Source organism: Streptomyces sp. NBRC 110611 (genome assembly GCF_001590865.1).
Taxonomy (GTDB): domain Bacteria; phylum Actinomycetota; class Actinomycetes; order Streptomycetales; family Streptomycetaceae; genus Streptomyces.
The window spans coordinates 743,215-800,092 of the sequence record NZ_BBUY01000002.1 but is presented as its reverse complement, the minus strand read 5'-3'; the positions used below and the strand labels follow the sequence as shown (position 1 = coordinate 800,092).

The 56,878-nt window shown below is 73.4% G+C and carries 50 protein-coding genes (1 of these 50 cut by a window edge); 30 read left to right on the top strand and 20 right to left on the bottom strand.

Annotation, left to right across the window (positions count from 1 at the left end; all coding sequences use genetic code 11):
- From AZE13_RS08045 to AZE13_RS08020, 6 genes are all read left to right on the top strand, one after another.
- Positions 1-278 carry the end of a hypothetical protein gene (locus tag AZE13_RS08045; protein ID WP_181690279.1) on the top strand. It extends 376 nt beyond the left edge of the window, so 278 of the gene's 654 nt are visible here — the last part of the coding sequence; its start codon lies beyond the left edge, outside the window; the stop codon is at positions 276-278.
- A 382-nt stretch (positions 279-660) separates the two neighbouring features.
- Positions 661-1,716 carry a segregation and condensation protein A gene (locus AZE13_RS08040; RefSeq protein ID WP_066928369.1) on the top strand — a complete coding sequence of 352 codons (1,056 nt, stop codon included), beginning with the start codon at positions 661-663 and terminating at the stop codon, positions 1,714-1,716.
- Between the two features lie 38 nt (positions 1,717-1,754).
- On the top strand, positions 1,755-2,504 hold the full coding sequence (scpB, locus tag AZE13_RS08035; RefSeq protein WP_398780120.1) for an SMC-Scp complex subunit ScpB: 750 nt from the start codon (positions 1,755-1,757) through the stop codon (positions 2,502-2,504).
- Positions 2,504-3,685 (top strand): pseudouridine synthase, encoded by a 1,182-nt coding sequence (locus AZE13_RS08030; RefSeq protein ID WP_066928367.1) that lies wholly within the window; start codon positions 2,504-2,506, stop codon positions 3,683-3,685. Before scpB ends, AZE13_RS08030 begins: the two co-directional genes overlap by 1 nt.
- 127 nt (positions 3,686-3,812) lie before the next feature.
- Positions 3,813-4,889, top strand: a complete 1,077-nt coding sequence (locus AZE13_RS08025; RefSeq protein WP_066928366.1) for an ADP-ribosylglycohydrolase family protein — start codon at positions 3,813-3,815, stop codon at positions 4,887-4,889.
- Between the two features lie 16 nt (positions 4,890-4,905).
- Positions 4,906-5,763, top strand: a complete 858-nt coding sequence (locus AZE13_RS08020; protein WP_079123815.1) for a DNA polymerase beta superfamily protein — start codon at positions 4,906-4,908, stop codon at positions 5,761-5,763.
- A gap of 14 nt (positions 5,764-5,777) precedes the next feature.
- On the opposite strand, the gene AZE13_RS08015 is transcribed toward AZE13_RS08020, so the two are convergent.
- A complete protein-coding gene (locus AZE13_RS08015; RefSeq protein WP_066928580.1) occupies positions 5,778-6,416 on the bottom strand; it encodes a DNA polymerase beta superfamily protein in 639 nt (212 codons plus the stop codon).
- 329 nt (positions 6,417-6,745) lie between these two features.
- On the opposite strand from AZE13_RS08015, the gene AZE13_RS08010 reads away from it, so the two are divergent.
- The 4 genes from AZE13_RS08010 to der all read left to right on the top strand — a co-directional run bounded on the left by AZE13_RS08010 (position 6,746) and on the right by der (position 10,970).
- On the top strand, positions 6,746-7,831 hold the full coding sequence (locus AZE13_RS08010; protein WP_066928364.1) for a prephenate dehydrogenase: 1,086 nt from the start codon (positions 6,746-6,748) through the stop codon (positions 7,829-7,831).
- A 116-nt stretch (positions 7,832-7,947) separates the two neighbouring features.
- Positions 7,948-8,679: a (d)CMP kinase gene (gene cmk / locus AZE13_RS08005; protein ID WP_066928362.1), complete on the top strand. Its 732-nt coding sequence runs from the start codon at positions 7,948-7,950 to the stop codon at positions 8,677-8,679.
- 152 nt (positions 8,680-8,831) lie between these two features.
- Entirely contained in the window at positions 8,832-9,419 is a 588-nt protein-coding gene (locus AZE13_RS08000; protein WP_258527646.1) for a lysophospholipid acyltransferase family protein, read from the top strand.
- A 90-nt stretch (positions 9,420-9,509) separates the two neighbouring features.
- A complete protein-coding gene (gene der, locus AZE13_RS07995; protein ID WP_066928360.1) occupies positions 9,510-10,970 on the top strand; it encodes a ribosome biogenesis GTPase Der in 1,461 nt (486 codons plus the stop codon).
- Positions 10,971-11,070: 100 nt separating this feature from the next.
- Here der and AZE13_RS07990 read toward each other — a convergent pair whose 3' ends face one another.
- Both AZE13_RS07990 and AZE13_RS07985 read right to left on the bottom strand, forming a co-directional pair.
- Positions 11,071-11,352: a hypothetical protein gene (locus AZE13_RS07990; RefSeq protein ID WP_066928358.1), complete on the bottom strand. Its 282-nt coding sequence runs from the start codon at positions 11,350-11,352 to the stop codon at positions 11,071-11,073.
- A 173-nt stretch (positions 11,353-11,525) separates the two neighbouring features.
- Complete coding sequence (locus AZE13_RS07985) at positions 11,526-12,344, bottom strand: hypothetical protein (RefSeq protein ID WP_181690278.1); 819 nt, start codon at positions 12,342-12,344, stop codon at positions 11,526-11,528.
- Positions 12,345-12,627: 283 nt separating this feature from the next.
- Between AZE13_RS07985 and AZE13_RS38990 the strand changes: the two genes are divergently transcribed.
- Positions 12,628-13,578 (top strand): transglycosylase family protein, encoded by a 951-nt coding sequence (locus AZE13_RS38990; RefSeq protein ID WP_066928354.1) that lies wholly within the window; start codon positions 12,628-12,630, stop codon positions 13,576-13,578.
- Positions 13,579-13,919: 341 nt separating this feature from the next.
- The gene (locus AZE13_RS07975; protein ID WP_079123790.1) at positions 13,920-14,852 is read left to right on the top strand and encodes a hypothetical protein; all 933 of its coding nucleotides are present in this window, start codon (positions 13,920-13,922) and stop codon (positions 14,850-14,852) included.
- Positions 14,853-14,870: 18 nt separating this feature from the next.
- Here the strand turns inward: AZE13_RS07975 and ctaD are convergent, their stop codons facing one another.
- Positions 14,871-16,544, bottom strand: coding sequence for a cytochrome c oxidase subunit I (ctaD, locus tag AZE13_RS07970; RefSeq protein WP_066928352.1), 1,674 nt, complete (start codon positions 16,542-16,544; stop codon positions 14,871-14,873).
- A gap of 584 nt (positions 16,545-17,128) precedes the next feature.
- Between ctaD and AZE13_RS07965 the strand changes: the two genes are divergently transcribed.
- Positions 17,129-17,344: an I78 family peptidase inhibitor gene (locus tag AZE13_RS07965; RefSeq protein ID WP_066928350.1), complete on the top strand. Its 216-nt coding sequence runs from the start codon at positions 17,129-17,131 to the stop codon at positions 17,342-17,344.
- 143 nt (positions 17,345-17,487) lie between these two features.
- On the opposite strand, the gene AZE13_RS07960 is transcribed toward AZE13_RS07965, so the two are convergent.
- Complete coding sequence (locus tag AZE13_RS07960) at positions 17,488-18,522, bottom strand: phosphatase PAP2 family protein (RefSeq protein WP_107288268.1); 1,035 nt, start codon at positions 18,520-18,522, stop codon at positions 17,488-17,490.
- A gap of 342 nt (positions 18,523-18,864) precedes the next feature.
- Positions 18,865-20,058 (bottom strand): hypothetical protein, encoded by a 1,194-nt coding sequence (locus tag AZE13_RS07955; RefSeq protein ID WP_066928346.1) that lies wholly within the window; start codon positions 20,056-20,058, stop codon positions 18,865-18,867.
- A gap of 224 nt (positions 20,059-20,282) precedes the next feature.
- Between AZE13_RS07955 and AZE13_RS07950 the strand changes: the two genes are divergently transcribed.
- Positions 20,283-21,938 carry an MFS transporter gene (locus tag AZE13_RS07950; RefSeq protein ID WP_066928344.1) on the top strand — a complete coding sequence of 552 codons (1,656 nt, stop codon included), beginning with the start codon at positions 20,283-20,285 and terminating at the stop codon, positions 21,936-21,938.
- A gap of 128 nt (positions 21,939-22,066) precedes the next feature.
- Positions 22,067-23,272, top strand: coding sequence for an acyl-CoA dehydrogenase family protein (locus AZE13_RS07945; RefSeq protein WP_066928342.1), 1,206 nt, complete (start codon positions 22,067-22,069; stop codon positions 23,270-23,272).
- Positions 23,273-23,356: 84 nt separating this feature from the next.
- Here the strand turns inward: AZE13_RS07945 and AZE13_RS07940 are convergent, their stop codons facing one another.
- Entirely contained in the window at positions 23,357-23,809 is a 453-nt protein-coding gene (locus AZE13_RS07940; protein WP_066928340.1) for a cell division protein SepF, read from the bottom strand.
- 484 nt (positions 23,810-24,293) lie between these two features.
- Between AZE13_RS07940 and AZE13_RS07935 the strand changes: the two genes are divergently transcribed.
- The 3 genes from AZE13_RS07935 to AZE13_RS07925 all read left to right on the top strand — a co-directional run bounded on the left by AZE13_RS07935 (position 24,294) and on the right by AZE13_RS07925 (position 28,042).
- Complete coding sequence (locus AZE13_RS07935) at positions 24,294-25,193, top strand: S1 family peptidase (protein ID WP_066928338.1); 900 nt, start codon at positions 24,294-24,296, stop codon at positions 25,191-25,193.
- A gap of 333 nt (positions 25,194-25,526) precedes the next feature.
- Positions 25,527-26,513 carry a slipin family protein gene (locus AZE13_RS07930; protein WP_066928336.1) on the top strand — a complete coding sequence of 329 codons (987 nt, stop codon included), beginning with the start codon at positions 25,527-25,529 and terminating at the stop codon, positions 26,511-26,513.
- A 464-nt stretch (positions 26,514-26,977) separates the two neighbouring features.
- A complete protein-coding gene (locus AZE13_RS07925; RefSeq protein WP_066928334.1) occupies positions 26,978-28,042 on the top strand; it encodes a S1 family peptidase in 1,065 nt (354 codons plus the stop codon).
- Positions 28,043-28,208: 166 nt separating this feature from the next.
- On the opposite strand, the gene AZE13_RS07920 is transcribed toward AZE13_RS07925, so the two are convergent.
- Together AZE13_RS07920 and AZE13_RS07915 are read right to left on the bottom strand one after the other, a co-directional pair.
- Positions 28,209-28,649 carry a subtilase-type protease inhibitor gene (locus AZE13_RS07920; RefSeq protein ID WP_066928333.1) on the bottom strand — a complete coding sequence of 147 codons (441 nt, stop codon included), beginning with the start codon at positions 28,647-28,649 and terminating at the stop codon, positions 28,209-28,211.
- Positions 28,650-29,105: 456 nt separating this feature from the next.
- Complete coding sequence (locus tag AZE13_RS07915) at positions 29,106-30,191, bottom strand: DUF3533 domain-containing protein (protein ID WP_066928332.1); 1,086 nt, start codon at positions 30,189-30,191, stop codon at positions 29,106-29,108.
- Positions 30,192-30,380: 189 nt separating this feature from the next.
- Between AZE13_RS07915 and AZE13_RS07910 the strand changes: the two genes are divergently transcribed.
- Together AZE13_RS07910 and AZE13_RS07905 are read left to right on the top strand one after the other, a co-directional pair.
- Positions 30,381-33,929 (top strand): DNA polymerase III subunit alpha, encoded by a 3,549-nt coding sequence (locus tag AZE13_RS07910; protein WP_066928331.1) that lies wholly within the window; start codon positions 30,381-30,383, stop codon positions 33,927-33,929.
- Complete coding sequence (locus AZE13_RS07905) at positions 33,926-35,059, top strand: DNA polymerase thumb domain-containing protein (protein WP_079123789.1); 1,134 nt, start codon at positions 33,926-33,928, stop codon at positions 35,057-35,059. Before AZE13_RS07910 ends, AZE13_RS07905 begins: the two co-directional genes overlap by 4 nt.
- On the opposite strand, the gene AZE13_RS07900 is transcribed toward AZE13_RS07905, so the two are convergent.
- Both AZE13_RS07900 and AZE13_RS07895 read right to left on the bottom strand, forming a co-directional pair.
- The gene (locus AZE13_RS07900; RefSeq protein WP_079123788.1) at positions 35,050-35,742 is read right to left on the bottom strand and encodes a pyridoxamine 5'-phosphate oxidase family protein; all 693 of its coding nucleotides are present in this window, start codon (positions 35,740-35,742) and stop codon (positions 35,050-35,052) included. The genes AZE13_RS07905 and AZE13_RS07900 overlap by 10 nt on opposite strands.
- A 123-nt stretch (positions 35,743-35,865) precedes the next feature.
- On the bottom strand, positions 35,866-36,453 hold the full coding sequence (locus AZE13_RS07895) for a TetR/AcrR family transcriptional regulator (protein ID WP_066928330.1): 588 nt from the start codon (positions 36,451-36,453) through the stop codon (positions 35,866-35,868).
- A gap of 134 nt (positions 36,454-36,587) precedes the next feature.
- On the opposite strand from AZE13_RS07895, the gene AZE13_RS07890 reads away from it, so the two are divergent.
- Positions 36,588-37,070 carry an SRPBCC family protein gene (locus AZE13_RS07890; protein WP_066928328.1) on the top strand — a complete coding sequence of 161 codons (483 nt, stop codon included), beginning with the start codon at positions 36,588-36,590 and terminating at the stop codon, positions 37,068-37,070.
- A gap of 119 nt (positions 37,071-37,189) precedes the next feature.
- Here AZE13_RS07890 and AZE13_RS07885 read toward each other — a convergent pair whose 3' ends face one another.
- On the bottom strand, positions 37,190-38,479 hold the full coding sequence (locus tag AZE13_RS07885; RefSeq protein ID WP_107288267.1) for an APC family permease: 1,290 nt from the start codon (positions 38,477-38,479) through the stop codon (positions 37,190-37,192).
- A gap of 80 nt (positions 38,480-38,559) precedes the next feature.
- On the opposite strand from AZE13_RS07885, the gene AZE13_RS07880 reads away from it, so the two are divergent.
- Positions 38,560-39,027 (top strand): Lrp/AsnC family transcriptional regulator, encoded by a 468-nt coding sequence (locus AZE13_RS07880; RefSeq protein ID WP_066928324.1) that lies wholly within the window; start codon positions 38,560-38,562, stop codon positions 39,025-39,027.
- 53 nt (positions 39,028-39,080) lie between these two features.
- On the opposite strand, the gene AZE13_RS07875 is transcribed toward AZE13_RS07880, so the two are convergent.
- Positions 39,081-40,097, bottom strand: coding sequence for a lytic polysaccharide monooxygenase (locus AZE13_RS07875; protein ID WP_079123787.1), 1,017 nt, complete (start codon positions 40,095-40,097; stop codon positions 39,081-39,083).
- 169 nt (positions 40,098-40,266) lie between these two features.
- Positions 40,267-41,205 (bottom strand): GNAT family N-acetyltransferase, encoded by a 939-nt coding sequence (locus tag AZE13_RS07870; protein WP_066928320.1) that lies wholly within the window; start codon positions 41,203-41,205, stop codon positions 40,267-40,269.
- Between the two features lie 301 nt (positions 41,206-41,506).
- On the opposite strand from AZE13_RS07870, the gene asnB reads away from it, so the two are divergent.
- From asnB to ddaH, 3 genes are all read left to right on the top strand, one after another.
- Positions 41,507-43,357, top strand: coding sequence for an asparagine synthase (glutamine-hydrolyzing) (gene asnB / locus AZE13_RS07865; protein ID WP_066928318.1), 1,851 nt, complete (start codon positions 41,507-41,509; stop codon positions 43,355-43,357).
- A gap of 107 nt (positions 43,358-43,464) precedes the next feature.
- Positions 43,465-43,869 (top strand): GntR family transcriptional regulator, encoded by a 405-nt coding sequence (locus AZE13_RS07860; RefSeq protein ID WP_066928316.1) that lies wholly within the window; start codon positions 43,465-43,467, stop codon positions 43,867-43,869.
- 47 nt (positions 43,870-43,916) lie between these two features.
- The gene (gene ddaH, locus AZE13_RS07855; RefSeq protein ID WP_066928314.1) at positions 43,917-44,693 is read left to right on the top strand and encodes a dimethylargininase; all 777 of its coding nucleotides are present in this window, start codon (positions 43,917-43,919) and stop codon (positions 44,691-44,693) included.
- A 49-nt stretch (positions 44,694-44,742) separates the two neighbouring features.
- Here the strand turns inward: ddaH and AZE13_RS07850 are convergent, their stop codons facing one another.
- The gene (locus AZE13_RS07850) at positions 44,743-46,119 is read right to left on the bottom strand and encodes a cytochrome P450 (protein WP_079123785.1); all 1,377 of its coding nucleotides are present in this window, start codon (positions 46,117-46,119) and stop codon (positions 44,743-44,745) included.
- Positions 46,116-46,901 carry an alpha/beta fold hydrolase gene (locus AZE13_RS07845; protein ID WP_066928312.1) on the bottom strand — a complete coding sequence of 262 codons (786 nt, stop codon included), beginning with the start codon at positions 46,899-46,901 and terminating at the stop codon, positions 46,116-46,118. The genes AZE13_RS07850 and AZE13_RS07845 overlap by 4 nt, the downstream gene beginning before the upstream one ends.
- 280 nt (positions 46,902-47,181) lie before the next feature.
- Between AZE13_RS07845 and AZE13_RS07840 the strand changes: the two genes are divergently transcribed.
- Positions 47,182-47,955 carry a DUF72 domain-containing protein gene (locus AZE13_RS07840; RefSeq protein ID WP_066928310.1) on the top strand — a complete coding sequence of 258 codons (774 nt, stop codon included), beginning with the start codon at positions 47,182-47,184 and terminating at the stop codon, positions 47,953-47,955.
- 26 nt (positions 47,956-47,981) lie between these two features.
- Here AZE13_RS07840 and AZE13_RS07835 read toward each other — a convergent pair whose 3' ends face one another.
- On the bottom strand, positions 47,982-49,058 hold the full coding sequence (locus tag AZE13_RS07835) for a glycosyltransferase family 2 protein (protein ID WP_066928565.1): 1,077 nt from the start codon (positions 49,056-49,058) through the stop codon (positions 47,982-47,984).
- Positions 49,059-49,402: 344 nt separating this feature from the next.
- Here AZE13_RS07835 and AZE13_RS07830 point away from each other — a divergent pair, with 344 nt between their 5' ends.
- From AZE13_RS07830 to AZE13_RS07820, 3 genes are all read left to right on the top strand, one after another.
- On the top strand, positions 49,403-50,113 hold the full coding sequence (locus tag AZE13_RS07830) for a YoaK family protein (RefSeq protein WP_066928308.1): 711 nt from the start codon (positions 49,403-49,405) through the stop codon (positions 50,111-50,113).
- A gap of 156 nt (positions 50,114-50,269) precedes the next feature.
- A complete protein-coding gene (locus AZE13_RS07825; RefSeq protein WP_066928306.1) occupies positions 50,270-51,076 on the top strand; it encodes an SGNH/GDSL hydrolase family protein in 807 nt (268 codons plus the stop codon).
- A gap of 274 nt (positions 51,077-51,350) precedes the next feature.
- On the top strand, positions 51,351-51,614 hold the full coding sequence (locus AZE13_RS07820) for a hypothetical protein (protein WP_079123784.1): 264 nt from the start codon (positions 51,351-51,353) through the stop codon (positions 51,612-51,614).
- Between the two features lie 199 nt (positions 51,615-51,813).
- Here the strand turns inward: AZE13_RS07820 and AZE13_RS07815 are convergent, their stop codons facing one another.
- Positions 51,814-53,079, bottom strand: coding sequence for a type ISP restriction/modification enzyme (locus AZE13_RS07815; protein ID WP_066928564.1), 1,266 nt, complete (start codon positions 53,077-53,079; stop codon positions 51,814-51,816).
- A gap of 227 nt (positions 53,080-53,306) precedes the next feature.
- On the opposite strand from AZE13_RS07815, the gene AZE13_RS07810 reads away from it, so the two are divergent.
- Positions 53,307-54,680 (top strand): MFS transporter, encoded by a 1,374-nt coding sequence (locus AZE13_RS07810; protein WP_066928302.1) that lies wholly within the window; start codon positions 53,307-53,309, stop codon positions 54,678-54,680.
- A 2-nt stretch (positions 54,681-54,682) separates the two neighbouring features.
- Here the strand turns inward: AZE13_RS07810 and AZE13_RS07805 are convergent, their stop codons facing one another.
- Together AZE13_RS07805 and hmgA are read right to left on the bottom strand one after the other, a co-directional pair.
- Positions 54,683-55,432, bottom strand: coding sequence for a GntR family transcriptional regulator (locus AZE13_RS07805; protein ID WP_066928300.1), 750 nt, complete (start codon positions 55,430-55,432; stop codon positions 54,683-54,685).
- A 14-nt stretch (positions 55,433-55,446) separates the two neighbouring features.
- Positions 55,447-56,772, bottom strand: coding sequence for a homogentisate 1,2-dioxygenase (hmgA, locus tag AZE13_RS07800; RefSeq protein ID WP_066928299.1), 1,326 nt, complete (start codon positions 56,770-56,772; stop codon positions 55,447-55,449).
- Positions 56,773-56,878 lie beyond the last annotated feature (106 nt).

Below are 56,878 nucleotides of genomic sequence, written 5' to 3'. Positions count from 1 at the left end.
CGGCCGCCGCACAGGCGGGCGGCCAGGGCCGCCGCCGGGGCACCCGGGGTGCCAACCGCCGCCCCAGCGGCCGGGAACGGCACGACGAGAAGATCACCGTCTATGTCTCCGCGGAGGAGCTCATGGACCTCGAGCACGCGCGCCTGGTGCTGCGCGGCGAACACGGCCTCGCGGTCGACCGCGGCCGGATCGTCCGCGAGGCGGTCGCCGTCGTCCTCGCCGACCTGGAATCCCGCGGCGACGCCAGCATCCTCGTACGGCGCCTGCGCGGACGTTAGGCGCGGACGTTAGGCACGGACGTTAGATACGGCACCCTGTGCGGCGTCGGGTACAAACCTTGCGCGGCGTCAGTTACCACCCACCCTGCGTGGCGTCAGGTACCACCCTGCGCGGCGTCAGGTACCCACCCTGCGTAGGTGGAATACCGTCCATCCCCTCTTCGTTGTGGCCCCGCAGGGGGGCCTCGCGTCCCTTAGGGGATCTGTTCGACCGTCCCCTACGGGAGACCCCCGACCCCCTATGGGGAGACCCCTGAGGCCTGCCGCGCGGCCTGGAGCGTGTACTGGGTGCGTACGGGATAGCCTGCCTCTCCGGCGGGTGTCCCGCCCGTGACCAGCCCGTCGCCCCTCCCGGCGCGGGACCGCAGCACTCTGGACCGCGATGCCGACGACCGACGACGACGCCCCCGCGCCCCGCGCCCGCAGACGACTCGGGCGGGGGGCCGGTGCGGGGATGGCGGATCCGGAGGCACCGGTGGCGGCTGGTCCCATGGAGCCGGGCGAGAGGGGCGGCGAGGACAGGGGCGGCGAGGACGGCGGGGGTGCCGAAGGCGGCGACGGAACGTTCACGCTGCGGCTCGACAACTTCGAGGGCCCCTTCGACCTCCTGCTGCAGCTGATCTCCAAGCACAAGCTGGACATCACCGAGGTCGCGCTCTCCAGGGTGACCGACGAATTCATGGCCCACATCCGTGCCATGGGCCCGGACTGGGACCTGGACCAGACGACGGAGTTCCTCGTCGTCGCGGCCACCCTGCTCGACCTGAAGGCGGCCCGGCTGCTGCCCGCCGCCGAAGTCGAGGACGAGGCCGACCTCGCGCTCCTGGAGGCCCGCGACCTGCTGTTCGCGCGGCTGCTCCAGTACCGCGCGTACAAACAGATCGCGGACATCTTCCACGGGCGGCTGGCGGACGAGGCCCGGCGCCATCCCCGCACGGTCGGGCTGGAGCCGCACCACGCCGAGCTGCTGCCCGAGGTCGTGATCAGCATCGGCGCGGAGGGTTTCGCCAGGCTCGCGGTGAAGGCGATGCAGCCCAAAGCCGCGCCGCAGGTCTACGTGGACCACATCCACGCCCCGTTGGTGAGCGTGCGCGAGCAGGCCGAGGTGGTGGTGGCGCGGCTGCGCGAGTCGGGCGAGAGCAGCTTCCAGGAGCTGACCGCGGACGCACCGGACACCCTCACCGTCGTGGCACGCTTCCTGGCCCTCCTGGAGCTCTACCGGGAGCGGGTGGTGGCGCTGGACCAGGAGGAGGCCCTCGGCACGCTCACGGTCCGCTGGACGGGCGTGGAGGGGACCGTGCCCGTGGTGACGGACGAGTTCGATCAGGAACCGAGCCGAGCGGAAGACCAGGAACCGAGCCGAGCGGAAGTGGAAACGGAAGAGGAAGAAACGGAAGCGGAAGAAACGGAAGCGGAAGAGGAAGAGGAGCGGGGATGAGTGGCGTGGCCGGTGGCAGTGGGACGGGCGACGGGGCCATGGAGGCTCACGGGGCCACGGAGGCTCGTCGGGCCACGGAGACTTACCGGGCCGCCGCCCGGGCGTACGACGTGACGGAGGCCGTCGGCGCGGACGCGGACGGCGGTGGCCCGGGGGAGCGGCCCGAGGCACCGGCCGGTGCGCTGGGCGTCGCCGAGCTGGATCTCCAGCCCGCGCTGGAGGCCGTCCTCATGGTCGTCGACGAGCCGGCGACCGAGGAGCACCTGGCCAGGGTGCTGCAGCGGCCCCGGCGAGCGGTCGCGCTGGCACTGCGCGAGCTCTCCGACGACTACACGCGTCAGGGCCGCGGTTTCGATCTCCGTCTGGTGGCCGGCGGCTGGCGCTTCTACTCCCGTGCCGAGTATGCGGACGCGGTCGAGGCCTTCGTCCTGGACGGCCAGCAGGCCCGGCTCACCCAGGCCGCATTGGAGACTCTGGCCGTGGTCGCGTACCGTCAGCCGGTCAGCCGTTCCCGCGTCTCGGCCGTTCGCGGTGTGAACTGTGACGGTGTGATGCGCACGCTCCTCCAGCGCGGCCTGGTGGAGGAGGCGGGGACGGAACCTGAAACAGGTGCGATCCTGTACAGGACGACGAATTACTTTCTGGAGCGGATGGGCCTGCGCGGCCTGGACGAGCTCCCCGAGCTCGCACCGTTCCTCCCGGAGGCGGAAGCCGTCGAGAGCGACTCCGCGGAAGGTATCCCGTCGTTCGACGTAGACGACAGCGGCGACTCTCAGACGGATCATTGATGCGAAGCAGCGGCAGGAACAGCAGGGGCAGCGGCGGACGCGGGAACTACCGCGGTGCCGGCAACAACAGGGACGAGAAGCAGCAGCGAGCCGGCCGCCCCCGTCCCGAGGAGCGCCGCTACAACGTGGGCGGACAGGGTGGACAGGGCGGACCGGGCGGTGGCTCCGGCGGCCCGGCGGGCTCCCGTGACGAGCGCCGTGATGACCGCCGTGACGACCGCCGGGGCGGCGGCAAGACCGGCGGCGGCCGGGGCGCGGCGGCCCGCGGCGGCGCCAAGGGCGGTCCCCGCAGGGGCGCCGCCGACACGACGGGCCGTCCTGGCGGCAAGGGCGGCGGCCCCCGGGGCGGCCGGGGCCAGGCGCCCGCGCGGCCCCGCGAGTACGACGCGCAGATCGAGGAGCGCAACCGCGCCCGGCACAACAAGCCGCGGGTCACGACACCCAAGACGTTCGGCGAGCAGGAGGGCGAGCGGCTGCAGAAGGTGCTGGCCAGGGCCGGTATGGGCTCGCGGCGGGCCTGTGAGGAACTGATCGACCAGGCACGGGTCGAGGTCAACGGCCGGATCGTCACCGAGCAGGGTGTCCGGGTCGACCCGGAGAAGGACGAGATCAAGGTCGACGGCCTGACCGTCGCCACCCAGTCGTACCTCTTCTTCGCCCTCAACAAGCCGGCCGGTGTCGTCTCCACGATGGAGGACCCGGACGGCCGCCAGTGCCTGGGCGACTACGTCACCAACCGCGAGACGCGGCTGTTCCACGTCGGCCGGCTGGACACCGAGACCGAGGGCATCATCCTGCTCACCAACCACGGCGAGCTGGCCCACCGCCTGACGCACCCCCGCTACGGCGTCAAGAAGACCTACCTGGCGGCGATCCAGGGCCCGCTCCCGCGCGATCTGGGCAAGCGGCTGAAGGACGGTATCCAGCTCGAGGACGGCTACGCCCGCGCCGACCACTTCCGGGTCGTCGAGAACACCGGCAAGAACTACCTGGTCGAGGTGAGCCTCCACGAGGGCCGTAAGCACATCGTGCGCCGGATGCTCGCCGAGGCCGGCTTCCCGGTCGACAAGCTGGTGCGTACGGCCTTCGGCCCGATCACGCTGGGCGACCAGAAGTCGGGCTGGCTGCGCCGGATGACCAACACGGAGGTCGGGATGCTGATGCGCGAGGTCGAGCTGTAGCAGAGCGGCAGCCGCAACCGTAGCCGTAGCCGTGGGAGTTCCCGAACTGTAGGAGCTCCCGGTTCCCGGTTTGCGGGGCCGGGCCCCCACCCCTTAACGTCATCATGACGATTAAGGGGTGGTTTTTATGGGGTTCACGGGGGCGGCCGCGGTCGCCGGGGCGACGACATCCGCCGCCACCGGCGCGCTCATGGGCCTGGCGCTCGGTGATGCGCTGGGCTTTCCGACGGAGTTCGACGACGTACCGGCGATCCTCGCCAAGTGCGGGCCGTGGCGGCGGATGGCGCTCCCCGACCCCGCCCTCGTCACCGACGACACCCAGATGACCCTGGCGCTGGGACGCGGGCTGCGTACGGCGCTGGAGCACGGCGAGCCGGGCCCGCGGAGCCTTGTGCGTCCGGTGCGCGACGAGTACGTCGCCTGGTGGCGCTCGCCCGACAACGACCGGGCACCGGGCGCCACCTGCCTGCGCGCCTGCGAGCTGCTCAGCGACCCGGACCGGCCCTGGGCCGAGGCCGGCCGGATCGGGTCGAAGGGGTGCGGCGCCAATATGCGGGTCGCGCCCGTCGGGCTCGTACCGGGGCTGAGCCCGCAGCAGCGCTCCGGCGCCGCCCAGCTGCAGTCCGCGCTGACCCATGGGCACCCCACCGCGCTCGCCGCCAGTGACCTGACCGCGTACGCGGTCCGCGCGCTCGCCGACGGTGCGCCGCCCGCCGGGCTGCCCGCCCTGCTCCGCGCGTACGCCCACGAACAGCGCACCGTCTACCGGGAGGACTGGCTGGGCGACCTGTGGCGGCAGGCCCAGGACCCCTCCGCGACGGCGTTCATCACCCGGGGCTGGGACGACTGCCTCGGCGCGCTGGACCGGCTGGACGCGGCGCTCGCCGCGCCGGATCCGGAGGCCGATCCGTGCCTGGCCACCGGCGCCGGCTGGATCGCGGAGGAGGCACTGGCCACCGGCCTGCTGTGCTTCCTGCTCTTCCCCGACGAGCCGCTCACCGCGCTGCGCCGGGCCGCCTGCAGCTCCGGCGACTCCGACTCGATCGCCTGCCTGACCGGCGCCTTCGCGGGTGCCTGGTGGGGAGCCGGCGCCTGGCCCGAGGACTGGACCGCCCGTATCGAGTACCGCGACGAACTGCTGGCGCTGGGGGAGGCCTGGGATGTCCGGGACGCCGGAGAACATGGTGGTCACGCGGATGCCTGAGACCACGCCCGAGACCATGCCTGAGAACACGCCTGAGAACACGCCTGAGACCACGCGGCGGGACGCGGTCCTCCGCGCAGCCGGGCTGCCCGCCGTCGACCTGGGTGCCGTGGTCGCGGAACAGGACGATCCGCTGATCTTCGCGACCGTGTCCGGGGCGCACCTCTACGGCTTCCCGTCCCGCGACTCCGATGTCGACCTGCGCGGCGCCCACCTGCTGCCGGCCGCCGCCCTGGTCGGACTCCACGAGCCGGAGGAGACCAGGACGCGGATGTGGGACCGGGACCGGGTCGAGATGGACCTGGTCTCGCACGACCTGCGGAAGTTCGCCCGGCTGCTGCTCCGCCGCAACGGCTACGTACTGGAGCAGCTGCTCTCCCCGCTGGTCGTGCACACCACCGACGTGCACCGGGAGCTGATCGCGCTCGCCCCCGGCCTGCTCACGGCCCACCACGCCCACCACTACCGCGGCTTCGCCACCACCCAGTGGCGGCTGTTCGAGAAGACCGGCGAGCTGAAACCGCTGCTGTACACGTTGCGGGTGCTGCTCACGGGCATCCACCTCATGGCCAGCGGCCGGCTCCGGGCCCATCTGCCCACCCTGGCGGAGGAGGTGGCCGCCCCGCCCTACGTGGCGGAGCTGATCGCGGCCAAGGAGGAGGCCGAGCACGGTCTCGCCGGGGAGGTGGTGGATCCGGCGCGGCTGCGTACGGACATCGAGGCGCTGCACGCCCGGCTGGACGCCGCCCAGGCCGCCACCGCCCTGCCGGATGCCCCCGCCGGCCGTGACGCGCTGCACGACCTGATCGTGCGGGCCCGGCTGGACGGGTTCCCGGCCCCGGCCCCGGCCTCGCCCCGCTGCCCCGGCATCTGACCGCCTGGCCGGACTCAGCGGCCGAGGGCCGAGGACTGCCGGGCCCGGAACAGGAAGTCCGCCACCCGGGCCCGGTCCGGCCCGGCCGGCAGCGGCGACCGGGACACCGCCGCCTCGGCCTCCTCGGCCAGCCGCGCCATCCGCTGCTCGACCGCCTCCCAGGCCACCTCGCCACGCCTGACCGCCAGCAGCCGCTCCCGCTCGGGGCCGACGTCCAGGGTGAGCACGCCGGTACGGAGCAGGTCGCGTGAGCAGGTCAGCAGGCGCAGCAGATGCATGACGTGCTTCCAGCGGGGCGCCCCGCGCTGCCGCAGATCGGCCCGGATCTGCCGGAGCTGGCCGGCGGCGTAGCCAGCGAAGGTGCGGTGGACCTCCCGGGACAGGAAGGCGTCGCGCAGCGCGAGCAGCTCCCGGCCGGTGGCGTCGACGCGCTCCACGAGAGGGGAGTGCAGGCACTCCAGGATGTTGGGGTTGGCCCGCAGCGCCAGCTCGCAGAAGCGTTCCAGCTCCCAGGAGAACTCCTCCTCGCGCGGGCCCTCCACATGCTTCGGGGGTTTCTCGAAGCTCCAGAAGAGCCGGGTCGGGGCCTGGTAGACCCCGCGCCGGTCGGTGTCGCTGTGCTCCGTCGCCAGCCCGAAGGCGCGCGAGCCCATCACACACGCGTAGACGGTGTGCTCGGCGACCAGGGAGTGCCCCGGGTCGGCGACGGGCGTGGACGTCTCTCGTGAATGCGTGGACGAGTGCGTGGACGAGCGTGCGGAGGAGGTCGTGGCGGCTTCCGGCATGACGGCGATTGTGGCCGGACCGGAGGGGCGGGTGCCACCCGTTTCGCCCGCGGGGCTTCAGCGGCGGGCTCCCGCCCGTCCCCGGTCACCCGCCGCGTACGGAATGTCAGTGCCGCTGGTTACGCTGATCAGTGCGTGCACAGGAGCGTGACGCGGCACACGACACAAGGGGGAGCAGTGCGAAAGGACATCGCGCAGTGAGGACCGCACTCGTCATCGGAACGGGCCTGATCGGCACCTCGGTCGCCCTCGCGCTCCACGCGCGCGGCGTGCAGGTGTTCCTGGAGGACCACGACCAGGCCCAGGCCCTGACGGCCGCCGCGCTCGGCGCGGGCGTCGCCGGGGCACCGCCGGGGCCGGTCGACCTGGCCGTCGTGGCCGTACCGCCGACCCATGTCGCGACGACGCTGGCCGCGGCCGTCCGGCGCGGCGCGGCGCGGGCGTACATCGATGTCGCCAGCGTCAAGGGCGGCCCGCGCCGGGAGCTGGAGGCCATGGGCTGCGATCTGACCGGCTACCTCGGTACGCACCCGATGGCGGGCAAGGAGCGTTCCGGCCCGCTGGCCGCCACCGCCGACCTCTTCGAGGGCCGCCCGTGGGTGCTGACCCCGGCCCCCGGCGGCGACACCGAGGTGCTCAACCTCGCCCTGGAGCTGGTGGCGCTGTGCCGGGCCGTCCCGGTGGTGATGGACGCGGACGCCCACGACCGCGCCGTCGCCCTGGTGTCGCACACCCCGCAGCTGCTCTCCAGCCTCGTCGCCGCCCGCCTCAAGGGGGCCGACGAGACCGCGGTACGCCTCTGCGGCCAGGGCATCCGCGATGTGACGCGGATCGCGGCCTCCGATCCGGGGATGTGGGTCGAGATCCTCTCCGCCAACCCCGGCCCGGTCGCCGATGTGCTGTCCGAGATCGCCGCCGATCTGGACGAGACGGTACGGTCCCTGCGCTCCCTGGAGTCCGCCGACGAGGACAAACGCGGCGCCGGTGCCGGCGGTGTCGAGGACGTGCTGCGGCGGGGCAACGCCGGCCGCGAGCGGGTCCCCGGCAAACACGGCGCCGCCCCGGCCGCGTACGAGATCGTCGCGGTCCACATCGGCGACCAGCCCGGCGAGCTGGCCCGGATCTTCGCCGACGCCGGCCGGGCCGGGGTCAACATCGAGGACGTCCGCATCGAGCACGCCACCGGCCAGCAGGCGGGCTTCATCCAGCTCATGGTCGAGCCGCAGGCGGTGCCCGGGCTGACCGCGGAGCTGCGCGAGCGGGGGTGGTCGATCCGGCAGTGACTCCGTGGACGGCGCCGTGCGGGTGAGCCAGTAACCTTGTGCGGGGCTCTTACGGCCCTGGCCCTCTGCCGGCCCCCCGCTGGACCCGCCCCGTGTGCAAGACGTGGACAAGAAAGGTGTTCGTCACCGTGGAAACCGCCGCTCGGACCGCCCCGGCTGCAGTGATTGTCGCCATCGACGGCCCCGCAGGCACGGGCAAGTCCAGCACGTCCAAGGCCGTCGCCGCCAAGCTGGGCCTCGGCTACCTCGACACCGGCGCCCAGTACCGCGCGATCACGTGGTGGATGCTGAGCAACGGCATCGACGTCCGGGACGCCGCGGCCGTGGCCGACGCCGCCACCAAGCCCGTGATCGTCTCCGGCACCGATCCGGCCGCCCCCACCATCACGGTCGACGGCCTGGACGCCGCGGGTCCGATCCGTACCCAGGAGGTCACCGCCGCGGTCAGCGCCGTCAGCGCGGTCCCCGAGGTGCGGGCCCTGATCACCGAGCTGCAGCGCACCATCGCCATGACCGCCCGCGGCGGCATCGTCGTCGAGGGCCGGGACATCGGCAGCACGGTCCTGCCGGACGCCGACCTCAAGATCTTCCTCACCGCCTCTCCCGAGGCGCGGGCCGCCCGTCGCAGCGGCGAGCTCAAGGGCAAGGAGGCCACGGACCTGGCCGCCACCCGCGAGGCGCTGATCAAGCGGGACGCCGCCGATTCGTCCCGGAAGGCCTCCCCGCTGGCCAAGGCGGACGACGCCGTCGAGGTGGACACCACCGAGCTGACGCTGGAGCAGGTCATCGAGTGTGTGGTCACCCTCATCGAGGGCGTCAGCGCCGAAAAGGCGGGACTCGCCCGGTGACCGGACCCGGCAGGACACCGAGCGCCACGGGAGGCAGCGGGACGGACCGCCGTTCCGGGGGCACGGGCGCCACGGGCGCCGGGACGGATCGCCGTTCCGGCCTCCCCAGCGCTTCCGGCGCCGGCGTCGGCCGCCGGATCGGCATCGGCCTGATGTACGGGCTGTGGCGGCCGCGGGTGCTGGGCGCCTGGCGGGTGCCGTCCGCCGGGCCGGTGATCCTCGCCGTCAACCACTCGCACGGCATCGACGGCCCGATGCTGATGGGCACCGCGCCGCGGCCGGTGCACTTCCTGATCAAGAAGGAAGCCTTCGTCGGCCCGCTGGACCCGTTCCTGCGGGGCATCGGGCAGCTGAAGGTGGACCGCGACTCCGCCGACCGCAAGGCGATCACCGACGCGCTCGGCGTGCTGGAGCGCGGCGGGGTGCTGGGGATCTTCCCGGAAGGCACCCGCGGCGAAGGCGACTTCGCCTCGCTGCGGTCCGGCCTGGCGTACTTCGCGGTGCGCTCCGGCGCTCCCGTCGTACCGGTGGCGGTCCTCGGCGGCAAGGACCGCCACAGCAGACTGACCCGCGCGCTGCCGCCGCTGCGCGCCCGCGTCGACGTCGTCTTCGGCGACGCCTTCGAGGCGGGTGACGGCAGCGGGCGGCGCACCCGTAAGGCGCTCGACGAGGCGACCGTACGGATCCAGGAGCGGCTGACCGCCCACCTGGCCGAGGCCAGGCGCCTGACCGGGCGCTGAACCACACTTGAGTAGTGGGCCGCGACGAGCGGGCCCACCGATGACCACGCGGCGGCAAGCCGCACAGTGAATGCGTGAGGAACGGACTTCATGAACGACCAGATCCCCACCGGCGACGAGCACGGTGCGCTTGGCGACGCCGAGTACGCGGAGTTCATGGAGCTCGCCGCGCAGGAGGGCTTCGACCTCGACGAGGTCGAGGGTGACATCGCCGCGGCCGGCCACGGCCCGCTGCCCGTCCTCGCCGTCATCGGCCGCCCCAACGTCGGCAAGTCGACGCTGGTGAACCGCATCATCGGCCGCCGTGAGGCGGTCGTCGAGGACCGGCCCGGCGTCACCCGCGACCGGGTCACCTACGAGGCCGACTGGAACGGCCGCCGCTTCAAGGTCGTCGACACCGGCGGCTGGGAGCAGGACGTGCTCGGCATCGACGCGTCCGTGGCGATGCAGGCCGAGTTCGCCATCGAGGCCGCGGACGCGGTCGTCTTCGTCGTCGACTCCAAGGTCGGCGCGACCGACACCGACGAGGCCGTCGTCAAGCTGCTGCGCCGGTCCGGCAAGCCGGTGGTGCTGGCCGCCAACAAGGTCGACGGCCCGTCCGGCGAGGCCGACGCCGCCATGCTGTGGTCGCTGGGCCTCGGCGAGCCGTACCCGGTCTCCGCGCTGCACGGCCGGGGCACCGGCGACATGCTCGACGCCGCGCTGGAGGCGCTGCCCGAGGCGCCCGCGCAGACCTTCGGCGCGGCCGTCGGCGGCCCCCGCCGGATCGCGCTGATCGGCCGCCCGAACGTCGGCAAGTCCTCGCTGCTGAACAAGGTCGCCGGCGAGGAGCGGGTGGTGGTCAACGAACTGGCCGGCACCACCCGCGACCCGGTCGACGAGATGATCGAACTGGGCGGCAAGACCTGGAAGTTCGTGGACACCGCCGGTATCCGCCGCCGGGTGCACCTCCAGGAGGGCGCCGACTACTACGCCTCGCTGCGCACCGCGGCGGCCGTGGAGAAGGCCGAGGTCGCGGTCGTCCTGATCGACGCCTCCGAATCCATCAGCGTCCAGGACCAGCGGATCATCACCATGGCCGTGGAGGCCGGGCGCGCCCTGGTCATCGCGTACAACAAGTGGGACACCCTCGACGAGGAGCGCCGCTTCTACCTGGAGCGGGAGATCGAGCGGGACCTCGTGCAGGTCCCGTGGGCGATGCGGGTGAACGTCTCCGCGCGCACCGGCCGCCACATGGAGAAGCTGGTCCCGGCGATCGAGACCGCGCTGGCCGGCTGGGAGACCCGTATCCCGACGGGGCGTCTGAACGCCTTCCTCGGCGAGATCGTCGCCTCCCACCCGCACCCGATCCGCGGCGGCAAGCAGCCCCGCATCCTCTTCGGCACCCAGGCCGGCACCAAGCCCCCGCGCTTCGTCCTCTTCGCCTCCGGCTTCCTCGAGGCCGGCTACCGCCGCTTCGTCGAGCGCCGGCTGCGCGAGGAGTTCGGCTTCGAGGGGACGCCGATCCACATCTCGGTGCGGGTCCGCGAGAAGCGCGGCAAGAAGAAGTAGTGGCCGTGGCCGGGACGTCGCGGGCGTACCCGCGGCACCCGGCGCGAAGTGCGCGCCCCCGGCCGGCCTCCTGGACAGGCGGCCGGCCTCCTGGACAGGCTCAGTGGCGGGGGCGGGTGTCCCGGGGGCCCGGGGGGAGGGCCGGGAGGTGGCCGGCCCTGGGGTGGTACGGCTGGCGGCCGACGACCTCCCAGTGGCCCGTGGACGCCGTCGTACGGCCCCAGCTCCCGCGCAGCACCTCCGGGGTCTCCGGCTCGTCCGTGCGGTCCCCGGGCAGGGCCCGGAAGGCGCGGCGGTACTCGGCGTACAGCGCGTCGTAGATCGGCGTTGCCGAACCGCGGTCGCCGGTGGGCGCCGGCCGGTGTTCGTGCGACGAGCGCATGCCGGGGATCGGGTGAGGGTACGGGGCGCGGGCGGAGGGGTCGTATGCGTGCACGTATGTGCCAACGACCCTGATGGCCCAGGGATGCGGTCTCACTGCGGAAATGGCTGATCGCGGGGGCGGGACCGGCCGGATCGGCGGTCCCGCCCCCGCGATCGGGTGCGGACGGACTGTCAGGTGCCGGCCAGCGGCATCACCGCGGCGACCAGCGCCCCGTTCCTGGCGGCCTTCTCCAGCGCCGTCCGCATCAGGTCCTCGCGCGGCTGGTGGCCGATGGCGCCCGCGGGCGCCGCGTACATCAGCACGGTCTGGGTCTTGGTGGCCGCCTGCCGCCAGCCGTCGGAGACGGGCAGCGGCTGGTGGGCCTGCCACCAGGCGGCCTGGCTGCCGGCGTTGCCCGGCTGCAGGACGGCGTGCAGCTTGCCCATGGCCAGCAGCGCGGACCAGCCGTGATTCATGACGGGCAGCTGGTTCACGTCCTCCACCTGCCGGAAGCCCTGCTCCATGAGGAGGGTGAGGAACTCGTCCTGCTGGCTCGTCGAGCCGGGGCGGACGATCGGGCCGTCCGGCTCGACCACCAGGGCGGGGCGCAGTTCATCCCCCACCAGCACCAGACCGCAGGTGATCCCGAGCGTGGCCTGGCGGCCGCCCCCGGGAGCCGGTGCGGCCGGGGCGGCCGGGGCGGGCTCCGGAGCCGGGGGGCGCGGGGCGGGGTCCTCTCCGGTGATGGAGCGCACGGCTCCCTGGAGCTGTTCCTCCGACACCGGGACGACCTGCGAGGGGATGCACGTGGCGTGGGCGAACGCGAGCACCGCGGTCTCCTCTCCCACGAACAGGACGGTGCTGGTGCGCTCCTGCTCGCTGTCCCCGGGGGTCCGGCAGGAGGTGCAGTCGTAGTTGCCGGGGGCGCCGTCACCGACCAGCAGCCGGTCGGCTTCTTCGTCGCCGATCTCGGCGCGAACGTCGGCGCTGACGTCGAGCATGCGCGGCACGGGGGCTCCTCGATCTCTGTGCGTCTGCCGGGCGGTCTCCCGGCTCGTAAAAGGACAACGGGTGATCTGCGGCAGGGGTCACGCGGCGACGGGAACAGAATCGAACCAATCCCCGCACAGCGGGAAACCATGGAAGCGCGTCCGAAAAGCGATCACATATCGCCAACTTCTGCGCAAAACCCGGCGCAGTCGGACGCTTTCCGTACACCGGACCGGGTGGGGCCGGGCCGGGCAGGGCGCGGCGCCCTGGCCAACGGCGGACGGCTGCCTACCGTCACCGGCTATGTCGGACAACTCTTCGGCGCCGCGGCGCTTCGTGGGATCCGTCGGGCGGCTCACCGCGGCCGTCACCGCCCTGGTGCTGTGGCTGCCGGGTGCCGCGGTCGGCGAGCCGTACGGGGGCGGCGGTGGCGGAGGTGGAGGCGGAGGCGGGGGGAAGGCGCGGCACGGGTGTGCCGAGGAGGAGTGGCCGTGGGCCTGTCTCGCCGACTGCGAGAGCGGCGGCGACTGGCACAGCAACACCGGCAACAGGTTCTACGGCGGCCTGCAGTTCTGGCAGTCCACCTGGGAGGAGTTCGGCGGCCTGGCCTTCGCGCGGCGGGCCGACCTCGCCACCCGCGACGAGCAGATCGAGATCGCCAAGCGGGTCCAGGCGGCCCAGGGCTGGCGCGCCTGGCCGGTGTGCGCCAAGCGGTACGGGCTGATCGGCGGGAGCGGCGGCGGGGAGGAGAGCGCGGAGGAGAGCGGCGGGCAGGGCGGCGGGACGTATGTGGTGCGGCCGGGGGACAGCCTCGGCTCCATCGCCGCCGGGCACGGCGTGCCGGGCGGCTGGCGCGCGCTGTACAAGGCCAACCGGAAGACCATCGGACGTGATCCGAGGCGGTTGCAGGTCGGGACCCGGCTGCGGCTTCCGCGGGGCACGGACCAGGACGTTCCGCAGGCGGTGCCGGTCCGGCCGCCCGGGCGCGGCGGTGAGTCCTGGCCGACGGAGGACGTGCGGCCGGGCGGCCCGGTCGGGCCGGAGGGCACCGCCGGGCTGGACGGCGCGGCCGGGCTCGACGGCATCGGCGCGGTGGGCGGCGACGGCATCGGCGGGGCGGGCGGCGACGGCGCCTCGTCGGATCCGGCCGGCGACGTGATCGTTCCCCGTGCCGAGATGTTCGAGCCCGCCATGGAGGACGCGTCGGTGTGGCAGGACGGGGCGCGCGGGCGCCGGCGTCCGCACGCCCGGTAGAGGGCGTCGCCCCCGATCCCCGGTGCGGACGTCGAATGGCCCGCAGAGGTTCCCCGGCAATGCTATCGATGACCTAACTTTTGCGGCACATCTTGGTCAAAGCACCCAACCTGGAACGTCTTTCCCCGGTCTCTTCGTTCAGCGAGCTGGACGCTTTGTGCTGTGAGGAGGGGAGCGCGAAGCGGTCAGCGGGGGGCGCAGGGACAATCCGGAAGACCAGGGACGCAGGGACGGATGTACAGCTCACTCCTGATTCACCGTGCGTACGGCACCGGGCCCGCCCCGGTCTTCCCCGCCGGCGGCAGCGGCACGCGCGCCGCACTGAGAGGGGTGCGGACGGCATGACCGCGTCGAGCCGGCCGGCCGTGACCGGGGACGAGGCGTCGGGAGACGTCGTGACCGGGGGCGAGGCGTCCGGAGATGCCGTGACCGGGCAGGCCGACCTGCGGGCCGACTGCATCGCGGACTCGGCGGGCGGCCTCACCTTCGACCTGACGGTTCCTCAGGACGCGGCCGGCGTCTGGAGCGCCGCGCTGGTGCTGCGACGGCCCGGCGGCGACGGTGCGGACGACGAGGTGCGGCTGCCGCTCGGCCCGAACGGCGCCGGCCGGCTGCGCGCCGTGCTGCCCAGCACCGTCGCCCTCGCCGAGGGGCGCTGGAACGCCTACGCCGACCTCGGCGACGGCCGGGAACCCCGCCCGTTGCAGCTCGGCACCAACGACCTCAGCTCGCTGGTGGACCGCCGTCCCCTGGCGGGCATCGGCCGGCTCGGCGTACGCATCCCGTACGCCACCACGTTCGGCAGCCTGGCGCTGCGCAGCTGGCTGCGCGGCCCGCACGCGGAGGCCGGCGACATCCACCTGGCGCCCGACGGGATGACGGTCTCCGGCCGGCTCTACGGCGCGGTTCCGGCGGCCGGCGCCCGGGCCGAGGCCCGCGCGCGCCGTACCGCCGGGGCGCCGGACGCCGCACCGGCCACGGTCACCGCCCCGCTGGCCGTCGACGGCGCGGACTTCACCTTCACGCTGTCCTACGAGGAGCTGGCCGGCCACTGGGAGACGGGCGGCAGGCGCTGGGACCTGTGGCTGCGCCCCGCCGAGGGCGCCCACCCGGTCCGGCTGGCCCGGCTGCTGGACGATGTCGCGGACAAGAAGCAGGCCGTCAGCTACCCGGCGCTTCCGGTACGGGCCGCCGCCGGGCCGCTGCGCATCGGCCCGTACTACACGCTCGACAACGACCTGGCCATACGGGTCACCGGACCGGACGGCAGCTGACACCGGCCCTGAGGCGGATCAGGGACCGGCCGCCCCGGGCGCCGGTGCCGGCTGTCCCGTCATCTCCGGGTGGTGCAGGTCGAACGCCGGGGACTCGGAGCGGATCCTGGGGAGCGAGGTGAAGTTGTGCCGGGGCGGCGGCGAGGAGGTCGCCCACTCCAGGGAACGGCCGAAGCCCCAGGGGTCGTCCCGGCCGACCCTGGTGCCGTACCGCGTGGTCTTCCAGACGTTGTAGAGGAACGGCAGGGTGGACAGGCCCAGCAGGAAGGCGCCGACGGTGGAGACGGTGTTGAGGGCGGTGAAGCCGTCGGCGGCCAGGTAGTCGGCGTAGCGGCGCGGCATACCGCCCACGCCCAGCCAGTGATGGACGAGGAAGGTGGTCTGGAAGCCGGTGAACATCGTCCAGAAGTGGATCCGGCCCAGCCGTTCGTCGAGCATCCTGCCGGTGAACTTCGGCCACCAGAAGTAGAAGCCGGCGTAGGTGGCGAAGGCGACCGTCCCGAAGACGACGTAGTGGAAGTGGCCGACGACGAAGTACGAGTCGGTGACCTGGAAGTCCATCGGCGGTGAGGCCAGGATGACGCCGGTCAGGCCGCCGAACAGGAACGTCACCAGGAAGCCGGCCGACCACAGCATCGGCGTCTCGAAGGACAGCGAGCCGTTCCACATGGTGCCGATCCAGTTGAAGAACTTCACCCCGGTCGGCGCCGCGATCAGGAACGACAGCAGGGAGAAGAACGGCAGCAGCACCGCGCCGGTCACGAACATGTGGTGGGCCCAGACCATGACCGACAGCGCCGTGATGGCCATCGTCGCGCCGATCAGCATGGGGTAGCCGAAGACCGGCTTGCGGGAGAAGACCGGGATGATCTCCGTGATGATGCCGAAGAACGGCAGCGCGATGATGTAGACCTCGGGGTGGCCGAAGAACCAGAACAGGTGCTGCCACAGCAGCGCACCGCCCCACTGCGCCTCGAACACCACCGCACCGAACCGCCGGTCCGCCTCCAGCACCAGCAGCGTGGCCGCCAGGACCGGGAAGGCCATCAGGACCAGGACCGAGGTGAAGAGGGTGTTCCAGGTGAACACCGGCATCCGGAACATCGTCATGCCGGGCGCCCGCATCACGGCGATCGTGGCGATGAAGTTGACCGAGGCGAGGATGGTGCCGAAGCCGGACAGCGCCAGCCCCATGATCCACAGGTCGATGCCGAGGCCGGGCGAGCGGACCTGGGAGTTCAGCGGCGCGTAGGCCGTCCACCCGAACGCCGCGCCGCCGGTGTGGGTGAGGAAGCTGCCCAGCACGATCAGCCCGCCGAAGAGGTAGAGCCAGTACGAGAGCATGTTCAGCCGCGGGAAGGCCACATCGGGCGCGCCGATCTGCAGCGGCACGATCTCGTTGGCGAAGCCGGAGAAGGCGGGGGTGGCGAACAGCAGCAGCATGATCGTGCCGTGCATGGTGAACGCCTGGTTGTACTGCTCGGCGTTGATCAGCTGCAGCCCCGGACGGGCCAGCTCGGCGCGCATCACCAGCGCCAGCACGCCGCCCACCAGGAAGAAGCCGAACGAGGTGATCAGGTAGAGGTGACCGATCTTCTTGTGGTCGGTCGTGGTCAGCCAGTCGACGACCACCGCCCCGCGGCGGCGCGCCGTGGGGCGCGGGCCGCTTGCCCGGCCGGTGTCCGTAGCCATCCGCTGCGCCTTGTCCGTCGAAGGGGTGTCGAAGGGGTGTCCCAGGGGTACCGGAAGGGGTACTCGGCGGCATGATCCCCGGGGGTGGAGCGCGGCGCGAGGGGGCGCTCCGGTCCGTTCCGGTGGGATCCGGAAGGCCGGTGCGGGCCGGGCGGGGAGGCCGTGCGGGGCGGGCCGGGCCGGGAAGTCACGGGGGCGGACGCGCCATGGAGAAGCGCTGTTCCGGTGGCCGGGAATGTGCGGGAAATGTGTGTGGACGGTGTCCCGTTGGCTTATTTTCGGACGTCCGATAAAAGACGCCGGGCCGCGGGAATCCGGTGCCGTCCCGAGGGTCGTATTCCGGTGGCTTCGCCGCCTTCCCGGAAGTGCCCGTACTCCGTTGCGTAATTGATCACGGTGCAATTCCGGCGGCTTTGTTTTCCACCCGGTCGCGGTGTGATCCGGCGCGTACGGGTGACGGAACTTCCGGCAAACGCAGGACCGATAGCTGTAACACAAGTGTGACCATCGCCGGACCGGAAAGTCATCGAGGTGTGCGAGGGCCGGGCTTCCGCGAGCCGATCAGGGCGCCTACGGTGGCTGTCATGGCTGATCTACCGACCCTCCCGGAGAACCCTGACGACGACATCGAGGCGTATGTCGGCCTCGGCCGGCAGGACGCCGAGGAGCGAGCCCGGTCGCGGGGCTGGACCACCGTCCGCTCGCTCGCGCCGGGCACGGTCGTCACGATGGAGTTCCTCGCCGGGCGGCTCAACTTCGAGGTCGAGGACGGCACGGTGCACCGCTGCTGGCCCGGCTAGGGCACTCCTCCTGACGGAACCCGCCGGAACGGCGAAGGCCCCGGACGCCCTCCGGTTCAGGAGGGGCGGCCGGGGCCTTCGCCGCGGGGCGGGGTGTGCGTACCGGCCCGGCCCCGCGGACCGGGGTCGGGGAAAGGGGCGGGTCAGCCGCTTCCGTTGCGGCCGCGTCCGGAGGACGGGCTCAGCGGCGTGGTGCGCGGGAAGCGGTCCGCGTGCGGCGGCCGGCGGCTGCCCGCCGGGGTGACCGGCGTGCGCTCGGACCGGATCGTGTACGGGCGCGTCGGGTGGTGCGGCCAGCCGTCCGGGGGGCGGCTCGCGGAGCGGGCGCCCGATCCCGCGCCGATCGTCTCGCGTACCAGTACCTCGCCGTCGGGGGAGATGCGCTGCGGGGACACTCCGGGGGCCAGCGGACCGGCCGGCAGCGGACCGCGCAGCGAATCGGGGCGCAGCCGCAGCCAGAGCCGCAGGATGATGCCCATGAGACGGTCCTCCACCCAGGTGACGCCGGGCTCCAGCCACGGCATCGCCAGCAGGACCAGCAGGCCCGCGGCCCAGCCGAGCAGCACATCGCTGACCCAGTGCGTACCGAGGTAGACGGTCGTCATACCGACGCCCAGCGCACCCACCGCGGCGAACACCGACAACGTGCGGCGGCGCAGCGACGTGGTCGCCAGATAGGCCAGCACACCCCAGGTGACCACGGCGTTCGCGGTGTGGCCGGAGGGGAATATATCGCCGCCGAGCCACATCTCGGTGGAGCCGACGGAGGTCGCGTAGTGCGGGCCGAGCCGGCCCATGCCGAGCTTGGCGGCGCCCACGGTGACGTTCAGCAGCAGCAGCGAGGCGCCGAGCACCAGCAGCGGGTGGAGGTTGCGCTGCCGCCAGCAGCGCCAGCCCAGCCAGGCCGCCACCGCCACCGCGGTCGGCCCGCGCTGACCGAGCACCACGAAGTAGTCGAGGAAGGCATGGATCGCCGGCCACTGCTTGTACGGCCGGAAGAACATGACCTGCCAGTCGAAGGCGACCAGCCAGGAACTGGTCAGCACGCCGATCACGATCGCCGCGTACACCGCCAGCGTGCCGCCGAACAGCCATTGGCGGGTCCGGGTCATACGAGGTGGCCGGGCGCGATCGGTCGGGCGCTCCTCCATCTGGTCGAGCTTCTCATCGGTACGCACTCAATCGACGTTACCGCGTGTGATGTAGGCACCTGGCCAAACCGTGCGCTTTGTAATGACGATGTGATGTGGAATAGGTCTCAAACGAGGCGGCGGGGCGGGGATTTGAAAGGGAATTCACGGTGATTCTCAATCCCGTCGAACCCTCCGCGTGTCGTCACGCTCAGCGCCTTATCGGTTTTTCGCCGGCGGAGTTTATCTTTCCTTCGTCCGGGTGTCGTCCGGTGTTTCCCCGGAGGCGGGCGGGGTGGCAGGGGATCATTCGTTCCCCCGCCTTCCCGCCGACCGGAAGATGATCATGACGGGCCGGAACCGGTGATCATGGCGGGCCGGAGCCGGCGATCACGGCGGGCCCGAACCGTTCAGCCAGAACGCGCCGTAGACCGCGGAGCCCACCGCCAGCAGCCCGATGACCAGCCCGGACCACACCGGGCGCCACCGCGCGAGCGCCGCCGCCGGCGGCAGTAGCAGCGGATAGGCCGGCAGCATCAGCCGGGGCTTGGACCCGAAGTAGCCCTTGGCGGTGAGCGCGAGCAGCAGCACCACCCCGCCGTAGACCGCCAGCGGCAGCGGCTGCCCCCGCCGTACGCCGTGGACGTACAGCCAGATCACCAGTCCGACGCCGGCCAGCAGCCCCAGCCCGGCCGCGAACCCGGGCCCCGACAGCTGGTCCCGGAGGAACCCGGCGAACGCCAGACCGCCGTCGAAGCCGTTGCCCCAGCCGCCCTGGACGTCCAGATATCCGGTCGGCGAGCCCTGCCGCACCGCCACCCACAGGAAGTAGCCGCACCAGCCGAGCGGCGCCAGCAGCGCACCGGCCGCCATCCCGGGGCGCGCGCGGAGCGCCGCCCGCAGCGGTACGCCGCCGGCCCGCTCGCGCCACAGCGTCACCGCCGCGGTGATCCACACCGCCGCGACCACCGCCGCCCCCACCGGCCGGGTCAGCCCGGCCAGCGCGGCCAGCGCCCCCGCCCACACCCAGCGCCCGCTGAGTACGGCGTACCCGGCCCAGGCCGCGAGCGCGGTGAACAGCGACTCGGAATAGGCCATCGACTGCACGATTCCGACCGGCAGCGCGGCCCACAGCGCCGCCAGCGCCACCCCGGCCCGTGGCCCGTGCAGCCGCTCACCGGTCGCGTACAGCGCCCACGCCGCCGCCAGCGACGACAGCCAGGCCACCGCCATCCCCGCGTCGGCGGGGGACAGCGGCGAGAACGCCGACAGCCCCCGCTCCAGCCACGGCAGCAGCGGAAAGAACGCCAGGTCGGAGTGGATATCGCCGTTGGGCAGCGCCACCGCGTGGCCGTAGCCCTGCTCGGCGATCCGGCTGTACCAGAGCGAGTCCCAGCGGGCGGTCAGCAGCGTGTGCCAGTCCTTGCCCCCGGCGGCGGACCATACGGCGAGGACCACGAGGCCGAGCAGCCGGATCGCCGCGTACGCCGCCAGGGCGGGGGCGGCACGGCGCAGCGCGGCCCCCGCGGCGGAGCCGCCGGGCGCCGGCCGGCCGGTGACGGAGGCCGGGACAAGATCGTTCATCCGGACGATTATCGACGATGGACCAGGTGGCCGAAGAACGCCGGACGCCTCGGGGCGCGGGAACGTACGACGCTGCGATGCGCGTCTCATCGTGAGGTGAGCCACGCGGGCCTCCCGGGGACTCGCGTAGTCTGACGACTCAAACTCGCCCGTGCCACCGGTTCGACCGGGGCGTTTTTTCGCGCCCTGATCCGTGGCCGCGAGAGCATGACTGGAGGTGCTGCATGTCCGGGACGACCGCGTCCGGCAGTGAACGGACGGCTGGTGTTGCCCGGCTTTCAGGCGGCGGTGCGAACCGCTGGACCGTGCTGATCGTGCTCTGCGTCAGCCTGCTCTTCGTCGCGCTGGACACCACGATCCTGTACGTCGCCGTGCCCTCGGTCACCGAGGACCTGCGGCCGGGACCGGTGGAGCTGCTCTGGATCGTCGACGTCTATCCGCTGATCGCGGCGTCGCTGCTGATCCTCTTCGGCACCCTCGGCGACCGCGTCGGCCGCCGCCGGGTCCTCCTCCTCGGCTACGGCCTGTTCGGTCTGGCCTCGGCCATCGCGGCGCTCGCGCCCAACCCCCAGATCCTGATGGTCGCCCGGGCCCTGCTCGGCATCGGCGGCGCGATGATCATGCCCGCGACGCTGTCGATTCTGCGCCAGGTCTTCCCCGACCGGCGGGAGCGCGCGGTCGCCATCGGTGTGTGGAGCGCGGTGGCCGCGGTCGGCGCGGCGGTCGGCCCGGTCCTCGGCGGCTTCCTCGTCGAGAACTTCTGGTGGGGCTCGGTCTTCCTGATCAACATCCCGATGATGACCGTGATGCTGCTGGTGGGGCGCTGGCTGCTGCCGGAGTCGCGCGGTGAGCGCAACGGCCCCTGGGACGTGACCGGCGCGGTCGTCGCCTCGCTCGGTGTGCTGGGCATCGTCCTGGGCGTCAAGCGGATCGGCAGCGGCGCCGCGGTGATCGGCCCGACCACGCTGCTCCCCATCGTCCTCGGTACCGTCCTGCTGATCGTCTTCGTACGCCGCCAGCGCCGGCGCGCGCACCCGCTGATCGATATGCGGCTGTTCGCCCGCCCCGCCTTCGGCACCTCCGTCGGCTGCATCGTGCTGGCCATGCTCGCCCTGGTGGGCCTCCAGCTGATCGCCGTCCAGTACCTCCAGCTCGTCCTGGGGCTCAGCCCGCTGCAGACCGGCGTGCGGATGCTGCCGCTGGTCTTCTCGGCGATGGCCGCCGGGCTCACCGGCTCGAAGATGCTGCACGTCCTCGGCCCGCGCGCCATGGTCTCGCTCGGTTTCGTGCTGACCGCCATCGCGGTGCTCACCCTGACCGCGATGAGCGACCACGACCAGCCCTGGCTGCTGGCCGGCGGTTTCGTCCTGCTCGGCTTCGGCTTCCAGTCCACGCTGTTCGGCGCGTACGAGTCGATGCTCAGCGAGGCCCCCGCGGAGCAGTCCGGCGGCGCCGCCGCCCTCGGCGAGACCTCCTACCAGCTCGGTGCCGGCATCGGCGTCGCCCTGCTCGGCAGCGTCATGAACGCCGCCTACGCGCCCGGTCTGGCGCAGGTCGCCGGGGTCCCCGCCAGGGCCTCCGAAGCGGCCGCGCACTCGCTCGGCGAGGCCTACAAAGTGGCCGCCGGCCTGCACGGCGCCGCCCGGGACGTGCTGCGGGAGGCTGCCCGTGACTCTTTCGTCCGCGGGCTGCACATCACCCTGATCTCCAGCGCCGTCCTGCTGCTGGTCGGCGCGGCGATCGCGCTGCGGCTGCCGCGCCGGGCCGCGGAGTCCACGGAGCGCGCCGAGGGCGAGCCCGCCACCGGCGGGAGCGCCGCGCCGGGCGCCGGACCGGCCGGCGGCGAGCCCGCCCCGGCGAGCTCCTGCTCCCGCCCCTGAGCCGCACGGACGCGGGAGCGCCGCGCGGCGGTGACCCTTGCCGCGCGGCACCCCGGGCCGTACCGTCGGACGCACGTAACTACCACTGCTAGTTTTTGTTGCGAGCGCTGACCCGCCGGAGGCCCGCCATGTCCGCCACGCCGTCCTCAGCTTCCCCGACGCTCCCGCCGTTCGACCCCGGCGACCCGCTGGGCACCGACGATCTGCTCACCGACGAGGACCGCGCGGTCCGCGACACCCTCCGCCAGTGGGCCGCCGACCGCGTCCTGCCGCATATCGCCGAGTGGTACGAGGCCGGCGAGCTGCCCGCCCTCCGCGAACTCACCCGCGAACTCGGCTCGATCGGCGCGCTCGGCATGTCCCTCACCGGATACGGCTGTGCCGGCGCCTCCGCCGTCCAGTACGGCCTGGCCTGCCTGGAACTGGAGGCCGCCGACTCCGGTATCCGCTCGCTGGTCTCCGTCCAGGGGTCGCTCGCCATGTACGCGATCTGGCGCTTCGGCTCCGAGGAGCAGAAGCAGCGGTGGCTGCCCGCGATGGCGGCCGGCGAGGTCATCGGCTGCTTCGGGCTGACCGAGCCGGACCATGGCTCGGACCCCGCCGGGATGCGGACCTACGCCAAGCGGGACGGCTCGGACTGGGTGCTCAACGGCCGCAAGATGTGGATCACCAACGGCTCGGTGGCCGGGGTGGCGGTGGTCTGGGCCCGTACGGACGAGGGCATCCGAGGCTTCGCCGTCCCCACCGGCTCTCCGGGGTTCTCGGCCCCCGAGATCAAGCACAAATGGTCCCTGCGCGCCTCGGTGACCAGCGAACTCGTCATGGACGACGTACGGCTGCCGGCCGATGCGGTGCTCCCCGGTGCCACCGGCCTGCGCGGCCCGCTCAGCTGTCTGAGCCACGCCCGCTACGGCATCGTCTGGGGCTCCATGGGCGCGGCGCGCGCCGCCTTCGAGTCGGCGCTGGAGTACGCGCGGACCCGCGAACAGTTCGGCCGCCCCATCGGCGGCTTCCAGCTCACCCAGGCCAAGCTCGCCGACATGGCCGTCGAACTGCACAAGGGCATCCTGCTCGCCCACCATCTGGGGCGGCGGATGGACGCGGGGCGGCTGCGCCCCGAGCAGGTCAGCTTCGGCAAGCTGAACAACGTACGGGAGGCGATCGAGATCTGCCGCACGGCCCGGACGATTCTCGGCGCCAACGGGATCTCGCTGGAGTACCCCGTGATGCGGCATGCGACGAACCTCGAATCGGTGCTCACCTACGAGGGCACCGTCGAGATGCACCAGCTGGTGCTCGGCAAGGCGCTCACCGGGCTGGACGCCTTCCGGTAGACGGCCCCCCGGCTCCCCGGCCCCGACCCCTGGTCCTCCGGCCCCCGGTCCTCCGGCCTCCGGCCGAAGGATCTCGCCCCGTGCTCAACTCTGGTTGAAGAAGCCCCCGTTGCGGTGGCCGCGGCTCTCGCCGCTGAACACCTGGTAGTCGGCGGGGGTGAGCAGGAACACGCGGGTGGCGACCCGTTCGATCGACCCGCGCAGGCCGAAGGTCAGACCGGCCGCGAAATCCACCACCCGCTTGGCGTCGGCGGGTTCCATGGACGTCAGGTTGACGATCACCGGGACGCCGTCCCGGAACAGCTCGCCGATGCCGCGGGCGTCCCGGAAGCTCTCCGGAGTGACCGTGGCGATGCGGGTGCCCTGGTCCTGGGCGGTTTCGTCGGCGACCCGGACCCGCGGGTCGGTCACCCAGGGATTGCTGCCGCCCTGGCCACCGGCACCGGGTCCCTCGGCGTAGTCGTCGTCGTAGTAGCGCTCGTCGTCACTGTCGTCGACGAGGCCAAGCCAGGCGCTCGCCTTGCGTACCGATCCCATTGACGCCTCCTCTCACCCGCGGTGTCTGTGTGTACGCCCCCTATCGTCGTCCATGAGGCCGAGGGTGTGCCAAGTGGATAGCCGCCGCACGGGGGGTTCGTGACACATCTGGTGCAAAGAGGGTGGCACACCAGCACCTTCCGCGCCCCACAAGGCAACTGACGATACGAAGCGTGCGAAGCCGATCACATTCGGTACCGATTCCGGGGTCGCTGTCCGTGCCGGTGCCGCTACCGGCGCCGGTGCGGGGGGGGTGTCCGGGGAGGTGCCGGGGGATGCCGGGGGTGCCGAGGGGTGCCGGGTGCCGGGGGTGTCCGCGCGATACGTACGTGACGACCTCTTGCGCCCCGGGGGTGCCGCACCCGAAACTCCGCTCAGCGCGCTTGTCAGGGGCACGCAAAAACAAATGTGCGGATTTCCGTGCCCTTCGGCTGCGCCTCACCGGGCCGCTCACCCGCGGCCCCCGATCCCCTCGGAGGAATCAGTGAGGAACGAGCGCACCACCCCCCGCAGTGGCGTCCCCAGACGCGTCCGGCTGCTCGCCGTCGCGTCCGGAATAGTGGCCATCGGGGCCCTCGCCGTCCCCGCGGCCGGTGCCCAGAACCCCGCCCCCGCGCAGCAGTTCGGCGCGGACCGGCTGTCGGCCGCCGGTGACGCGGTACGCGCCGCGGACGTCGCCGGTACCGCCTGGCGGGTCGACGACGCCACCCGCACCCTGGTCGTCACCGCCGACCGCACCGTCAGCCAGGAGGAGATCGCCAGGATCCGGCGGGCCGCGGGCGGCAACGCCGCCGCGATCCGCATCGAACGGACCGCGGGCACCCTCCGCAAGTACATCTCCGGCGGCGACCCCATCCACGCCCCCAGCTGGCGCTGCTCACTGGGCTTCAACGTCCGCAAGGGCGACACCTATTACTTCCTGACGGCCGGTCACTGCACCGACGGCAGCCCGCCCTGGACCACCAGCTCCGGGAGCTCGCTCGGCAGGACCGTCGGCAGCAGCTTCCCGGGCGACGACTACGGCATCGTCCAGTACACCGGCTCGACCGACCATCCGGGCACCGTCGGCAGCCAGGACATCACCAGCGCCGCCACCCCGAGCGTCGGCCAGAACGTCACCCGCCGCGGCTCCACCACCGGTACCCACAGCGGCCGGGTCACCGGCCTGAACGCCACCGTCAACTACGGCAACGGCGACATCGTCCGCGGACTCATCCAGACCACCGTCTGCGCCGAACCCGGCGACAGCGGCGGCCCCCTCTACTCGGGGACCACGGCGCTGGGCCTCACCTCCGGCGGCAGCGGCGACTGCAGGTCCGGCGGCACCACCTTCTTCCAGCCCGTCACCGAGGCGCTCGACCGGTACGGCGTGAGCGTCTACTGACGCTGCCGGCTCCACCGGCACTGCCGGCGCCGACCGGCTGATCTGTGTACGGACGTCCCGCCGGCACCCCGGGTCCGGGTCCGGCGGGGCGTGGCCCCGCGTTCCGCCGGACCCGGAACCGGACCCGGAACCGGACCCGGAACCGGACCCGGAACCGGACCCGGAACCGGACCCGGAACCGGACCCGGAACCGGACCCGGAACCGGCCCCGGACCGGGGCCCGGGCCGTGCCCGCCGCGAGCCTCGCCCCCTCTCCGGACCGGGCATTACCATGGGAAGCGGCCCGTTTCGGACGGCATTCGGACGGCATACGGCACACATCAGGGGGCCGTGATGGTCGAAGAACTGGTGCAGGCCGCGGTGGGGCTGGGATTCGCCGGCGCCGTGTACCTCATGGCGGCGGCCCGCGTGGTCAAGCAGTACGAACGCGGTGTGGTGCTCCGGCTGGGGCGGCTGCGCTCGGCGGTGCGGGGGCCCGGCTTCACCATGATCATTCCGGCCATCGACCGGATGCACAAGGTCAACATGCAGATCGTCACGGTGCCGGTACCCGCGCAGGAAGGCATCACCCGTGACAACGTCACGGTCCGGGTCGACGCGGTGGTCTATTTCAAGGTCGTGGACGCCGCCGACGCGATCATCCGCGTCGAGGACTACCGCTTCGCGGTCTCCCAGATGGCACAGACCTCACTGCGGTCGATCATCGGCAAGAGCGAGCTGGACGACCTGCTGTCCAACCGGGAGAAGCTCAACCAGGGCCTGGCGCTGATGATCGACAGCCCGGCCATCGGGTGGGGTGTGAACGTCGACCGGGTCGAGATCAAGGACGTCTCGCTGCCGGAGACCATGAAGCGGTCGATGGCCCGCCAGGCGGAGGCGACCCGGGACCGGCGCGCCCGGGTGATCAATGCCGACGCCGAGCTCCAGGCGTCGAAGAAGCTGGCCGAGGCCGCCGCGGCGATGTCCGACCAGCCCGCGGCGCTGCAACTGCGGCTGTTGCAGACGGTGGTGGCGGTCGCCGCCGAGAAGAACTCCACGCTGGTCCTGCCCTTCCCCGTGGAGCTGCTGCGGTTCCTGGAGCGCTCCGGGCTGGAGTCCAAGGCGCAGACCGAACTGGCCGAGGCGGCGGCCGCGCGGGAGCGGCTGACGCGGGCCTCGGCGGACTCCGGCGAGCCGGCCGCCGCCGAGGAGCAGCCGCCTGCCGAGGCGCATTCCGGTGCCGAGGAGCGGCCCGCTGCCGAGGCGCCGCGCGTCGAGGGTGCCGGGAGCGAGCCGCTGCCGGCGCTGGAGGAGCTCCCGAAGGTGGAGAACCTGCCCTGAGCCGTGGGCCGCTGAGTCCCTGGTCCCTGAGTCCCTCAGCCGTAAGTCGTGCGCCGTAAGCCGTGCGCCCAAGCCGTCAACCGTGTCCTTCGCCGTACGTACCCGTCGCCGCGGGTGCGTACGGCGCATCGTTTTCCGGCCAGTTCCGGACGGTTCCGGTCGTCACAAACCGCTCTGCCCCGGCCGCTCCGCACGCCCTCTGATGTCCGCACTCAGAACCGGTGTGCGCGGATATCGGTGTGGTGGCCCTGTGAGGATAGCGTGAAGTCCCTTACGTGAGACCGGAATTCGGTCTTGTGCACGAGTGAGACGGGTGGGAATACTCGACAGCACACGTTGGCATGGACGCGACTCCCCGGGCGCTGCTGACGGGGCGGCTTTCGTCCGTGTCCCGAAACACTCACTCTCCGGGCCCGCGCGACTCCCCACAGTCCTGGGCCCTTCCCCCCACGGGAGGCTCTGAGTTGAAGCACCGACGTATACCCAAGCGGCGTGTCCTGATAGCCGGCGCCGGGGCGCTCGCGCTCGCCGCCACCGGAACCCTCACCCTCGCCAGCGCCCACGCGGCTCCGGCCCCCACGACGGCCCGGCTGACGCCGGCCGCGGCGACGGCCCTGGCGTCCCAGCTCGACCCCGGTACGGCCGGCGCGTTCTACGACGCCCGGGCCGGGAAACTGGTGGTCAACGTCGTCGACGAGGCGGCGGCCCGTACCGTACGGGCGAAGGGCGCCGAGGCCCGGATCGTCAACCACACCCGGGCCCAGCTCGACGCGGCCCGGCAGACTCTGAAGGCGAAGGCGACCATCCCCGGTACGTCCTGGAGCATGGACCCGCGGACCAACAAGGTCGTGGTCACCGCCGACCGCACGGTCGAGGGCGACCGGCTCGACCGGCTGACCAAGGTCGTGGGGAGCCTGGGCGACAAGGCCGAACTCCGCCGCACCAAGGGCGAGTTCAGGCGCTTCATCGCCGGCGGCGACGCGATCTGGGGGGACAGCGCCCGCTGTTCGCTCGGCTTCAACGTCGTCAAGGGCGGCCAGCCGTACTTCCTGACCGCCGGTCACTGCGGCAACGCCGTCAAGAGCTGGTCCGACCAGCAGGGCGGCCAGGAGATCGCGACCACCGAGGAATCCAGCTTCCCCGGTAACGACTACGCCATCGCCAAGTACACGGGCGACACCGCGCACCCCAGCGAGGTCAACACCTACAGCGGCAGCCCTCAGAAGATCACCAAGGCCGCGGAGGCCACGGTGGGTGAGAAGGTGCAGCGCAGCGGCAGCACCACCCAGCTGCACGACGGGTCGGTCAAGGCGCTCAACGCCACCGTCAACTACCAGGAGGGCACCGTCGAGGGCCTGATCCAGACCGACGTCTGTGCCGAGCCCGGTGACAGCGGCGGTGCGCTCTTCGACGGCGAGTCCGCGCTCGGCCTCACCTCCGGTGGCAGCGGTGACTGCTCCGGCGGCGGCGAGACCTTCTTCCAGCCGGTGCCGGAGGCCCTGCAGGCCTACGGGGCGGAGATCGGCTGACGAGTCCGGCGACGCGTACGGCGCATGACGAGTGACACCGGCCCCCGGACGGGCGCGACGTCCGGGGGCCGGTGCCGTGCTCCGGTGCGGTACGCGGGGGCCTTCGGTCATCGCCGTCCGATGCCCGGAGACCGTCCGCCGCCCGGAGACCTCGGCCATGGCGCGGTCAGAACAGGAAGACCGAGCCGCTGCCGCCGGTCATCGTGCAGGCGTTGGCGAAGGTGTACGTGTACGACACTCGCTTGCCCTGCCACACGCCGTCCGCGGTGACCAGTATCGGCGCCCACTCCTTGGTGCACACGCGCTCCGACACCGTGTTGGTCACCTTGTCGAAGTCACCTGATACCGCGCGTAGTTGGGTACAGGCGGCCTTCGGGGCCGGGTGGCTGCCGGTGGCTGTCGGCGCGCAGCTGAGCGTCACCGCACGCTGCACCGTGGCGGTCGCGCGGCTTTCGCCCTGACCGACGGTCAGCACCAGTTCTGTCGGCGCGTAGAGCCCGCCGGACCGCCCGGGCTGCGCCGGCGCGGCGACGGCCTGTGCGGTGGTGGCGAGGGCGCCGAGAACCAGGGCCGTACCGAGCGCGATCGCCCCAGTGATGTACCGCATGACGAACACTCCTTTGTGTTTGCGGGTGCAGATGCCGAACGGGAGTCTGGCCCAACCGCACCCCGAAAGCATCTGGATCTCGCACCGGGGCGATTGCTTTGAGTCGATGAGCGGGAGCTGAGGGTAATGGCGGGAACGCGTCGCAGGCGGTGCGGGGCGGCCGGGAGAAATCATGTGCGGCCAGCCGGGATGCCGTACCGGCCATGCCGGTGGCGAGAAAGGTCCGGACCCGGAAGGTAGGAATCCGGCCGCCGACCGGTCGTTCGGGAGGATTTCGATCTCCGCTGATTGGCCGAAGAGCAGGGCCGGAGGCGGCCTCCGTCCGGCCCGGGCGGCAGGCCGGGGTAAGAGACGCCCGCCGCCGGCCCGCCTTACACCGGCAAAGTCCCGCCCTCTCCCGGCGCGGCGCCGCCCCCTCCCGGCGAAGTCCCGTCCCCCTGCGTCAGTTCCCCTGCGTCAGTTCTCCGGCTTCCCGTCCCCCTGCTTCCCGTTCCCCGGCTTTCCGTTCGCCTGCTCCCCGTCCCCCTGCCTCCGGAACGCCGAGAGGATCATGGTGAGCGCCGTGCCGCCCGCCGCCCAGGCGGAGAGCACCAGAAGGGGGCAGGTCAGCGCGTTGCCGTGGAAGTAGGCGAGCGAGCGGGCCGCCCAGGTGCCGGCGCCGGGCGGCAGCGCGGGGCCGATCTCCCGCCAGAAGGGCGGCAGCAAGGGGTACGGATAGGCGCCGCCCGCGCTCGGGTTGCCGAGGATGACGATCAGCAGGATCGCCAGGCCGATGCCGATGATGCCCAGCAGGGCCTGGCAGGCCAGGGTGGTGGCGCCGACCGCGAAGACGATCAGGGCGCCCAGGCCCCACAGCGCGGGGAAGGAGCCGGGCAGCGCGCCCAGGACCGGTCCGACGACGATCGCGCCGGCCAGCCCGGCGGCGATCGCGTACGCGGCGAGCGCGGCCAGCCGGATGACCGCCCGGTGCGTGTTGGAGGGGCGTGCCCCGGCGCTGATCGCGAGGATCGCGGCGCACAGATAGCCGCCGACGCACCAGCCGACGACGAGGTAGAAGGACGAGAGGCTGCGGCTGTCGCCCGGGTCGGCGGGGGCCACGTCCACGGTGCGCACGGTGCGGTTGCGGGCCTTCTCCGCCGTACGGACGACCAGTTCGACCGCCTGGGAGAGGGAGGCGCCGCCGCCACTGGCCACCAGCAGCCGGTCGGTGCTGCCGCGCGGATCGACGATCAGGGCGCCGTCGATCTCCCGGTCGGCGATCTGCTGCCGCGCCGCCCGCTCGGAGTCGAGCGGGCGCGGGTCCAGGGGGGAGCCGGGCAGCCGGTCCAGCTCGGTCACCAGCTGTCCGCGGGCGGGCGCGGGGGCGACCACGCCGAGCGGTACGTCGGTCGGCCGCGGCTGGTGGAAGGCGCCGGTGTACGACGTGATGAACGCGACCATCAGGCCCAGGACGCCGAGCACCAGCAGTGAGGCGTGCGGGGTCACCGCGCTCTTCACCTCCCCGAGGAAGGTGGTGCGGGCGCCGTCGTCCGTCGTGGCCATGGGTCGCTCCTCGTCGCAGGTCATGGCCATCTTGCGATCGGCGGCCGGGCGGCGCAGATCGGGCGGGTCGATCGGGTGGGTGGCCGGACGGCGCCATGTTCGTACGAATGTTCGATCGCGGGGTATGGTGGAGCGAAGAGGCAAGGGACGGCGGGCAGCCAGGGGGCGGATGAGCTACAGGAGGTGCGGATGTCAGGGTTCACGCATCTGCACACCGCTTCGGGCTTCTCCCTGCGCTACGGCGCCTCCCACCTGGAGCGGCTCGTCGAGCGCGCCGCCGAGCGCGGTATGGACACCCTCGCGCTCACCGACCGGGACGCGCTCTCCGGAGCCGTACGCTTCGCCAGGGCCGCCGCCGGGGCCGGCATCCGGCCGCTGTTCGGCGCCGACCTCGCCGTGGCGGACGTGGCGGATGCGGCGGACCGGGCGGGCGGCCGGCGGCCGGTGGCCGCGGCGCGCCGCCGGACCCCGGTCCGTGGCGGCGCCTTCGTCGACGAGTCCGCCGCCCGCGTGGTCTTCCTGGCCCGCGACGGAGCGGCCGGCTGGGCCGCCCTGTGCCGGCTGGTCTCGGCCGCCCACGCCCGCCGGGCCGAGCGGCCCGTCCTCCCGTGGGACGCCCTGGAGGCCGGCCCGGACAGCCTGACCGTGCTGCTCGGACCGGACTCCGAGGTCGGCCGGGCGCTGTCCGCCGGCCGCCCGGACCGCGCCGCCCGGCTCCTCGCCCCCTGGCGCGAGCGGTACGGCGAGGCGCTCCGCCTGGAGGTCGTCGACCACGGCCGGCCCGGCAGCGGCCCCGGCTCCTCGCGGCTCGCCGCCCGCACCCTCGGCTTCGCCGTCGCCCAGCGCGTCCCTGCCGTGCTGAGCAACGCGGTCCGCTACGCCGACCCCGGCCAGGGCCCGGTCGCCGACGTCCTGGACTCGGCCCGCCGCCTGGTCCCGGTGGACCCGTACCGGCCCGAGGCCCGGGACGGCGGCGAACGCTGGCTCAAGGACGCCGCCGCGATGGCCGCGACCGCCGAGCGGATCGCCGAGGCGGCCGGCTTCCGCCGCGGCCTGGCGCACCGGCTGCTCGCCATGACCGAGGAGACCGCCGGGGAGTGCCGGGTCGACCCGCGGGACGACATCGGGCTCGGCCGGATCCACTTCCCCGAGCCCCGGCTGGTCGGCGCCGGGCACCGCACCGCCGCCCGGGTGCTGCGCTCCCGCTGCGCCGCCGGCATGGTGCTGCGCGGCTACGACCAGGACCGTACGCGCTGGGCGCGGCTGGACGACGAGCTGCGGACGATCGAACGGCTCGGCTACCCCTCCTACTTCCTGACGGTCGCCCGGGTCGTGGACGACATCCGGGAGCGGGGCATCCGGGTCGCGGCCCGCGGATCCGGCGCCGGATCGCTGGTCAACCACCTCCTGGGTATCGCGCACGCCGATCCGGTCGAGCACGGGCTGCTGATGGAGCGCTTCCTGTCCGAACGGCGCGCGGCGCTGCCGGACATCGACATCGATGTGGAGTCCGCCCGCCGGCTCGAGGTCTACCGCGCGATCTTCGACCGCTTCGGCGCCGAGCGGGTCGCCACGGTCTCGATGCCCGAGACCTACCGGGTACGGCACGCCGTACGGGACGTGGGCGCCGCCCTGGGCCTGGACCCGGCGCGGGTGGACCGGCTCGCCAAGGCCTTCCCGCACATCCGCGCCCGCGACGCACGGGCGGCGCTGGCCGAGCTGCCGGAGCTGCGCGGCGTACGGGAGGCCGGTACCGAACGGCTGTGGCAGCTGGTCGAGGAGCTGGACGCGCTGCCGCGCGGGGTCGCCATGCACCCGTGCGGGGTGCTGCTCTCGGACGCCACCCTGCTGGACCGTACGCCTGTCGTGCCGACCAGCGGCGAGGGCTTCCCCATGTCCCAGTTCGACAAGGACGACGTGGAGGAGCTGGGGCTGCTCAAGCTCGATGTGCTGGGCGTACGGATGCAGTCCGCGATGGCCCACGCGGTCGCCGAGATCGGCCGGGCCACCGGGCGGCGGATCGACCTCGACGACCCCGCGCAGGTGCCGCCCGGCGACCCGGCCACCTACAGCCTGATCCGGTCGACCGAGACGCTCGGCTGCTTCCAGATCGAATCGCCGGGCCAGCGCGACCTGATCGGGCGGCTGCAGCCGGCCACCTTCCACGACCTGGTCGTCGACATCTCCCTCTTCCGGCCGGGACCGGTCGCCGCCGACATGGTGCGGCCCTTCATCGAGGCCCGGCACGGCCGCGCGCCGTTCCGCTATCCGCACTCCGACCTGGAGGAACCGCTGCGCGAGACCTACGGGGTGGTGGTCTTCCACGAGCAGATCATCGAGGTGCTGCGGATCATGACGGGCTGTGCGCGGGACGAGGCGGACGAGCGGCGGCGCGCGCTGTCGGACCCGGAGCGGCAGGGCGAGGTGCGTACCTGGTTCGCCCGGTGCGCCGAGCGGCGCGGCTATCCGTCCGACGTGATCGCGCGCACCTGGGAGATCGTCGAGGCCTTCGGCTCGTACGGCTTCTGCAAGGCGCACGCGGTGGCGTTCGCGGTGCCCACCTACCAGTCCGCCTGGCTCAAGGCGCACCACCCCGCCGCCTTCTACGCCGGGCTGCTCACCCACGACCCGGGGATGTACCCGAAGCGGCTGCTGCTGGCGGACGCCCGGCGGCGCGGGGTGCCGGTGCTGCCGTTGGACGTGAACCGCTCGGCGGTCACCCATCGGATCGAACTGGTGTCCGGTGAGGCGGGCTCTCCCGGTGTCTGGGGGCTGCGGCTCGCCCTCTCCGACGTGCACGGGATCAGCGGGGCCGAGGCGCGGCGCATCGCGGCCGGGCAGCCCTACCGCTCCCTGGCGGACCTGTGGCAGCGGGCCCGGCCGTCCCGCCCGGTCGCCGAACGCCTCGCCCGGGTCGGTGCCCTGGACGCCTTCGGGGCGAACCGGCGGGATCTGCTGCTGTACCTCGCCGAGCTGCACCACCACGGGCGGCACGCGCCCGGCGGCCAGCTGACGCTCCAGACGGACCAGGAGGCGGGGGAGGCCGATCCGGTCGAGCCGGCGGGGCTGCCCGACCTGAGCGACGTCGAACGGCTCAGCGCCGAGCTGGGCGTCCTCGGCATGGACGCCTCCCGCCATCTGATGGCCGACCACCAGGACTTCCTCGCCGAGCTGGGCGCGCTGCCGGCCCGGCTGCTGCGGGGCGTCCGGAACGGCGAGACGGTCCTGGTCGCCGGGGCGAAGGCGGCCACCCAGACACCGCCGGTCCGCTCCGGCCGCCGGGTCGTCTTCACCACCCTCGACGACAGCACGGGCCTGGTCGACTGCGCCTTCTTCGACGACTCCCATGAGACCTGCGCCCATACCGTCTTCCACTCCTGGCTGCTGCTGGTGCGCGGGACGGTCCAGCGGCGCGGGCCGCGCAGCCTCGGCGTGGTCGGCGCCGCCGCCTGGAACCTCGCCGAACTGGCCGAACTCCGTCGTACGGGCGGCCTGGAGGCGGTCACCGCCCGGCTCGCCGAGGAGCCGGGCCGCCCCGGGACCGAGACGGACGCGCGGCCCGGCGAGGGGCGCGGTGAGGAGCGCGGCGAGGAGCCCGGGACGGTCGGTGCCGCGGGCCGCACCATCCGGCTGGAGACCGGCTACGAGCTGCACCCCTGGGCCGACCTCCAGCCCCCGGGTGAACGCGCCGCCACCGGCCGCAAGCTGTGGCACTCCAGCCCGGGGAGCGCGGGATGAACCCGGCACCGAAGCCGCCCACCGGGCCGCCTGCCGGACCGCCCGCCGGTCCGCCCGCCGCGCCGCCGGAGCCCTCCGGCGCGAGCGCCGCTGCGCGGCCGCCGGGCGTGCTCCACATACGCTTCTCCCACGCCGACGGCACCCCGGTCGGCGCCGGCGAGTTCGAGCAACTGCTCCGGCTGCTGGACCGGTTCACCCCGGTGGTCGAGGCGCTGCCGCCGGACGCCGTACTGGCCGACGTACGCGGTGCGCTGCGCTACTTCGACCGGGACGCGGCGGGCGTCGCCGAGCTGATCCGGCTGCGCGCGCTGGTCTGGTGCGGCGTGCAGTGCACGATCGGGATCGCCGCCAACCCGCTGCTCGCCCGGATGGCGGCCCAGGGAGCGGCACCCGGCCGGACCCGGGTCGTCCCCGGCGACGCCGGCACCGTCGCGGCCTTCCTCGACCGCCGGCCGGCCACGGCGCTGCACGGCGTCGGCCCGGCGGCCGCGCGCGCCCTGTCCGCGTACGGACTCGACAGCGTCGGCCGGATCGCCGCCGCACCGCCCGCGACCCTGCAGCGCATCCTCGGCGCGAAGGCCGGCCGGGCCGTCCACGAACGGGCCCGCGGCATCGACCCGACGCCGGTGGCGCCCAACGCCGCCGCCCGCTCGATGGGCGCCGAACACCGCTTCGCGTACGACGAACTGGACCCGGTCAGGCGCCGCCGGGCGCTGCTCTCGCTCGCCGACGAGCTCGGGCGGCGGCTGCGCGCGAGCGGGCAGGTGGCCCGCGCGCTCACCCTCACCGTGCGGTACGCCGACCGTTCCACGACCACCCGCACCCGGCGGCTGGCCGAACCCACCGCACACGGGCCCGCACTCACCGAGGCGGCCTACGCCCTGCACACCGCGCTCGGACTGCAGCGCGCCCGGGTACGGTCCGTGGCGCTGCGGGCGGAGGACCTGTGCCGCGCCGAACGCGCCGCGCGGCAGCTGACCTTCGACCCGTCCGACGACAAGGCCCACCGCATCGAGGCCGCCACCGACCGGGCCAGGACCTGCTTCGGCGCCGGAACGGTACGGCCCGCGGCCGCCCTCGGTGACTTCGGCGGTGCCCGCTCCGCCCGGCGTGACCGGCCTCAGCCGTAGAGCCGCTCCGCGTACCGCGGGCCGTAGTGCTCCTCCAGTTCGGCCAGGGATCTGCCCTTGTCCTCCAGGCTCTTGACGATCCGGGCCCGCGGCGGCAGGGCATCCGGCTGCCAGGTCTCCGGCTTCCACAGCTCCGAGCGGAGGAACGCCTTCGAGCAGTGGTAGAAGACCTCCTCGATCTCCACCAGCACCGCCAGCCGCGGGCGGTTGCCCTTGACCACCAGCGCGTCGAAGAACGGCGCATCGCGCAGCAGCCGGGCCCGGCCGTTGATCCGCAGGGTGTCGCCGCGCCCCGGGAGAACGTAGTTCAGCCCGACATGGGGATTGCCGAGGATGTTCAGGAACCCGTCCATGCGCTTGTTGCCGGGGCGGTCCGGTATCACCAGCGTGGTGTCGTCCAGGACATGGGTGAAGCCCGCCGGGTCGCCCTTGGGCGAGGCGTCGCAGCGGCCCTGCGCGTCCGCGGTGGCCATCACGCAGAACGGCGAACGCGCCAGCCACTGCCGGTCGAGGTCGTCCAGCCGGTGGCGGGTCTTGTTCACGGCGTGGGAGTTGGGCACACCGGCCAGCTCGCGCAGCTCCGCCTCCGACGAGATCTCCTCGATGCCCGTCAGATCCGCCGCCCCGGTCCGCCCCGCCGTCCCCGCCGTCCCCGCCGTCTCCCTCGGTACCGCTGCTTCCATCGGTCCCTCCCGCTGCTCGCGTGCACGGTCAACTCCCTTCCGACTCTAGGCGACAGGTCTGACAGCCGGTCATGTGCGGTGCCGCTGCGGGATCGGCTGCCGGATCAGCGGTGCCATATGTGATCAGCCGGCGGCCAGCAGGGCGTCGGTGCACTCCTCGGCCAGGTCCTCGGCGTGCGGCGGCAGCGGTTCGCCGGCGCGCAGGTGGCGGCGCACCAGCGACAGCGGAAGGTCGATGATCGCGAGCGACACCCGCTCCAGGGCCAGCCTGCCGTGCACTCCCAGCGCCCCCGCCAGCGCCGCCACGGCCGCCCGGACCTGCATGTTCCCCTCGTCGGCCCGGCGCAGATGGTCATCCGACCAGTCGTCCCGGCCGAACTCGTGCGCCCCGTACAGGAGCAGCGCCGCCTCCTGGGGATGCGCCCGGCTCCACGCCACGACGTGCCGGGACGCCGCCCGGCCGCCGGCCCGTGGGTCGTCCGAGGACTCCAGCGCCTCGAAGTACCCCTCCTGGAAGCCCTCGACGGTGCGCAGCCACACCTCGGCGAGCAGCGCCGTCCGGCCGGCGAAGCGGTGGTAGAGCGAGCCGCTGGGCGCGCCGACGGCTGCCGCGACCGCGGACATGGTGACGCCCGAGGGGCCGTGTTCGGCGGCGAGTTCTACGGCGGCGTCGAGGAGCTGTGACAGAGCGAAACGCGGTGGCCTGGCCATGTTCTGGAGGGTACTCTCCAGTATATTGGAGAGGAATCTCTAGAACTCCTCTGGAGTACGGCCGGGCGTGTCCGGACGCGCGCCGCGCGGGCGGTTCGGGCTGTCTCCGGGGCGCTGCGGAAGGGCTGTGCGCAATGGGTGTGTACAACGTGCACGAACGGGTGCTGCCGGTGCCCGAGGCCGAGGCCGGTCTGCTGATCGACGGCCTGTCCGGCAGCGGCGACCGCCTCTGGCCGAGCGGCGACTGGCCCCCGATGCTGCTCGACGGCCCGCTGGCACCGGGCGCGGCCGGCGGCCACGGCCCGGTCCGCTACACCGTGGCGGCCCACGTCCCGGGCCGGTGGGTCCGCTTCACCTTCAGCGGGCCGCGGGGCTTCGACGGCTTCCACGAGTACACCGTCCACCCGCTCGGCCCGGACCGCACCCTGCTGCGCCACACCTTGGCCATGCGGGCCCGCGGCCCGGCCCGGCTCACCTGGCCGCTGGCCTTCCGGCACTTCCACGACGCGGTCCTGGAGGACAGCCTGGACCGCGCCGAACGCGCCTGTACGGGCACCGTCGCCCGGCCGGCCCGATGGAACCGCTACGTCCGCCTGCTGCGCCGCTTCGCCCGCTGACCACCGGCGACCGGTCCGGCGCGCCCGCCGCCCGGCCGCGCCCGCCACCGGGGCGCGCCCGCCACCGGGGCGCGCCCGCCACCCGGCCGGCGTCCGGCCGCCGTGGTGCCCGCCCCGCTTCAGCGCCGGATCCGCCGCAGTGTCAGAAAGCCGAAGGCGGCACACGCGAGCACCAGCGGGACCACCAGCAGCCACCCGGAGAAGGCCAGCACCGCCGCCGTCAGCAGGGAGCTCGCCAGGACGCCGCACCACAGGGGAGTGCGGCGCGGCAGCAGCACCAGCGCGGCGGCCAGGCCGGCGAGGGTCACCGCCGCCAGACAGGTGGCGGTGACCCTCATCAGCATGTCCAGCCCGGCGCCGCCGACGCCGGCCGCCGTCCCCGCCAGCAGCGCCGCCCCGCCCAGTACCGCGAGCGAACGCCGCGGCACCTGGCCCGGCGTACCGCCCTTGGCCAGCCAGCGCGGCCCCGCCCCGTCCCGGCCGAGCGCGGCACCGAGCCGGGAGGCCCCCGCCAGGCACGAGTTGACCGCCCCGAAGGTCAGGAAGAGCGCCGCCGCGGCGGCCACCGGGCGCGCGGCGGGTCCGGCGCTCCGGGCCAGCAGCTCGGTCAGCGGGGTGTCGGTATCGGCCGCGGACGGCCCCAGCACACCGATCGTGACCACCGCGAGCCCCAGATAGAGCACGGTGATCACGGCGAGCGTACGGCGCGTCACCCGTGGCAGATCCCGTGCCGGGTCGGTGAATTCCCCCGACAGATGACTGGCCGACTCCCAGCCGGCGAACGCGAAGAACAGCACCGAGGCCGCCGAACCGACCGCGGACCAGCCGCCGGGCATGAACGGAGTGAAGTGATCCGCGGTCACCTGAGGGGCGGCGGCCAGCACCGTGCACAGCAGCACCGCCGCCAGCAGGCCGACGAGCAGCAGCTGCACCCGCCCCGACATCCGCAGTCCCACCGCGTTGGCGGCCAGCGACCCGGCCAGCACCGCCCCGGCGACGACGGCCGCGCCCGTATCGCCCCAGCCGGTCGCCTCGGCCACGTACTTCCCGCCGATCCAGGCGGCCGACACCACGGCGAGCGGCGCCGCCCCGTAGAACCACCAGCCCACCACGGCGGCGGCCCGCGGCCCGACCGCCCGGTGGACGTAGGTGGCCACACCGCCGCCGTCGGGGAACCGCGCGCCGAGCGCGGCGAACGAGGCGGCCACCGGTACGCACATGGCCAGCAGTGCCACCCAGGCCAGGATCGAGGCGGGCCCGGCCGCCGCCGCGGCCAGCGACGGCAGGGTCAGGACGCCGGGGCCGAGCACCGCGCCGGCGTACAGTGCGGTCCCGCCGCCGACGCCGAGGCCGGGCCGCCGCACATCCGCCCGTTCAGGGGCGGCAAGGGATGTCTCTTGTACGGTCACATTCGCCGAACGTAACTGGACAGTTGATCAAAAAGACCTCTGGCCGAACGAAATTCGGATCGTGCGTCACGATGGGCCCCATGGACGACATTGATTCGGCGATAGTCCGCGAACTTCAGCGCGATGCACGGCAGACCAACCGTGAGCTGGCCCGCAAGCTCGGCATCGCGCCCTCCACCTGCCTGGAGCGGGTCCGAACCCTGCGGGCCCGTGGTGTGATCACCGGGTACCGCGCCACGGTGGACCTGCGTACCCTCAACCGCCCGGTACAGGCGCTGCTCGCGATCCGTATCCGGCCCATGGGCCGCGAGGTCATCGAGCGCTTCAAGACGTTCCTGACCTCGCTGCCCGAGGTGCTCAGCGTCTATGTCGTCGCGGGCGGCGACGACTTCCTGGTCCATGTGGCCGTCCCGGACGTCGACCGGCTGCACGCCCTCCTGATGGACCAGATCTTCCAGCGCCGCGAAGTCGTCGACTGCCGCAGCTCGTTCATCTACCAGCATGTGACCAACGCCGTCGTCGAATCGCTGCCGCCGAACGGCCCATGACAGCGCGCCGCCGCCCCTCCCGCGCGTCACCGGGAGGGGCGGCGGTACGGCGGTCAGCCGCGGTGCCGGGCGGCCCTGCGGCGGGCGGTGACCCACAGGGCCGCGGCGCCGGCGGCCAGCACGGCCGCGCCACCGATGGCCATCGGGGCGACGGAGGTGTCCCCACCGGTCTCCGCGAGCCGCTGCCCGTCGACCGGCTCACCGGCCCCGTCGGGCCGCACCGCGTTGCCGCTGCCGCCCTCATGGCCGTGCCCGTGCTCGTGCCCGTCCCGGCCCGTGTCCCGTGGCTTCTCCGCTTCCTTCTCCGCCTCCTTCGCCTCCCTCGGCCTCATCGCCCCCATCGACGACTTGTCGGCCCCTGCCGCGATCTGGCGGTCCGTCGGCGCGGAGGCGGCCGGCGCGGGTGCCCCGGCCGGTCCGCCGGACCCGGCGCCGTCCTTGCCGAAGACGACGTCCGAGCAGGTGTAGAACGCCTCGGGGCTGTCCGACCGCTGCCAGATGCTGTAGATCAGGTGCCGCCCGGACCGCTGGGGCACCTTGCCCTCGAAGACGTACTCCCCGCCCTTCAGCGCCGGGTCGGTGACCTTTGCGAACGGCTCCGGCTCCAGGTCCGACCACTTCAGCGGCTTGGCCGGGTCATAGCCTTCCTTGGTGAGGTACAGCGCGAAGGAGCCCTTGTGCGGGGCGGTGGCCCGGTAGCGGAACGTGTGGTCGCCGGCCCGCATCGCGGACGACGGCCAGTCGGCGCGCGGCAGGTCCAGGCCCTTGTACGCGTCGTCGCCGGCGCTGCAGAGCTTGCCGTCCGGGATCCTCTCCTTCGACTTCCCGCCGGCGTTGCCGTCCCGCACCCCGTTCCAGTCGTAGAGCGCCTGCGCCCCGCCGACCTGCACGGCGGCCTTGCACGCAGCGGACTTCGGGCTCTCCGGCCCCTCCGCGTAACAGGCCGAGACCCGGCTGACCGGGTCCGACATCGAACCGTGCGCGACGGCGGGGCTCGCGGTGAGCGCGGTCAGCGCGAGCGGGGCGATACCGACCAGCGCGATCCCGGTGGCCTTGCGACGAACGCTCATCGTGGGGGTCTCCTCCATCAGTTGCCAGTGCCGACTTGCGACCCGCACGCTAGCCCCGCCGACCTGCGGTTTTGAGCCCGGAACGGCGATCGGGACGATCTTTATGCCGGGCTTAAGGCGGCCTTGAGCGAGGGCACAGGAAGACCGGGCCCGACCCATCGGACCGGCGCTAGCCCTCCGCGTCCCGCCGCAACTCCCGTACGTACCGCCATTCGTCGGCGAACGGCCGGTAGCCGAAGGACTGGTTGATCGCCAGCATCGGGGCGTTGGCCGCGTCGTTGCCGGTGAAGGCGTCGGTGCAGCCGGTGTCGCGGGCGCGGTGGAGCGAGGCGGTCTTGGCCAGCCGGGCCAGGCCGCGGCCGCGGACGGCGCGGCGGGTTCCGGTCATGGCCGACACATAGCGGCCCCGGCCGTCGGTCATGGCCAGGGTGAAGGAGACGGCCTCGCCGTCGAGGGTCACCACCGACGTCAGGTCCAGGTCCGTGAGGGGGTGTTCCCAGGTGCGCCGCAGCCAGTCCTCGTACGTCGTGGCGTCGGCCGGGACGTCGCCCGGTTCGTCGGCGGCGGCCTCGGCCTCGACCGCGTACAGCGGCCGGGGATCGGCGTCCAGGTCCGCGCCGGTGAGCAGCCGGACGCCGGGCGGCAGCGGGGAGGGCAGCGGCGGCAGGGCGGCCGCCGTGAGGTCGAGCCGGAGGATGCGGCCCGCGCGGGTACGGCGGTAGCCGTGGCGCTCCGCGAAGGCGTGCGCCCCGGGTGTGTCGTTGGCCCAGGCGTAGAGGTGGGTCGCGCCGACCGCGGTCAGGTGCTCCTCGGCCGAGGTCAGCAGGGCGTGGCCGACGCCGCGGCCCCGGTGGTCCGGGTGGACGTGCGGCGTGGCCTCGGCCCGGCCCGGGACGCTGCTGTCGTGCAGCAGCGACGCGCGGAGCGCGCCGACGACCCTGCCGTCCCGCTCGGCGACGAACAGCCGTCGGCGCTGCGCCGCGGCGGCGGTGGAGATCTCCCAGGCGACGCCCTGCGGAGTGGAGAGCAGATGGGGCACGGCGAGCCGTCGCACATCGGCGACGGCCTTGGCGTCGGCCGGGCGGAAGTCGCGCACGGTGAGTGTCATAACGGCGGACGGTACGCTCCGGAAGGTCCCTTCTGCCGCTGGTTTTCCGGGGTGTTCTCCGGGGACGGGCCGCGCCGTGCCGGGGGGAGGGCCGCGCCGTACCGGCGGGGACGGGCCGTGCCGAGCCCCGCCGTTCCGTACCGCGTTCGGCGTCGCGGTGGGCGAGTGACTTGTTCCGGACGGTCGCCGCCAGTTTGAGTGGCCCGTACATCTATATCGGCGTACGGTGATCGGGCGGGGTGATCGAGCGGGCCGCCGCCGGACTGCGGCCGCCCGCCGCCAGAGGGAAGGAGCCGCGAAGATGTGCGGAATCACCGGATGGATCTCCTACGACAACGACCTGACGACCCAGCGCCCCACGCTCGACGCGATGACCGCCACCATGGCCTGCCGCGGCCCCGACGCCGGCGGCGTCTGGCTCGACACGCATGCCGCGTTCGGCCACCGCCGGCTCGCCGTCATCGACATCGAGGGCGGAAAGCAGCCGATGACCGTCGAACGCGACGGCCGCACCCAGATCGTCACCACCTACAGCGGCGAGGTCTACAACTACCGCGAGCTGCGCGCCGAACTGGAGCAGCTCGGCCACACCTTCCGCACCAGCAGCGACACCGAAGTGGTGCTGCACGCCTACCTCCAGTGGGGCGACGCGTTCGCCGAGCGCCTCAACGGCATGTACGCCTTCGCCCTCTGGGACCCCCGGACCGAGGAACTCCTTCTGGTCCGCGACCGGATGGGCATCAAGCCGCTCTACTACCACCCCACCCCCGACGGAGTGCTGTTCGGCTCCGAACCCAAGGCGATCCTCGCCCACCCCGCCGTACGGCCCGTGGTCGACGCCGAGGGACTCGCCGAGCTGATCACCTTCACCAAGACCCCCGGCCACGCCGTCTACAAGGGCATGCACGAGGTCCGCCCCGGCCATCTCGTCCGGGTGACCCGCGGCGGACCGACCGTCAAGCGCTACTGGGCACTTGAGGCCCGCGAGCACACCGACGACCTCGACACCACCGTCGCCCGTATACGTGAGCTGCTCGACGACATCGTCGCCCGCCAGCTGATCGCCGACGTGCCGCTGTGCACCCTGCTCTCCGGCGGCCTCGACTCGTCCGCCATCACCGCGCTCGCCGCCAAGGCGCTGGCCGCCCAGGGCGCCGGGCCGGTGCGCTCGTTCGCCGTCGACTTCACCGGCTACACCGAGAACTTCACCCCCGACGACCTCCGCGGCACCCCCGACGGGCCCTACGCCCACGCCCTGGCCGCACACGTCCGGTCCGCGCACCGTGACATCGTCCTGGACACCGCCGCGCTGATGGACCCCGGCCACCGCGCCGCGGTCATCGCCGCCCGCGACCTGCCCAACGGCTTCGGCGACGGCGACACCTCCCTCTACCTGCTGTTCAAGGCCGTCCGCGAACAGTCCACGGTCGCCCTCTCCGGCGAGTCCGCCGACGAGATCTTCGGCGGCTACCGCTGGTTCCACGACCCCGAGGCCGTGGCCGCCGACACCTTCCCCTGGATCGCGGCCGGCCTCGGCAACACCTTCACCGGCGGCCACGCCACCCGCGAGGCGCTCCTGGACACCGGCCTCCTCGGCAAACTCGACCTGCCCGGCTACGAGGCCCGCCGCTACCGCGAGGCGCTCACCGAAGTGCCGTACCTCGACAGCGACACCGGCCACCAGCGGCGGATGCGCGAGATCAGCTACCTCCACCTGACCCGCTTCGTCCAGATCCTGCTCGACCGCAAGGACCGCGCCAGCATGGCCGTCGGGCTGGAGGTCCGGGTCCCGTTCTGCGACCACCGCCTCGTCGAGTACGTCTTCAACACCCCCTGGTCCATGAAGACCTTCGACGGCCGGGAGAAGTCGCTGCTGCGCGCCGCCACCCGCGACGTCCTGCCCGACCTGGTCGCCGACCGCGTCAAGAGCCCCTACCCCGCGACCCAGGACCCGCGCTACAACGAGGCGCTGCGCGCCGGGCTGAGGGAGGTGGCCGCCGACCGGGACGCCCCCGTCCGGCCCCTGCTGGACGGCGCCGCCCTCTCGGAGGCCACCGCCGACGGTGCGGCCAACGACATCCGCCCCGGCGCCGAACTGGTCCTCGGCATGAACACCTGGCTGCGGACCACGGGCACCACGCTGGAGCTGTGACACCGGGTACCCGAGGTACCTGTCACCGGAGGCGCTCCTGGCGCACAATGGATGCGACAAAGCATGCGCACCTCGCCTCACCTCACGTACCGCACCAGGAGCGCCCCGTGTCCCCGCACGCCCCCACCCCCGCCGCCCTCGGCCTCACCATCGACCCGGAGTCCGCCGTCGCACCGTTCGAGCAGGTCCGCACCCAGATCGCGGACCGGGCCAGGGACGGCGGCCTGCCGGTCGGCTACCGCCTCCCCACCGTCCGCGGCCTCGCCGAGGACCTCGGCCTGGCGCCCAACACCGTCGCCAAGGCCTACCGCGCCCTGGAGACCGACGGCGTGATCGAGACCCGCGGCCGCAACGGCAGCTTCATCGCCGCGGCCGGCGACGCCGCCGACAAGGAAGGCGCCGCGGCCGCCGAGGCCTACGCCCGCCGCGCCCGGCGGCTCGGCCTCGACCACCGCGCCGCCCTCGCCGCCGTACAGGACGCCCTGCGCGCCGCGTACGGGGACCGGCCCTGACCGCACCCCACCCCGAAAGGCCACCGCCCCCCGAAAGGCCACCGCCCATGCCGAGCCGACAGGCCCTCGTCCGCCGCCCCGGCCCCCGCCTGGCCGAGGGCCTGGTCACCCATATCGACCGGCGCCCCATAGACGCCGGCCTCGCCCTCCGCCAGTGGGAGACCTACATCGGGGCACTGCGCGACCACGGCTGGCACACCACCGAGGTGGCCCCCGCCGACGACTGCCCCGACGCGGTCTTCGTCGAGGACACCATGGTCATGTTCCGCAACGTCGCCCTGCTCGCCCGCCCCGGCGCCGGGCAGCGCCGCGCCGAGATACCCGCCGCCCGCGCCGCCGCCGAGGCCCTCGGCTGCTCCGTCAACGAGATCCGGCCGCCCGGCACCCTCGACGGCGGCGACATCCTCAAGGTCGGCGACACCGTCTACGTCGGCCGCGGCGGCCGCACCAACGCCGACGGAGTACGCCAGCTCCGCGCCGCCTTCGAACCGCTGGGCGCCCGTGTGACGGCCGTACCCGTCACCCGCGTCCTGCACCTCAAATCCGCCGTGACCGCACTCCCGGACGGCACCGTCATCGGCTACCCGCCCCTGGTCGACGACCCCGCCGTCTTCCCCCGCTTCCGGCCCGTCCCCGAGGAGTCCGGCGCCCATGTCGTCCTGCTCGGCGGCGGCAGGCTGCTGATGGCGGCCGGTGCTCCGCGCAGCGCGGAGCTCTTCACCGGTCTCGGCTACGAGCCGGTCGTCGTGGACATCAGCGAGTTCGAGAAACTCGAGGGCTGCGTCACCTGCCTGTCCGTACGGCTCCGCGAGCTGTACGCGTAACGGGCCGACGGCGCCTCCTCACCCCCGCACCCGCCTCATCCCCGCTTCCTCACACCCGCAGGCGCAGCGACTTCACCCCGTTGATGAAGTTCGACACGAGGTGCCGCGGCGGGGCGGCGAGCGACAGGGCGGGCAGCAGGCGCGCGGTCTCCTCGTAGAACAGCCGCAGCTGGAGGCGGGCGAGGTGGGCGCCCAGGCAGATGTGCGGGCCGTCACCGAACGAGACATGGGGGTTGGGGCTGCGGGCCAGGTCCAGCCGGTGCGGGGCGGTGAAGACCCGCTCGTCGTAGTTCGCCGAGCCGTGGAAGACGACCACCTTGTCCCCGGCGGCGATCCGGCGGCCGGCCAGTTCGGTGCCGTACGCCGCGGTCCGGCGGAAGCTGAGCACCGGCGGATGCCGGCGCAGCAGCTCCTCCACGCACGGGCCCAGCTCCGCCGTCCCGGCCAGTACCCCCGCGCGCAGCGTCCGGTACGCCGCCGGATGCCCGGCGAGCGTCAGCAGGCCGCCGGGAGCCGCGCTGCGGACCGTGTCGTTCCCCGCGATGGTGAGCAGGAAGAAGAACATCTCCAGCTCCGGCGCGGTCAGTTCGGGGTCGTGCGCGAGCATCGTCATGACGTCGTCGGCCGGATGGCGGCGCTTGTGGGCGGCCAGCTCGTGGGCGAAGCCGAACATGTCCCGCAGCATGGCGGGGGAGCGCGGATCGGCGGGCCGCCCGTCCGGGCCGGACACCGGCGGGCCGGCCTCGTCCGGGTCCTGGTAGCCGATCACCCGCCGGGTCCAGTCCAGGAGCAGCCCGCGTTCACCGGCCGGCACACCGAGCAGGTCGGCGAGGTTGAGCAGGGCGTAGTCGTCGGTGACGGTGGCGACGAGGTCGCACTCGCCGCCGCCACCGGCGCGGGCCGTGCCGACCGCCGCCGTCAGCAGGCCGCGGGCCCGCGCGCGGACGACCGCGCCGAAGCGGCCGACCCGGCCGGGGGTGAACGCCCGGCTCACCAGCCGGCGCAGCCGCCCGTGGTCGTGGGGGCCTGCCCTGCCCGAACCGCCTGGCGACCCCGGGGAAGGATCCTGATTGAGCATCATGCGGCGGAGGAACGGCAGGTCGGCCGGGTCGGGGTCGCGGATCTGGGTGCCGCCCAGGTAGGAGGAGAAGGTCCGGGAGTCCTTCAGGACCCGCACCACGTCACGGTGGCGGGTGACCGCCCAGAACCCGGGGCCGGCCGGCCAGCCCAGCACCGCGGGCTCCTCCTGCCAGGCCACCGGGTGGTGGTCGCGCAGCCGGCGGTACGCGGCGTGCGGCAGGCCGCGGGCGTAGCCGCGGGGGTCGAAGACGTCCGGTACCGGCGACGACCGCACCGGCGGCGTCAGATGTCCGGCCCCTCCGGGCTGCTGGACCGGAGAGGCCGGACGTTCCGGGGGCACCGTCATACGGTGTCCGGGCTGCCGCCGTCGCCGCGCAGGAAGTCCTCGACGACCCGGAGCAGCTCCAGCGGGGTCTCGTCCATGGCATAGTGCCCGGCCGACGGCAGCTCGACCAGGCGGCTCTCCGCGTACCACTGCATCCAGGTCCGCCGCGCCAGTTCGGCCGGCAGCGCGGGGTCCAGCTTCCCGGTCACCGCCAGCGCCGGCACCGCCGAGCCCGTGACCTCGTCGGCGAACCCCTCGGTGGCCCAGGAGTCCAGCCAGGCACGGAACGCCTTGGGGTCGCTGCGCTCCAGCGACCGCCGCACCATCCGGTCCAGCCAGGCGGCGGGCCGCCGGCCGCCCGTGCTGAAGTCGATGATGGCCCGCCGGTTCTCCGGGCTGTGCGCCGCGGCGGAGAACAGCTCCCACTGCTCGGGCGGCAGCGGCAGACCGGAGGCGGGCACCGGCGAGATCCCGACCAGCCGCCGGACGCGGTGCGGTGCCGCGGCCAGCACCCGCTGGACGACGCTGCCGCCCATCGAATGCCCGACCACCGAGAACCGGTCCCAGCCCAGCCGGCCGGCGAGCGCCAGCACATCGGCCGCCCCCTCGGCGGTGGTGTACGCGCCGCCCGCTTCCCTCGCCTCGCCGTAGCCGCGCAGGTCGACCAGCGCGTACTGGAACGCGTCCCGGTCGAGGTCCGGCACGACCGGGTCGTAGGCGGACCGGTCGGCGAACCATCCGTGGACGGCGATGACCTTGTGCGGTCCCGTGCCGTGCAGGGTGTGAGGCAGGACGAACGTCACGCGCACTCCAGAGATCTCGAGGTGACGGCAGGACAGGTCGAGGTGACGGGAAGACAGGTCGGGGTGACGTGGGGAGAGTTCGGGGTGTCGTGGGGACAGGTCGGGGTGACGGGGGAACAGTGCCATGGAAACGGCCATCGGCACAGGTCCCGGGGACGGTGCCGCTGCCGACCACAGTGGCTGTAACATCCCCGCCACGCAAGGGCGCCACGGCCGCCGGGCCGGTGACACCGGCGGGCCGGCCGATAGGGCCCGGTCCGTCAGGGGCAGGGATCCGGGCATGACCGTGCTCGTCGGAACGTCCGGCTGGCAGTACAAGGACTGGCGGGGTCTCCTCTACCCCGAGGACCGGCCGCAGCGGCTCTGGCTGGAGGAGTACGCGCGGCAGTTCGCCACCGTCGAGAGCAACGCCGCCTTCTACCGCCTGCCCGAGGAGAAGACCTTCGCCGACTGGCGGGACCGGACCCCCGAAGGGTTCGTGATCGCCGTCAAGGCCAGCCGCTATCTGACCCACATCAAGCGGCTGCGCGATCCGCAGGAGCCGGTCCGGCGGCTGCTGTCGCACGCCGCCGCCCTGGGGCCCCGGCTCGGGCCCGTCCTGCTCCAGCTGCCGCCCACGCTGCACGCGGACGCCGGTCTGCTGGACGACTGCCTCGCCTGCTTCCCGGACGGTACCCGGGTGGCCGTCGAGCCCCGGCACGACTCGTGGTGGACGGCGGAGATCCGTACCGTGCTGGAGCGGCGGGGCGCCGCGCTGTGCTGGGCGGACCGGTGCTCGAGGCCCGTGACGCCGCTCTGGCGGACCGCCGACTGGGGGTATCTGCGCTTCCATGAGGGCCGCGCGGAACCCTGGCCGCGCTACGGCAGGCAGGCGCTCACCACCTGGGCGCGGCGGATCGCCGGCACTTGGCCGGACCGGGCCGACGTCCACACCTACTTCAACAACGACCCGGGCGGTGCGGCCGTCCTCGACGCGGCCGCCTTCGCCCACGCCGTCTCGGCCGCGGGCCGCTCCGTGACCCGCACACCGTCCGCACGCGGGGCCGCGCCCTGAGGCGGACGGGGACGTCCGGCACGGCCCTAGGGCCTGTCCGATGGGTCCGCGTGGGCCGCTCCGCCGTGGCGGGAGACGCGTCGCACCGGCCGTAGCGCGCCCCACAGGCGGCCGCCCGCCGCGGCGGCCGCCCCGGCCACGACGGCGCCCGCCCGGCCGGCCCCGCCCGGGCGTCCCCGCAGCGCGTCCCGTACACCGCGCAGGAGAGCCGCGGGCAGTACCCGGGTGGTGTAGTGCCGTCCGGCCGCCGGCCCGTCCAGGGCGCGGACCCCACGGGCGGCCTCACGGGCCATCAGCCCCCTGGCCAGGCCTTCGGCGTAGGCCCGGCCGAGGAAGTGGCCGAAGCGCTGCCGGGCGGGCCGCACCCGCCGGTGGACGACCGCCCGGTCGTCGGTGAGGAGCACCGCGTCCGGCAGCTCGCGGGTGATGCGGAGGCACAGCTCGGTCTGCGCGTGGCCCGCCGGGAGCCGTCCGCTGTCCGGACCGGTCCCGGCCGGGAAGCCGCCGACCAGGTCGAACGCCACCCTGCGGAACGAGGCGTTGCCCTCGGGGACCGTGCGTACCCGCGCCTTCCCCGGCGGCAGGCCGCGGTAGGCGCAGCCCACCGCCCAGTCGAACTCCTCGGGGAACCACCCCGGCCGGCGCCCGGACTCCCAGGCCGGTTCGGTGCGTCCGCCGACCGCCATCACCGCCGGGTCGGCATACGCCGCGGCGAAGTGGCGCAGCCAGTCCCGTTCGGCCACCGCGTCGACGTCGAGGAAGGCGACGACCTCGCCGTCGGCCGCGGCGATACCGGTGTTACGGCCGGCCGGGAGCCCGCGCGGGTCCGCATCGGCCACGATCCGCAGGGGAGTTCGCGGCGGCCGGCCGGGCGCCGCGCCGCCCTCCCTGAGCCGGCCGAGCAGCTGCCGCTGCCGGTGGTCCACCACCAGCAGCAGTTCATGGGCGGGGTGGGACTGTTCGCGTACGGACGCCACCGCGGCCAGGATGCCGTCCCACCGGTCCTCGGCGCGGACACCGTCCTCGGCGTGGACGCAGAGCACGACGGAGATCCGCAGCGCCGGCCCGACCGCCGGCCCGACCGCCGGCCCCGGGGAGCTCACCGGGCCGCCCACCGCGGACCGCACCGGGCGGTCATCGTGCCGGGGCCTGTCCCGACCCGCGTCTGAAGAGCGCACGGAAGACGTTATACGCGGCACCGTCAACCGGCGTGCCAAGGGCCGGACTTGTTCACCATTTCGCGCTCCTGCCCGGTGAGGTGCGGTCGGGGCGGTCGGGACCGGTCGGGACGGTCGGGACCGGTCGGGACCGGGCGACGGGATACCCGCGGCACCCTGGTCCCGCCGAAGGCGGGCGGGGCGCCCACAGACGGCGCAATGGCGCCGGGGCGCGCCGTGCGTCCGGAGACTGAGGGCGATGTGTCCGCCGGCCGGAAGGAGCCGGGTCCGTGGAGCCGCCGACCGGAACCGCGCTGACCGTGATCATGGTGGGGCTGACGGTGGCCACCGGCGTCCTGGACGCGGTCAGCTTCCTGGCGCTCGGTCACGTCTTCACCGGCAACCAGACCGGCAATCTGCTCCTTCTGGGCTTCGGGATCGCCGGGCAGGGCGGACTGCCGGTGGCGGCGCCGGTGGTCTCGCTCGGCGCCTTCGTCCTGGGCGCGGTCCTGGGGGCCCGGCTGGAGTCGGCGGTGGCCCGGCGCCGGCGGCCGTGGTTCCCGTCGGCGCTGGCGGCGGAGGCGGCGCTGCTGGCCGGGGCGGCGGCCGCCGCCTGGGAGCCGGACGTCGCCCGGGGGCTGCCGCCGGGCCCGCGCGCCGCCGCGATCGGGCTGATGGCGGTGGCGATGGGCGTGCGGAACGTCACCGCCCTCCGGGTCGCCGCTCCGGACCTCCCCACCACCGTGGCGACCCGGGTGATGACGTCGCTGGTCGGCGGGTCGCCGCTGGGGCACGACGAGCGGCTGGGGTACGGCACCCGCGCCGGGGCGCGCCGGCTGGCCTCGGTGGGCGCGATGTTCGCCGGCGGCCTCGTCGGGGCCGCGCTGATCGGTCTGCGGACCCGTCCGGTGCTGGTGCTCCTGCTGGTGGCCGCCTTCGTCGCGGCCACCGCGCTGGTCGTGTCCGGCCTCACCCGCCGCCGTGCGGCCGCCGGGGACTGACGCGCCGCCAGGCGGCGTGCGAGGCGCGGCGGTGAACATCCGTCCGTACCGGCGGAATCGGGATGAACTGCGGGATGACTTTTGGCATGGACACTTCCGGAAGTCCGGGTGTCTTGCTACGACAGATGTGGCAGAGATCCTGCTAAGGGAGATTTCATGAGACTGTCCCGATTCGCGGCCCTGGCGTCCGCCTTTCTCGTCACCTCGGCGCTCGCGCTCACCGGCGCGAGCGCCGCCGCGTCCGCCCAACTCCCCACCGCAACCGGCTATGTGGCACTCGGCGACTCGTACTCCTCGGGTGTCGGGGCCGGCGGTTACGACAGCGACAGCGGTGCCTGCAAGCGCAGCACCAAGGCCTATCCGGCCCTCTGGGCCGCCGACAACTCCCCCTCCTCCTTCTCCTTCACCGCCTGTTCGGGGGCCCGGACGGGTGATGTGCTGAAGAGTCAGCTCGGCCCGCTCGACGGCACGACCGGACTGGTCAGCATCACCATCGGCGGCAACGACGCCGGCTTCGCCGACGCCATGAAGGTCTGCGCCCTCCAGGGCGAGAGCGCCTGCCTGGCCCGGGTCGCCGAAGCCAGGAAGTACATCACCACCACCCTGCCCGGCCGGCTCGACACCGTGTACGGCGCCATCACCGCGAAGGCTCCGGCCGCCCGTGTGGTGGTCCTGGGCTACCCGCGCCTCTACCAGCTGGGCGGCAGCTGCTCCGCCGGCCTCTCCGAGAAGTCCCGGGCCGCGCTCAACGCCGCCGCCGACGACATCAACGGCGTCACCGCCAAACGCGCCGCCGACCACGGCTTCGGCTTCGCCGACGTCACCGGCGCCTTCACCGGCCACGAGCTCTGCTCCGGCAGCCCGTGGCTGCACAGTGTGACCTTCCCCGTCGACGAGTCCTACCACCCCACCGCCGCCGGCCAGTCCGGGGGCTATCTGCCGGTGCTCGGCTCCGCTGCGTGACGAACCGCGCACCGCACGCGGAGGGGAGACGGTGAGATCCCGGTCTCTCCTCCGCGCACTCCGGCGCCCCGCCGGACGCTCCGCACGCCTCCGGGAGCCTCCCGACGGCCCCTCAACTCGCCCTGGTCAACGGTCCGTAGATGACATTCCGTATGGTGTCCGTCAACGTCACAGCGAGGCAGGTGATTCCGCTGACCGGTCTGCACGCGTGTACTCCGGGAGAGATAGGGTTACCCTGCCCGGGCCGGGTGCCCTCGTAAGGGTGGGGAGATTTATGGAACAGATAACAATGCGTAGCAGGGCGCGAGTCCCTGCCATCACGTGCGGGAGCAGCGCGACCAGCGCGCGGCTCGACCGCCATCTCGCGGTGCTGGGCGGGCCCGCCCTCCCGCAGCGCGAGACGGAGGGCGCGACGTCGCTGATGCAGGAGCTCACCGCGCGTGACCACATCCGGGCGAGGGGCGCCCAGGGCGCCAGGGTGTCGCTGTTCGCCCCGCTGCGCAGGCTGCGGCGCTCGCTCTTCGGCGGACGCGGCTGACCGCGACGCCCCTCCGCGGCATCCCGGGTGGCCGGCCCGTCCCCGCCCGCCGGTTCCGCTCCGAACCCCCTGTCACTCCGTGACGGGGGGTTCTTCGCTGCGGCACGCGCCCCGGCGTCCGCACCCCGGCACCCGCGCGGCGGCACCGGTACCCCGGCACCCGCGCGGCGGCGCACCGGAGCCGCCCGCGGCCCGCCGCTCACAGCAGCGCGAACTGGCCCTCCGGGCCCTCCTCCTGATGGTCGAGAACGGACGCCGGGCGGCGGGCGGCCGACGGCACCGGCAGCACCCCCGCCGCCCGCAGAACGGCATCGCCCAGCCGCGGCCCGTCCGCCACGAGCGAGCTCAACTCGGTCCGTCGCGGCTCCAGTTCCGCCAGCAGCGCCAGTACGGTGACCAGCTCCAGCAGCTCCGAGGTCCACTGCTGCGGCCAGTCCGCCGGGCGCAGCGCCGCCAGCGAACCGGCCTCGGCGGCCTCCGCCCCGTCCGCCGGAACTCCGGCGCGCTGCGCGAACCACGCCTCCAGGACCCGTACCCCACCCGCGCGGAATTCCCAGGCACCCGCCGGCACCGGCGAGATCCGGCCACCGTCCAGCAGCAGCGCCTCCCCCTCCGGGTCGTAGCCGAGGGACCGGGGCATCCCGCGCGCGGGGAGCGCGGCGCGTACGTACGGGCGGCGGCCGCCGGGCATCCGCGGCCGCCCGCCGGAGCCGGGCGGGAGGCGCCCCGGCCCGGGGACGTGGGCGCCACGGGTGGTCAGCCACATCAGCCGCTCGCCGAGCGCGACTCCGCGCTCCCAGAGTTCCGGATCGGAGGTCAGCGGCACCACGACGCCGTCGGGGGAGTGGCGGGCACCGGCCGTCGCCCAGGCGAGCAGATCGCCGGGGCCCACCGGGCGGCCCAGGCGGCGGGTGAGCAGGTCGAGCAGGCCCGGTGCGAGGTTGGGTTCCGCGCCGCCGGGCCGGCGGTAGAGCGGGTGGATCCGGCCGGGGCGGCCGGCCGGGGAGCGCCCGTCGGGCAGCAGCGCCGAGCACACCACCGGCGGGCCGCACGGCTGGGGCAGCGGCGCCGACTCCACCACGTACAGCTGCCGTTCGCCGGCCACCCGCCACAGCTCCGGGCGGGCGGAGTCGATCAGCCGGTGGTCGGGCAGCAGCCACTGCTGGTCGAACGGCCCGTGGAGGATCCGCACCGGCTCGGGGCACGGGCCGCCCGCCCGGTACAGCCGCCCGGTCGGTGTGGCCTGACCCGGCAGCTGGCCGACCGCGGAGTACAGGGTCCGGGCACGCGACGGCCGGAACAGCCGCTCCCGGTCCGCCGCGTCCTCGGCGTCCACCAGCGCCCGCCACCGGGCGCGCAGCGTGCCCGGATCCGGCGCCCGCACCCAGGAACGGCCCAGCCGCAGCGGCGCCACGGACCACGGCATCAGATCGGACAGCCGTGGCGCGTCCTGCTTCGCCGTCACGCGGAGCCCCTCCCGGACCAGTTCAGCCGACCCGGGCATGGTATCCACCGGCCAGGGCCGGTCCGATGGGTCCGCCGGCTCTTCCCTCCCCGGCCCGATGCGGTCTTCCGCTTGCTGATCTTGAAGGGGTACGGTCCTGGCCGTACGCCCGGCCGCATGATGGGGAACCCCCGCGCTGTTCAGGCGTGGGCCCCCTCGTGCCGGGACCTGCTCAGGGGAGGACCGTCATGACGGACACCACCACGCCGGAGCGGTGCGGGGGGCAACGGGCCGCCGCCCGGCTGGACCGGCTGCCGCCGTCCCGCTGGCACCGCCGGATCACCCTCATCGTCGGCATCGGCGCGTTCTTCGACCTCTACGAGATCTTCCTCGGCGGAGTGCTGGCCGCCGTCCTCGCCGACCAGTGGCACCTCGGGCACACCGCGAAGTCCTCGGTGATCGCGGCCGGATTCCTCGGCATGTTCGTCGGCGCCGGCGTACTGTCGGTGCTCGCCGACCGGCTGGGCCGGCGCCGGATGCTCCTCGTCAGCCTCTGCGCCTACGCCCTCTTCTCGCTGCTGTGCGCCGCCGCCCCGGACCTGCCGTGGCTGCTGGCCCTGCGCTTCCTGTCCGGGCTCGGCCTCGGCGCCGAACTCGTCCTCATCGACACCTACCTCGCCGAGTTCCTGCCCCGGGCGGTACGCGGCCGTTATATGGCCTGGGCCTACACCCTGGGCTTCGTCGCCGTACCGGTCGCCGCACTGCTCGGCGCCCGGCTGGTGGCCGCCCACCGGCTGCTGGGCATCGAGGGCTGGCGCTGGCTGCTGGTCGCCGGCGCCCTCGGAGCCGGCTTCCTCCAGCTGATGCGCCGTCAACTTCCGGAGTCCCCGCGGTGGCTCACCGTCCGCGGACGGGACGACGAGGCCGGACGGATCGTGGCGGGGATCGAGGAACGGGTCGCCCGGGAGACCGGCGGCAGCCTGCCGTCCGTGGCGGAGACCGAGAGCATCCCGGAGCGGACGGTGCCCCTGGGCGAGATGTTCCGCGGCGACCACCGGCGGCGGACCGTCATGTGGTGGATCTTCCAGGTGCTGCAGACCGTCGGCTACTACGGCTTCGCGACACTGGCACCGGTGGTGCTCACCGCCAAGGGCCACACCGTCACCGCGTCACTCCTCTATGCCGCGCTGAGCTTCTGCGGCTACCCCCTCGGCTCCGCGCTGTCGGTCCCGCTCATCGACCGGATCGAGCGCCGCACCCTGATCATCGCCTCGGCGCTCGGCATCGCCGGCTGCGGCCTGGCCTTCGGCTTCGCCGACGCCACCTGGGCCATCGTCACCTTCGGCTTCCTCCTCACCGTGTGCAGCAACATCTTCTCCAACGCCTTCCACGTCTACCAGACCGAGATCTTCCCGACCGGCCTGCGCGGCAGCGCCATCGGCATCGCCTACGCGCTGTCCCGGCTCACCTCGGTCGCCCTGCCGTTCATCGCGCTGAGCGTGCTCACCCACCTCGGGCCGGCCGCCGTGTTCACCGGCTCCGCCGGGCTGATGCTGCTGCTCTGCCTGGACGTGGCGCTGCTGGGCCCCCGGACCACCGGACGGAGCCTGGAGCGCATCTGAGATCAGTGCGCGTCCAGCGTCACGGTGAAGGAGAAACGGTCGCCCCGGTAGTGGATCCGCGCGACATCGACCACCCGGCCGTCCTCGTCATAGGTGACACCGGTGTAGTGCAGGATCGGGCTGAGCAGCGGAATCCGCAGCAGCCGCGCGGTCTCCGGGTCGGCCAGCCGCGCCTCGACGATGTCGGTGATCCGGCTGATCCGTACCCCGGCCGCGTCCCGCAGCACCTTCGTCATCGGCCACCGCAGCAGATCGCCCGGATCGATCCGGGCGGCCACCTCGGGCCGTACGTAGTTGCGCGCATGGTTGGTCGGCTCACCCGTCTCCTCCTCACAGCGCAGCCGGGTGTAGCCGGCCACCTCCGCCAGATCCGGGAAGTACCCGGACAGCTCGGCCGGCACCCCGGTCGGCCCGTGCTCCAGCAGCTCGGTGCGCATACCGGACTGCTGGGCCACGATCGCGTCCACCGACCCGAGCAGCCGCACCGGCGCACCGCGCCGCGCGCTCGGCTCGATGAACGTGCCCCGCCGCCGGTGCCGGCTGATCAGGCCCTCCGTCTCCAGCTCCTTGAGGGCCTGGCGCATGGTCAGCACGCTCACCCCGTAGTGCGCGGCCAGCGCGTCCTCGGTGGGCAGCCGCAGCGGCGCCTCGGGGGAGCGGCCCAGTATGGAGGCGCGCAGCGACTGCGAGACCTGGTACCACAGCGGCAGTTTGCGGTTCAGGTCGAGCGAGTCGGGAGCGAAGGTGGTCACACGGGTCCCCGGTGTCACAGGCGGAAGTGGCGCTGGAGACCCTGCCATACGCCGTCGTAGCCGCGCTGGAGGTGTCCGGCGTCCCGGGCCTGCCCGGTCAGCGTCAGCGGCCAGCGGGTCTCGAACATGAACGCCAGCCCGTCATCGATCTTCTGCGGCACCAGCTCGGCGGCGCTCGCCCGGTCGAAGGTCTCCCGGTCGGGCCCGTGCGCCGACATCATGTTGTGCAGCGACCCGCCGCCCGGCACGAAGCCCTCCGCCTTCGCGTCGTACGCGCCCTCGATCAGTCCCATGTACTCACTCATCACATTGCGGTGGAAGTACGGCGGCCGGAAGGTGTCCTCGCCGACCAGCCAGCGCGGCGCGAACACCACGAAGTCCACACCCGCCAGGCCCGGGGTGTCGGACGGCGAGGTCAGCACGGTGAAGATCGACGGGTCGGGGTGGTCGTAGCTGATGGTCCCGATGACATTGAAGCGCCGCAGGTCGTAGACGTACGGAACGTGATTGCCGTGCCAGGCGACCACATCCAGCGGGGAGTGGTCGTACGTGGCGGTCCAGAGGTTCCCGCAGAACTTGTTGACGACCTCGACCGGACCCTCGACGTCCTCGTACGCGGCGACCGGCGCGCGGAAATCCCTGGGGTTGGCCAGTCCGTTGGCGCCGATCGGGCCGAGGTCGGGGAGCTGGAAGGGCCGCCCGTAGTTCTCGCAGACATACCCGCGCGCGGTGGCGTCCAGCAGCTCGACGCGGAACCGTACGCCGCGCGGGACCAGCGCCACCTCGCCCGGTGCGGCGCGCAGCAGCCCGAGTTCGGTGCGCAGCAGCAGCCCGCCCTGCTCCGGCACGATCAGCAGCTCGCCGTCCGCGTCACCGAACACCCGCCGGTCCATGGACGTGTTGGCGTGATACAGGTGCACCGCCATCCCGCTCCGCTGCGCCGCGTCCCCGTTGCCGCCCAGCGTCCACAGCCCGTCGACGAAGTCCGTGGGGCCCTCGGGAGCCGGCAGCGGATTCCAGCGCAGGCGGTTGGGGTCCGGGACGCACTCGGTGAACGGCGCCGAGCGGACCGCGCGCTGCTCGGCGCGGACGAACGGCGGATGCGCGGCCGACGGGCGGATGCGGTAGAGCCAGGAGCGGTGGTTACGGTCCCGCGGCTCGGTGAACGCCGACCCGCTGAGCTGCTCGGCGTACAGCCCGAGCGGCGCCCGCTGCGGCGAGTTGCGCCCCACCGGCAGCGCCCCCGGCACCGCCTCCGAGCTGTGCTCGTTGCCGAACCCGGTGGCGTACACCAGCCCCTCGGCCGTCTTCCTCGCCTGCTCATTGCCTGTGGCTGCCATGGCGCGCTCCTGCCTGCTGGGAATCCTATACAGGACCTTAGGATTCCCGCGGATTCTTGGCTAGGCCTTCGCGCGTTGTCGGCTCTCCCGCCGTGGGTGTTTCTCG

Coding starts and splice junctions, on each gene's coding strand:
- AZE13_RS08040 (WP_066928369.1), top strand. CDS start 661: ATGCCGACGACCGACGACGACGCCCCCGCGCCCCGCGCCCGCAGACGA.
- scpB (WP_398780120.1), top strand. CDS start 1,755: ATGGAGGCTCACGGGGCCACGGAGGCTCGTCGGGCCACGGAGACTTAC.
- AZE13_RS08030 (WP_066928367.1), top strand. CDS start 2,504: ATGCGAAGCAGCGGCAGGAACAGCAGGGGCAGCGGCGGACGCGGGAAC.
- AZE13_RS08025 (WP_066928366.1), top strand. CDS start 3,813: ATGGGGTTCACGGGGGCGGCCGCGGTCGCCGGGGCGACGACATCCGCC.
- AZE13_RS08020 (WP_079123815.1), top strand. CDS start 4,906: ATGCCTGAGAACACGCCTGAGAACACGCCTGAGACCACGCGGCGGGAC.
- AZE13_RS08015 (WP_066928580.1), bottom strand. CDS start 6,416: ATGGGCTCGCGCGCCTTCGGGCTGGCGACGGAGCACAGCGACACCGAC.
- AZE13_RS08000 (WP_258527646.1), top strand. CDS start 8,832: ATGTACGGGCTGTGGCGGCCGCGGGTGCTGGGCGCCTGGCGGGTGCCG.
- der (WP_066928360.1), top strand. CDS start 9,510: ATGAACGACCAGATCCCCACCGGCGACGAGCACGGTGCGCTTGGCGAC.
- AZE13_RS07990 (WP_066928358.1), bottom strand. CDS start 11,352: ATGCGCTCGTCGCACGAACACCGGCCGGCGCCCACCGGCGACCGCGGT.
- AZE13_RS38990 (WP_066928354.1), top strand. CDS start 12,628: ATGTCGGACAACTCTTCGGCGCCGCGGCGCTTCGTGGGATCCGTCGGG.
- AZE13_RS07975 (WP_079123790.1), top strand. CDS start 13,920: ATGACCGCGTCGAGCCGGCCGGCCGTGACCGGGGACGAGGCGTCGGGA.
- ctaD (WP_066928352.1), bottom strand. CDS start 16,544: ATGGCTACGGACACCGGCCGGGCAAGCGGCCCGCGCCCCACGGCGCGC.
- AZE13_RS07965 (WP_066928350.1), top strand. CDS start 17,129: ATGGCTGATCTACCGACCCTCCCGGAGAACCCTGACGACGACATCGAG.
- AZE13_RS07955 (WP_066928346.1), bottom strand. CDS start 20,058: ATGAACGATCTTGTCCCGGCCTCCGTCACCGGCCGGCCGGCGCCCGGC.
- AZE13_RS07950 (WP_066928344.1), top strand. CDS start 20,283: ATGTCCGGGACGACCGCGTCCGGCAGTGAACGGACGGCTGGTGTTGCC.
- AZE13_RS07945 (WP_066928342.1), top strand. CDS start 22,067: ATGTCCGCCACGCCGTCCTCAGCTTCCCCGACGCTCCCGCCGTTCGAC.
- AZE13_RS07940 (WP_066928340.1), bottom strand. CDS start 23,809: ATGGGATCGGTACGCAAGGCGAGCGCCTGGCTTGGCCTCGTCGACGAC.
- AZE13_RS07930 (WP_066928336.1), top strand. CDS start 25,527: ATGGTCGAAGAACTGGTGCAGGCCGCGGTGGGGCTGGGATTCGCCGGC.
- AZE13_RS07920 (WP_066928333.1), bottom strand. CDS start 28,649: ATGCGGTACATCACTGGGGCGATCGCGCTCGGTACGGCCCTGGTTCTC.
- AZE13_RS07915 (WP_066928332.1), bottom strand. CDS start 30,191: ATGGCCACGACGGACGACGGCGCCCGCACCACCTTCCTCGGGGAGGTG.
- AZE13_RS07910 (WP_066928331.1), top strand. CDS start 30,381: ATGTCAGGGTTCACGCATCTGCACACCGCTTCGGGCTTCTCCCTGCGC.
- AZE13_RS07905 (WP_079123789.1), top strand. CDS start 33,926: ATGAACCCGGCACCGAAGCCGCCCACCGGGCCGCCTGCCGGACCGCCC.
- AZE13_RS07900 (WP_079123788.1), bottom strand. CDS start 35,742: ATGGAAGCAGCGGTACCGAGGGAGACGGCGGGGACGGCGGGGACGGCG.
- AZE13_RS07895 (WP_066928330.1), bottom strand. CDS start 36,453: ATGGCCAGGCCACCGCGTTTCGCTCTGTCACAGCTCCTCGACGCCGCC.
- AZE13_RS07890 (WP_066928328.1), top strand. CDS start 36,588: ATGGGTGTGTACAACGTGCACGAACGGGTGCTGCCGGTGCCCGAGGCC.
- AZE13_RS07880 (WP_066928324.1), top strand. CDS start 38,560: ATGGACGACATTGATTCGGCGATAGTCCGCGAACTTCAGCGCGATGCA.
- AZE13_RS07875 (WP_079123787.1), bottom strand. CDS start 40,097: ATGAGCGTTCGTCGCAAGGCCACCGGGATCGCGCTGGTCGGTATCGCC.
- AZE13_RS07870 (WP_066928320.1), bottom strand. CDS start 41,205: ATGACACTCACCGTGCGCGACTTCCGCCCGGCCGACGCCAAGGCCGTC.
- asnB (WP_066928318.1), top strand. CDS start 41,507: ATGTGCGGAATCACCGGATGGATCTCCTACGACAACGACCTGACGACC.
- ddaH (WP_066928314.1), top strand. CDS start 43,917: ATGCCGAGCCGACAGGCCCTCGTCCGCCGCCCCGGCCCCCGCCTGGCC.
- AZE13_RS07850 (WP_079123785.1), bottom strand. CDS start 46,119: ATGACGGTGCCCCCGGAACGTCCGGCCTCTCCGGTCCAGCAGCCCGGA.
- AZE13_RS07840 (WP_066928310.1), top strand. CDS start 47,182: ATGACCGTGCTCGTCGGAACGTCCGGCTGGCAGTACAAGGACTGGCGG.
- AZE13_RS07825 (WP_066928306.1), top strand. CDS start 50,270: ATGAGACTGTCCCGATTCGCGGCCCTGGCGTCCGCCTTTCTCGTCACC.
- AZE13_RS07820 (WP_079123784.1), top strand. CDS start 51,351: ATGGAACAGATAACAATGCGTAGCAGGGCGCGAGTCCCTGCCATCACG.
- AZE13_RS07810 (WP_066928302.1), top strand. CDS start 53,307: ATGACGGACACCACCACGCCGGAGCGGTGCGGGGGGCAACGGGCCGCC.
- hmgA (WP_066928299.1), bottom strand. CDS start 56,772: ATGGCAGCCACAGGCAATGAGCAGGCGAGGAAGACGGCCGAGGGGCTG.